The sequence below is a fragment of the Burkholderia sp. Tr-20390 genome, from assembly GCF_017104595.1.
Lineage (GTDB): Bacteria > Pseudomonadota > Gammaproteobacteria > Burkholderiales > Burkholderiaceae > Burkholderia.
The window spans coordinates 1-45,884 of sequence record NZ_JAAGPC010000062.1; the positions used below are offsets into that span (position 1 = coordinate 1).

The 45,884-nt window shown below is 67.5% G+C and carries 42 protein-coding genes and 2 pseudogenes; 27 read left to right on the forward strand and 17 right to left on the reverse strand.

All coding sequences use genetic code 11. The features are described 5' to 3' along the window. On the forward strand, nucleotides 1–282 hold a 282-nt coding region (locus tag G3N98_RS18540; protein ID WP_206148857.1), incomplete at its 5' end, for a LuxR C-terminal-related transcriptional regulator. 60 nt (nucleotides 283–342) lie between these two features. Here G3N98_RS18540 and G3N98_RS18545 read toward each other — a convergent pair. From G3N98_RS18545 to G3N98_RS18565, 5 genes are all read right to left on the reverse strand, one after another. Beyond that, nucleotides 343–1,815, reverse strand: coding sequence for an NAD-dependent succinate-semialdehyde dehydrogenase (locus tag G3N98_RS18545; RefSeq protein ID WP_206148858.1), 1,473 nt, complete (start codon nucleotides 1,813–1,815; stop codon nucleotides 343–345). A gap of 109 nt (nucleotides 1,816–1,924) precedes the next feature. Further along, nucleotides 1,925–2,416 (reverse strand): winged helix-turn-helix transcriptional regulator, encoded by a 492-nt coding sequence (locus tag G3N98_RS18550; RefSeq protein WP_006749694.1) that lies wholly within the window; start codon nucleotides 2,414–2,416, stop codon nucleotides 1,925–1,927. A gap of 91 nt (nucleotides 2,417–2,507) precedes the next feature. Then, nucleotides 2,508–3,908, reverse strand: coding sequence for an aspartate aminotransferase family protein (locus tag G3N98_RS18555; protein WP_206148859.1), 1,401 nt, complete (start codon nucleotides 3,906–3,908; stop codon nucleotides 2,508–2,510). Nucleotides 3,909–4,069: 161 nt separating this feature from the next. Next, nucleotides 4,070–4,996 (reverse strand): glyoxylate/hydroxypyruvate reductase A, encoded by a 927-nt coding sequence (locus tag G3N98_RS18560; RefSeq protein WP_206148860.1) that lies wholly within the window; start codon nucleotides 4,994–4,996, stop codon nucleotides 4,070–4,072. A 12-nt stretch (nucleotides 4,997–5,008) separates the two neighbouring features. Next, nucleotides 5,009–5,869, reverse strand: coding sequence for a GNAT family N-acetyltransferase (locus G3N98_RS18565; RefSeq protein ID WP_089476694.1), 861 nt, complete (start codon nucleotides 5,867–5,869; stop codon nucleotides 5,009–5,011). Between the two features lie 408 nt (nucleotides 5,870–6,277). On the opposite strand from G3N98_RS18565, the gene G3N98_RS18570 reads away from it, so the two are divergent. The 13 genes from G3N98_RS18570 (at nucleotide 6,278) to G3N98_RS18630 (ending at nucleotide 22,206) form a co-directional block, all read left to right on the forward strand. Then, nucleotides 6,278–6,946 carry a haloacid dehalogenase type II gene (locus G3N98_RS18570; protein ID WP_089429371.1) on the forward strand — a complete coding sequence of 223 codons (669 nt, stop codon included), beginning with the start codon at nucleotides 6,278–6,280 and terminating at the stop codon, nucleotides 6,944–6,946. A 549-nt stretch (nucleotides 6,947–7,495) separates the two neighbouring features. Further along, complete coding sequence (locus tag G3N98_RS18575) at nucleotides 7,496–9,079, forward strand: ABC transporter substrate-binding protein (protein WP_089429372.1); 1,584 nt, start codon at nucleotides 7,496–7,498, stop codon at nucleotides 9,077–9,079. A 79-nt stretch (nucleotides 9,080–9,158) separates the two neighbouring features. Beyond that, the gene (locus tag G3N98_RS18580) at nucleotides 9,159–10,112 is read left to right on the forward strand and encodes an ABC transporter permease (RefSeq protein ID WP_206148861.1); all 954 of its coding nucleotides are present in this window, start codon (nucleotides 9,159–9,161) and stop codon (nucleotides 10,110–10,112) included. A gap of 30 nt (nucleotides 10,113–10,142) precedes the next feature. Beyond that, entirely contained in the window at nucleotides 10,143–11,099 is a 957-nt protein-coding gene (locus tag G3N98_RS18585) for an ABC transporter permease (RefSeq protein WP_089429374.1), read from the forward strand. Next, the gene (locus tag G3N98_RS18590) at nucleotides 11,099–12,988 is read left to right on the forward strand and encodes an ABC transporter ATP-binding protein (RefSeq protein WP_206148862.1); all 1,890 of its coding nucleotides are present in this window, start codon (nucleotides 11,099–11,101) and stop codon (nucleotides 12,986–12,988) included. Before G3N98_RS18585 ends, G3N98_RS18590 begins: the two co-directional genes overlap by 1 nt. Nucleotides 12,989–13,131: 143 nt before the next feature. Next, on the forward strand, nucleotides 13,132–14,466 hold the full coding sequence (locus G3N98_RS18595) for an FAD-binding oxidoreductase (protein WP_206148863.1): 1,335 nt from the start codon (nucleotides 13,132–13,134) through the stop codon (nucleotides 14,464–14,466). 23 nt (nucleotides 14,467–14,489) lie between these two features. Then, a complete protein-coding gene (locus G3N98_RS18600; RefSeq protein ID WP_206148864.1) occupies nucleotides 14,490–14,930 on the forward strand; it encodes an AraC family transcriptional regulator in 441 nt (146 codons plus the stop codon). 120 nt (nucleotides 14,931–15,050) lie between these two features. Further along, nucleotides 15,051–15,785: a cupin domain-containing protein gene (locus tag G3N98_RS18605; RefSeq protein ID WP_089429377.1), complete on the forward strand. Its 735-nt coding sequence runs from the start codon at nucleotides 15,051–15,053 to the stop codon at nucleotides 15,783–15,785. Between the two features lie 2 nt (nucleotides 15,786–15,787). Then, nucleotides 15,788–17,113: an FAD-binding oxidoreductase gene (locus tag G3N98_RS18610; RefSeq protein ID WP_206148865.1), complete on the forward strand. Its 1,326-nt coding sequence runs from the start codon at nucleotides 15,788–15,790 to the stop codon at nucleotides 17,111–17,113. A gap of 133 nt (nucleotides 17,114–17,246) precedes the next feature. Beyond that, on the forward strand, nucleotides 17,247–18,524 hold the full coding sequence (locus G3N98_RS18615; protein ID WP_206148866.1) for an FAD-binding oxidoreductase: 1,278 nt from the start codon (nucleotides 17,247–17,249) through the stop codon (nucleotides 18,522–18,524). Further along, nucleotides 18,521–19,978 (forward strand): aldehyde dehydrogenase family protein, encoded by a 1,458-nt coding sequence (locus G3N98_RS18620; protein WP_206148867.1) that lies wholly within the window; start codon nucleotides 18,521–18,523, stop codon nucleotides 19,976–19,978. Before G3N98_RS18615 ends, G3N98_RS18620 begins: the two co-directional genes overlap by 4 nt. Nucleotides 19,979–20,052: 74 nt before the next feature. After that, on the forward strand, nucleotides 20,053–21,240 hold the full coding sequence (locus G3N98_RS18625) for a M20 aminoacylase family protein (RefSeq protein ID WP_206148868.1): 1,188 nt from the start codon (nucleotides 20,053–20,055) through the stop codon (nucleotides 21,238–21,240). A gap of 81 nt (nucleotides 21,241–21,321) precedes the next feature. Then, a complete protein-coding gene (locus tag G3N98_RS18630; protein ID WP_241025964.1) occupies nucleotides 21,322–22,206 on the forward strand; it encodes a GNAT family N-acetyltransferase in 885 nt (294 codons plus the stop codon). A 70-nt stretch (nucleotides 22,207–22,276) separates the two neighbouring features. Here G3N98_RS18630 and G3N98_RS18635 read toward each other — a convergent pair whose 3' ends face one another. The 5 genes from G3N98_RS18635 to G3N98_RS18655 form a co-directional block, all read right to left on the reverse strand. After that, complete coding sequence (locus G3N98_RS18635) at nucleotides 22,277–22,681, reverse strand: cupin domain-containing protein (RefSeq protein ID WP_089429382.1); 405 nt, start codon at nucleotides 22,679–22,681, stop codon at nucleotides 22,277–22,279. A 4-nt stretch (nucleotides 22,682–22,685) separates the two neighbouring features. After that, complete coding sequence (locus G3N98_RS18640; RefSeq protein WP_124615745.1) at nucleotides 22,686–23,165, reverse strand: carboxymuconolactone decarboxylase family protein; 480 nt, start codon at nucleotides 23,163–23,165, stop codon at nucleotides 22,686–22,688. 199 nt (nucleotides 23,166–23,364) lie between these two features. Next, a complete protein-coding gene (locus tag G3N98_RS18645; RefSeq protein ID WP_206148870.1) occupies nucleotides 23,365–24,366 on the reverse strand; it encodes a bestrophin family ion channel in 1,002 nt (333 codons plus the stop codon). 119 nt (nucleotides 24,367–24,485) lie between these two features. After that, on the reverse strand, nucleotides 24,486–24,986 hold the full coding sequence (locus G3N98_RS18650; RefSeq protein WP_206148871.1) for an Ohr family peroxiredoxin: 501 nt from the start codon (nucleotides 24,984–24,986) through the stop codon (nucleotides 24,486–24,488). A gap of 301 nt (nucleotides 24,987–25,287) precedes the next feature. Further along, nucleotides 25,288–26,853 carry a PLP-dependent aminotransferase family protein gene (locus G3N98_RS18655; protein ID WP_206148872.1) on the reverse strand — a complete coding sequence of 522 codons (1,566 nt, stop codon included), beginning with the start codon at nucleotides 26,851–26,853 and terminating at the stop codon, nucleotides 25,288–25,290. Nucleotides 26,854–27,058: 205 nt separating this feature from the next. Here G3N98_RS18655 and G3N98_RS18660 point away from each other — a divergent pair, with 205 nt between their 5' ends. The 4 genes from G3N98_RS18660 (at nucleotide 27,059) to G3N98_RS18675 (ending at nucleotide 31,766) form a co-directional block, all read left to right on the forward strand. After that, nucleotides 27,059–27,802 carry an SDR family oxidoreductase gene (locus G3N98_RS18660; protein ID WP_174971198.1) on the forward strand — a complete coding sequence of 248 codons (744 nt, stop codon included), beginning with the start codon at nucleotides 27,059–27,061 and terminating at the stop codon, nucleotides 27,800–27,802. A gap of 80 nt (nucleotides 27,803–27,882) precedes the next feature. Continuing rightward, complete coding sequence (locus G3N98_RS18665; protein ID WP_175238260.1) at nucleotides 27,883–28,920, forward strand: LysR family transcriptional regulator; 1,038 nt, start codon at nucleotides 27,883–27,885, stop codon at nucleotides 28,918–28,920. A gap of 479 nt (nucleotides 28,921–29,399) precedes the next feature. Then, nucleotides 29,400–30,110, forward strand: a complete 711-nt coding sequence (locus G3N98_RS18670) for a lytic polysaccharide monooxygenase (protein ID WP_241025965.1) — start codon at nucleotides 29,400–29,402, stop codon at nucleotides 30,108–30,110. Nucleotides 30,111–30,773: 663 nt separating this feature from the next. Then, a complete protein-coding gene (locus G3N98_RS18675) occupies nucleotides 30,774–31,766 on the forward strand; it encodes a chitinase (protein WP_241025966.1) in 993 nt (330 codons plus the stop codon). Between the two features lie 156 nt (nucleotides 31,767–31,922). Here G3N98_RS18675 and G3N98_RS18680 read toward each other — a convergent pair whose 3' ends face one another. Together G3N98_RS18680 and G3N98_RS18685 are read right to left on the reverse strand one after the other, a co-directional pair. After that, nucleotides 31,923–32,924 (reverse strand): fatty acid desaturase, encoded by a 1,002-nt coding sequence (locus G3N98_RS18680; RefSeq protein ID WP_089476713.1) that lies wholly within the window; start codon nucleotides 32,922–32,924, stop codon nucleotides 31,923–31,925. A gap of 56 nt (nucleotides 32,925–32,980) precedes the next feature. Beyond that, entirely contained in the window at nucleotides 32,981–33,784 is an 804-nt protein-coding gene (locus tag G3N98_RS18685) for a hypothetical protein (RefSeq protein WP_241025967.1), read from the reverse strand. 145 nt (nucleotides 33,785–33,929) lie between these two features. On the opposite strand from G3N98_RS18685, the gene G3N98_RS18690 reads away from it, so the two are divergent. After that, nucleotides 33,930–34,169, forward strand: coding sequence for a hypothetical protein (locus tag G3N98_RS18690; protein WP_206148883.1), 240 nt, complete (start codon nucleotides 33,930–33,932; stop codon nucleotides 34,167–34,169). A gap of 229 nt (nucleotides 34,170–34,398) precedes the next feature. On the opposite strand, the gene G3N98_RS18695 is transcribed toward G3N98_RS18690, so the two are convergent. Then, nucleotides 34,399–34,656 (reverse strand): hypothetical protein, encoded by a 258-nt coding sequence (locus G3N98_RS18695; RefSeq protein WP_206148874.1) that lies wholly within the window; start codon nucleotides 34,654–34,656, stop codon nucleotides 34,399–34,401. A 57-nt stretch (nucleotides 34,657–34,713) separates the two neighbouring features. Between G3N98_RS18695 and G3N98_RS18700 the strand changes: the two genes are divergently transcribed. Next, nucleotides 34,714–35,595 carry an endo alpha-1,4 polygalactosaminidase gene (locus tag G3N98_RS18700; RefSeq protein WP_206148875.1) on the forward strand — a complete coding sequence of 294 codons (882 nt, stop codon included), beginning with the start codon at nucleotides 34,714–34,716 and terminating at the stop codon, nucleotides 35,593–35,595. Between the two features lie 93 nt (nucleotides 35,596–35,688). Here G3N98_RS18700 and G3N98_RS18705 read toward each other — a convergent pair. Continuing rightward, nucleotides 35,689–35,840: pseudogene (locus G3N98_RS18705) on the reverse strand (porin); the annotation flags it as partial. Nucleotides 35,841–36,170: 330 nt separating this feature from the next. Here G3N98_RS18705 and G3N98_RS18710 point away from each other — a divergent pair. The 7 genes from G3N98_RS18710 (at nucleotide 36,171) to hutC (ending at nucleotide 43,259) form a co-directional block, all read left to right on the forward strand. Continuing rightward, on the forward strand, nucleotides 36,171–37,334 hold the full coding sequence (locus tag G3N98_RS18710) for a TIGR03364 family FAD-dependent oxidoreductase (protein ID WP_206148876.1): 1,164 nt from the start codon (nucleotides 36,171–36,173) through the stop codon (nucleotides 37,332–37,334). Between the two features lie 360 nt (nucleotides 37,335–37,694). Continuing rightward, a complete protein-coding gene (locus G3N98_RS18715) occupies nucleotides 37,695–38,555 on the forward strand; it encodes a transporter substrate-binding domain-containing protein (protein WP_039353370.1) in 861 nt (286 codons plus the stop codon). A gap of 92 nt (nucleotides 38,556–38,647) precedes the next feature. Further along, on the forward strand, nucleotides 38,648–39,370 hold the full coding sequence (locus tag G3N98_RS18720; RefSeq protein WP_039353368.1) for an ABC transporter permease subunit: 723 nt from the start codon (nucleotides 38,648–38,650) through the stop codon (nucleotides 39,368–39,370). 10 nt (nucleotides 39,371–39,380) lie between these two features. Then, entirely contained in the window at nucleotides 39,381–40,127 is a 747-nt protein-coding gene (locus tag G3N98_RS18725) for an ABC transporter permease subunit (protein ID WP_089476717.1), read from the forward strand. A gap of 27 nt (nucleotides 40,128–40,154) precedes the next feature. After that, nucleotides 40,155–40,946, forward strand: a complete 792-nt coding sequence (locus tag G3N98_RS18730; protein WP_206148877.1) for an ATP-binding cassette domain-containing protein — start codon at nucleotides 40,155–40,157, stop codon at nucleotides 40,944–40,946. A gap of 7 nt (nucleotides 40,947–40,953) precedes the next feature. Next, nucleotides 40,954–42,447, forward strand: a complete 1,494-nt coding sequence (gene hutH / locus G3N98_RS18735) for a histidine ammonia-lyase (protein ID WP_206148878.1) — start codon at nucleotides 40,954–40,956, stop codon at nucleotides 42,445–42,447. A 56-nt stretch (nucleotides 42,448–42,503) separates the two neighbouring features. After that, nucleotides 42,504–43,259, forward strand: a complete 756-nt coding sequence (gene hutC / locus G3N98_RS18740; RefSeq protein WP_206148879.1) for a histidine utilization repressor — start codon at nucleotides 42,504–42,506, stop codon at nucleotides 43,257–43,259. 326 nt (nucleotides 43,260–43,585) lie between these two features. Here the strand turns inward: hutC and G3N98_RS18745 are convergent, their stop codons facing one another. The 3 genes and pseudogenes from G3N98_RS18745 to G3N98_RS18755 all read right to left on the reverse strand — a co-directional run. Continuing rightward, entirely contained in the window at nucleotides 43,586–44,785 is a 1,200-nt protein-coding gene (locus G3N98_RS18745; RefSeq protein WP_206148880.1) for a zinc ribbon domain-containing protein, read from the reverse strand. A gap of 29 nt (nucleotides 44,786–44,814) precedes the next feature. Next, nucleotides 44,815–45,498 carry a hypothetical protein gene (locus G3N98_RS18750; RefSeq protein WP_241025969.1) on the reverse strand — a complete coding sequence of 228 codons (684 nt, stop codon included), beginning with the start codon at nucleotides 45,496–45,498 and terminating at the stop codon, nucleotides 44,815–44,817. Nucleotides 45,499–45,517: 19 nt separating this feature from the next. Continuing rightward, a pseudogene (locus tag G3N98_RS18755) lies at nucleotides 45,518–45,884 on the reverse strand (hypothetical protein); the annotation flags it as partial.

Consider the following 45,884-nt stretch of genomic DNA (forward strand, 5'->3'; position numbering starts at 1 on the left):
GGCCGGCTATGCGGCGACGTGGTCGCGGCGCTCGTCACGGGTGGCGCGCCTGCGGCCCGGCGCATGGCCGCTCGCGCGTCGCACGACGGCCCGCGCCTGTCGCCACGGGAAATCGACGTACTGCGGGCCATCTCCCGAGGGGCGAGCAACAAGCAGGTCGCGCAGGCGCTCTCGATGAGTCCGAGCACGGTGCGCACCCATGTCGAGAAGGCGTTTCGCAAGCTTGAATGCTCGACACGCGCCGCGGCGACGCTCAAGGCATCGGCGATGGGGTTGCTCTGACGCGATCCGCGACGCTGATTCGCTTCCATCTGCGCGGACGGACGGCTCGCGCCCGCCCAATCAATCCAGCCCGCCCTGGCACAGATACTTGATCGACAGGTAATCGTCGAGCCCGTAGCGCGACCCTTCGCGGCCATAGCCCGATTCCTTCACGCCGCCGAACGGCGCGGCCTCGCTCGCGAGTGCGCCTTCGTTGATCCCGACGATGCCCGTTTCGAGCCGTGCTGACACGCGCGCGATGCGGCGCACGTCCTGCGTGTAGAAATACGCGGCGAGGCCGAACGGCGTGTCGTTCGCGGCGTCGACGGCTTCGTCCTCGGTGTCGAAGCGAAACAGTGCGGCGATCGGGCCGAAGGTTTCCTCGCAGGTCAGCTGCATGTCGGCGGTGGCGTCGGCGAGCACCGTCGGCGCGTAATAGTTCGCGCCGAGCTCGGTCAGGCGCTTGCCGCCCGTCAGCACGCGCGCGCCGCGTTCAACGGCATCGCCGACGTGCCGCGCGATCTTGTCCACCGCGCGCGCGTTGATCATCGGGCCGATCTGCGCGGCCGGGTCGGTCGCCGGCGCGACCTTCAACGCGGCGACGCGCGCGGCGAGCTTCTGCGCGAACGCATCGTAAACGCCGGCCTGCACGTACACGCGATTCGGCGAGACGCACGTCTGCCCGCCGTTGCGGAACTTCGCCGCCATCAGCCCGTCGACCGCGGCATCGAGCTCGGCGTCGTCGAACACGATGAACGGCGCATTGCCGCCCAACTCGAGCGAAAGCTTCTTCAGCGTCGCGGCCGAATCGCGCGCGAGCAGCTTGCCGACGGCCGTCGAGCCGGTGAACGTGATCTTGCGCACGCGGCTGTCGGCGAGCCAGTCGGCGGCCGCGTCGATGCCGCGCTCACGCGACGCCGTGATCAGGTTCAGCACGCCCGCCGGCACGCCCGCTTCCTGCGCGAGGAACGCGAGCGCGAGCGCGGTGAGCGGCGTGTCCTCCGCGGGCTTCGCGACGACCGTGCAGCCGGCCGCGAGCGCCGGTGCGATCTTGCGCGCGATCATCGCGAGCGGGAAATTCCACGGCGTGATCGCCGCGACGACGCCGATCGGCTCCTTCACCGCGCTCAGCCGCTTGCCGCGCTGCTGCTGCGGAATGATGTCGCCGTACGTGCGCGTCGCTTCCTCGGCGAACCACAGCACATACGACGCGCCGTACGCGACTTCGCCGCGCGCTTCGGCGAGCGGCTTGCCCTGTTCGCGCGACATCAGCTTCGCGAGATCGTCGGTGTGCGCGACGATCGCCGCGTGCCATGCTCGCAGGATCGCCGCGCGGTCGCGAGCGGGCGTCGCGCGCCACGCGGGCAGCGCGCGGGCTGCCGCATCGGTCGCCGCGCGCGCATCGGCGGCGCCGCTGTCGGGTGCGTGGGCAACGGTCTCGAGCGTGGCCGGATCGGTGACGGCGAAGCGGCGGCCGTCGAGCGCATCGCGCCAGGCGCCGTCGATCAGGTTGGCGGTGCGAACGAGTTCGGTTCGGGACAGCATAAGCGGCATGACAGGTCCTTGAATGAAGCAGTTCGGTGACGACGGCGGCGCGGCAGGCGCGCGACTGCCCCGTACGGACAGCGACGCTGCCGTATTCGCGGGTGCCGCGCGCGGTGCGTCAGTGACGTTCGCCGAACAGCGATTCGAGCGGGTAGTGCCGTTTGACGAACGGCGATTTGATGATCACGTAACTGAAATACTTCTCGATGCCGATGTTCTGCTCGAGCAGCCCTTCGACGATCGTCTGGTAATGGCTCACGCTGCGCGTGATGAACTTCAGCAGATAGTCGTAGCCGCCGCTCGCGAGGTGGCATTCGACGATCTCGTCGACGTTGCGGATCGCCGCGACGAAGCGGTCGAAATCCTCGCGCCGGTGGTCGGCCAGCGTGACCTCGGTGAACACGACCTGCACGTCGCCGAGTTTCTCGAGCTGGATGTGCGCGCCGTAGCCGCCGATGTAGCCGGCCTTCTCGAGCCGCTTCACGCGGATCAGGCAGGGACTGGGCGACAGCCCGACCGCATCGGCCAGCTCGACGTTGGTCATGCGGCCGCGCTTCTGCAACTGGGAGAGGATGCGCAGGTCGATGCGATCCAGCTTGCTGTCCGTCATGTTCACGTGCGTCGGGAGTCGGAAAAATGGAATGTCCGGTTACTTTAGAGTCGAAAGATATCCGCCACAAGCCCGGCTTTCCCTTGGCCCGTCAGGCCGGCTGCGCGTGCGCGGCGTCGAGCGCGCGCTGCACGCCCGAATCGGCCAGCACGTCGTCGAGCGTGTTGCGCACGCGTTCGAACAGCAGGTCGAACTCGCCCGCGGTGAAGCTCAGCGCCGGCGCGAAGCCGAGCACGCCGTCGCCGAACGCGCGGAACACCACGCCGTTCGCGTACGCGGCGGCTGCGATCTTGTCCGGCACGTTCAGCGCCGGGTCGAAGCGCGTCTTGTGCGCCTTGTCGGCCACCAGTTCGAGCGCGCCGAGCAGCCCGACCGAACGCGCGTCGCCGACGAGCGGATGCGCGCGCAGCGCGTCGAGGCCTGCCGCGAAGCGGGGCGCCAGCGCCTGGCCGTTCGCGAGCAGCCCGCCTTCGTGATAGAGCTTCAGCACCTCGAGGCCGATCGCCGCGCTGACCGGATGCGCGGAATACGTATGGCCGTGGCCGACCACCGGCGAATCGGCGCGGTCGCCCGCGATCCCTTCGTAGATTTCGTCGGACATCAGCACCGCGCCCATCGGCGCATAGCCGGCCGTCAAGCCCTTCGCGACGGTCATCAGGTCCGGATCGACCTGTTCGGCCTCGCAGGCGAACAGCGGGCCCGTGCGGCCGAAGCCGGTGATCACCTCGTCGGCGACGAACAGGATGCCGAGGCGCCGGCACGCGTCGCGCATCGCCTTCAGCCAGCCGGCCGGCGGCACGATCACGCCGCCGGAGCCTTGCACCGGCTCGCAGAAGAACGCGGCGACGTTGTCCGCGCCGAGTTCGGCGACCTTCGCTTCGAGCGCGGCGACCGACGCGGCGATCAGCGCCTGCGGATCGTCGCCGAGCGGATGGCGGTACGGGTAGGGCGACGGAATGTGGTGCTGATCGGCCCGCGGCAGGTCGAAATGGCGATGGAACGCCGGCAGTGCGGTGAGCCCGGCGCCGATCGACGACGAGCCGTGATAGCCGCGCTCCAGCGCGATCATGTGCTTTTTCGACGGGCGGCCGGTCGCGTTGAAATAGTGCGTGATGAAACGGATCGCGGAATCGACCGCGTCCGAGCCGCCGAGCGTGAAATACACACGATTCAGCGACGGCGGCGCGAGCGCGGCGAGCCGTTCGGCGAGTTCGATTGCCGGCTGCGAGCCGAAATGGAAATAACCGGTCGCGTAGGGCAGCTTCGCCAGCTGGTCGGCGGCGGCCTTCACGATACTGTCGCGGCCGTAGCCGACGTTCACGCACCACAGGCCCGAGAACGCGTCGAGCAGCGTGTGGCCCGCGGCGTCGCGCAGGAACACGCCGTCCGCGGATTCGAGCACGGTGACGCCGCGCGCCTCGTGCGCACGGTAATTGACGACGGGGTGGATCAGGTGTTGACGATCGGCTTCGATCAGCGCGGCTTGGTTCATGGGGAGGCGGGACTCTCGTCAGGTGTCAGCGGTGAGTTCATGCTAACGGGCGAGAAATCCGGATGCGTCTTCAATTTGCGGCCCGAAACGTATGCGCGCGGCGTTTGTGCGGGGCGCTTCGGCATTTTCTGCTGCGCGCCCCGTGCGGCCGGATATCGACGTCAGTAGCCGCGCGCGCGATCGACGACGCCGATCATCGGCTGGCCCGCGCGATGGCGCGCGAGGTTCGCGAGCACCGCGTCGACCGCGGTGTCGGGCCGCGTCGCGCTGGCGATGTGCGGCGTGATGCGGATGCGCGGATGGGTCCAGAACGGATGGCCGGCCGGCAGCGGTTCGGGATCCGTCACGTCGAGGATCGCGCTGTCGAGGCGGCCGCTCGCGAGCGCCGCGAGCAGCGCGGCTTCGTCGAGCTGCGGGCCGCGCCCGACCTGCACCAGCGACGCGCCGGCGGGCAGCGCATCGAACACGCGTGGGCCGAGCAGCCCGCGCGTGCTGTCGGTCAGCGGCAGCAGGCAGATCAGGATGTCGGTGCGCGCCAGGAACGCGTCGAGTGCCGCGTCGCCCGCGTAGCAGTCGATGCTGTCGAGCGTGCGAGGCGTGCGGCTCCAGCCGGCGCACGGGAAACCGAAGCGCCGCAGCGTGTCGAGCACGGCCTGGCCGAGCGTGCCGAGCCCGAGCACGCCGATGCGCCGCGATGCGGCCGCGCGCACCGGCTTCTCGTGCCACACCTGGTCGCGCTGCTGCGCCGCATAGTCGAACAGGTCGCGATGGATCGTCAGCACGGCCTGCGTCACATACTCGACCATCCCTTCGACGATACCGGGCTCGATCATCCGCACGACCGGAATGTGCGACGGCACGCGCGACAGGTCGAACTGGTCGATGCCGGCGCCGACCGAGAACACGACTTCGAGATTCGGCAACAGCGCGACCGGATCGTCCGGCGGCTGCCAGGCGGCGAGATAGCGGACGGCTGCGGCGTCGCCGAGGTCCGGCCAGATCCGGAACGGCAGATCGGGCGCCTGTTGCGCGAAGCGTGCCGCCCACTGCGCGCCGCGCACCGGGTCGGCCTTGTAGAGAAAGCTCATCGTGTGTCCCGTTCAGCCGAGCGCCTGGCTCACGATCGCGAACGCGCGCAGCGCCGGGTCGCGCGCGGGCGTCGTGCCGCGCGCCATCGTGACGACGGTATCGACGCGCGGCAGCCCGAGCCCGTCCAGCCAGTCGGACAGCCCGCTGTCGCTCGGCAGGTCGACCCGCACGAACATCCCTTCGTTCAGCGCGAGCCAGTGACTGATCAGCGCCTGCGCGCGCAGCGCATCCGGTGCGATCACCGGGCCGATCACGTGGCCCGGGCCGAAGCGGCGGAACAGCGCGAAGCCGAGCAGTTCGCCGTCGCGATCGAGCGCGATGCCGTTCGCGACGTCGAGCAGCGCGTCGGTCACCGCGCCGCGTTCGTAGCCGGCCGCGCGCGACGCGAGCGCGGCGAGGCGCGGCCCGTCGTTGGTGCCGAGCGGGCGCAGGCGCTCGCCGGGCGGCAGCGAGATCAGCGGCGGCCGGAACGCCGCGCCCTGATGCTGGTTGATCGTATCGATCGGCTCGAAACCGAACGCCGCGTACAGCGGCTCGCGTCCCGGCATCGCATGCAGAAACACGGTGCGGGTGCCGAAGCCGTCGAGCGCGCGGGCGAGGAGCTCGCGCTCGATGCCGCCGCCCGCGCGCTCGGGCGACACGATCACCATGCCGAGCGCCGCGTGCGATTCGCCGAGGCGCCAGCCCAGCGCGGTTCCCACGACGCCGGTCTCGTCTTCGGCCACGATGCCGCCGCCGAGCTGGAGCACGAAGCGCCAGTCCTCGAGCCGGTGCGGCCATTTGACCGCCTCCGACAGCCGATGGGCGGCCGGCAGGTCGGTGTCGGCGAACGGGCGATAGGTGAGCGTGCGGGAAGGGTTGAGGTCGGACACGCCGGACTCCGGATGGGTGGAAATGACGCATTCACTCTGCCAGCGCGGGTGCGGCGCGGATAGGACGATTCGCCTGTTTTCCGCCGCTGACGGGCGCGCCCGCGAGATCGATGCAAACCGGCTCGATCGGCGCGGACGAACGCGTGGATCGTGCCGGCGCGGCCGGTCAATCCCGCCACTCGTGCTGTGGGAACGCCTCTACGATTCATGCACGGCGGCGCTGCCGCCTGCCGGCGGGCCGCGCCCGCTCGCACCGCAGATCGTGCTGCATGCGGCGGGCAACTTGCGGCGATTGTGCGTTTTGAGCGGCGCCGAACGATGCGCGCACGACTTTTTGCCCTGATTCAATTTCGTTACACCCAGCCCATCCCCGGCCCTGCCGGGGCTTCACACCGACAGGACCCGACCATGATCCAGTTTGAACCGAAGTACATCACCTTCGACTGCTACGGCACGCTGACCCATTTCCGGATGGCCGAGACGGCGCGCGAAATCTATGCGGATCGGTTGTCGCCGGCCACGATGGAGGCCTTCGTGCGTGCGTTCGCCGCCTATCGGCTCGATGAGGTGCTGGGCGCGTGGAAGCCGTACCGTGACGTCGTCGTCAACTCGGTCCGTCGCACCTGCGCGCGGCTCGGCGTGACGTTCGACGAAGCCGAGGCCGAGCTGTTCTATCACGCGGTGCCGACCTGGGGCCCGCACCCGGACGTGCCGGCCGGGCTGTCGCGGCTGGCGTCGAAGTACAAGCTGGTGATCCTGTCGAACGCGATGGACGACCAGATCATGAGCAACGTCGACAAGCTCGGCGCGCCGTTCCATGCGGTGTTCACCGCGCAGCAGGCGCAGTCGTACAAGCCGCGCATGCAGGGCTTCGAATACATGTTCGACAAGCTCGGCTGCAAGCCGGAGGACGTGCTGCACGTGTCGTCGAGCCTGCGCTACGACCTGATGACGGCCGAGGATCTCGGGATCAGGCACAAGGCGTTCGTGAACCGCGGCCACGAGCCCGGCACGCCGTTCTACAACTATTACGAAGTGTCGGATATCGGCCAGCTGGCGACGCAGCTTGGCCTGTAAGCAGTACGTCGGCTGCGCGGCGTGCGTCGCGCGGCCTGCTGCCGGGCGGCCGCGCGACGGGAAAACCCGCCCATGCGGCCGGCGCCGCAGCGGCGCACACGGGTGCGTGCCTGGCACCGCGCCGTCGGGCTCCACGTTTCGACGCATCGAGGCCGCGACCAATCCTCTGAACTTTCACGGGCACCTGCCGCGCGCGGTGGGCCGCCCCGCATCGGCACGCAGCCGGCACGGGGCGGCATCAGTCGACATCGGCCGACATCGACCCGCACGCGCCGGCTGCGCCGATGCACCGCATGCGTGCGGGATGCGCGTCGGATCGGCGCGGCGAAACCGGCCGGAGTGCACGCAGCAAATCATGCTGCGCAGGCCACCCAAAACGGTCGATTCGTATCGTGAGGGCGGCCCGAATCGGGACAACCGGCATTTTGGCGGTGCTTAAATGAATTGCATGTGAACGACGCCGCGCCCGCCACCAGCAAGCGGGTGCGGCGGGATTGAACAACCACGCTGGACCCAAGACCCCACTTTCCACAGTCAGGAGCAGTTCGGATGAGCGACGATATCGACAATGGCGGCAAGGGCGGCTTCACGCGCCGCGACATGATGAAGGTCATGGCGGCGAGCGGCATGATGGCCGCCGGCGCCGGCGGACTGCTGATGACCCCCGGCGCCGCGTTCGCCGCGCCCGCGCCGAAGCGCGGCGGCAAGATCCGGGTCGCGAACGAAGCCGGCTCGACGGCCGATACGCTCGATCCGGCCAAGGGCTCGACGGGCGCGGACTATACCCGCTTCTTCATGTTCTACAGCGGCCTCACGCAGCTCGATGCGAGCCTGACGCCGCAGATGAACCTCGCCGAATCGCTGCAGACGACCGATGCGAAGACGTGGATCATCAAGCTGCGCAAGGGCGTCACGTTCCACGACGGCAAGCCGGTGGGCCCGGCCGACGTGGTGTTTTCGCTGATGCGCCACAAGAACCCGGCCACCGCGTCGAAGGTCAAGACGCTTGCCGAACAGTTCACGGATGCGAAGGCGAGCGGCCCCGACGAAGTCACGTTGACGCTCGCCAGCGCGAACGCCGATCTGCCGGTGATCCTCGCGACGCCGCAGCTCGTGATCGTCAAGGACGGCACGACCGACTTCTCGACCGGCATCGGCTGCGGCCCGTACAAGCTGAAGTCGTTCAAGCCGGGCGTGTCGACCGTCGGCGTGCGCAACGACAGCTACTTCAAGCCGGGCAAGCCGTATCTCGACGAGATCGAGCTGATCGGCATCAGCGACAGCGCCGCGCGCCTGAACGCGCTGCTGTCGGGCGACGTGCACCTGATCAACGCGATCGATCCGCGCTCGACGCAGCGGGTCTCGTCGACGCCGGGCTATGCGCTGAAGGAGACCAAGTCGGGCCTCTATACCGACCTGATCATGCGCAGCGACAACCCGATCGTATCGAGTCCCGATTTCGTCGAAGGGATGAAGTACCTGTTCGATCGCGAGCAGCTCCGCACGGCGGTGTTCCGCGGCTACTCGGTGATCGGCAACGACCAGCCGATTCCACCGGGGCACCGCTACTTCAACGCGTCGCTGCCGCAGCGGCCGCACGATCCGGACAAGGCGAAATTCCTGCTGCAGAAGGCCGGTGCGCTGGGCGCCACGCTGCCGCCGATCTATGCGACGTCCGACGCGAACGGGTCGATCGAAATGGCCGTGCTGCTGCAGCAGGCCGGCCAGAAGATCGGGCTGAACCTGCAGGTCAACCGCGCGTCACCCGACGGCTACTGGTCGAACCACTGGATGAAGCACCCGCTCACCTTCGGCAACATCAACCCGCGCTCGAGCGCCGACGTGCTGTTCACGCAGTTCTTCAAGTCGGATGCGCCGTGGAACGAGTCGGGCTGGAAGAACGCGAAGTTCGACCAGCTGCTGCTCGCCGCGCGTTCGGAAACCGACGACGCGAAGCGCAAGCAGATGTACGGCGACATGCAGGTGATCGTGGCGCAGCAGGGGCGGGTCGGCATTCCGGCGTTCATCAGCTTCCTCGACGGCTACGACAAGCGGCTCGCGGGCCTCGGCTCGATCCCCACCGGGCCGATGATGGGCTTCACGTTCGCCGAGAACGTGTGGTGGAACGCATGACGTTGTGGCTGGCCGCCGTCGCGCGGCCGGTGCGGGCCACCGCGCCGGCCACGCGCGGGCTTTTCAGGAGTGCTTCTCCATGAACCGAATTCTCATCGGGCTGATCGGCCGGCGCATCGCGGTCACCGCGCTGACGCTGCTGATCGTGTCCGCGATCATCTTCACGATCACGAACCTGCTGCCGGGCGACGCCGCGCAGGCCGCGCTCGGCCAGTCGGCGACGCCGGAGACGGTCGCCGCGCTGCGCCAGCAGTTCGGTCTCGACATGCCGGCGCACGTGCGTTACGTGCACTGGCTCACCGGCCTGTTGCACGGCGATTTCGGCCGGTCGCTGTCCGGCGACATGCCGGTGTCGGAGCTGATCGGCGGGCGCCTGCCGAAGTCGCTCACGCTGGCGGCGATCACGACCGCCGTGTCGGTGCCGATCGCGCTGCTGCTCGGGATCCTCGCGGCCGTCAAGCGCGAGTCGGTGGTCGACCGCGTGATCAGCCTCGGCACGCTGTCGCTCGTCGCGACGCCGGAGTTCCTGATCGCGACGGTCGCCGTGCTCGTGTTCGCGGTGAAGCTGCGCTGGCTGTCCGCGTTGTCGTACAGCGGCCCGATCGAAAGCCTGCACGACTTCCTGCGCGCGTATGCGATGCCGGTGCTGACGCTGTGCGCGGTCGTGATCGCGCAGATGGCCCGCATGACGCGCGCCGCGGTGATCGAGCAGCTGAGCGCGTCGTATGTCGAGATGGCCACGTTGAAGGGCGCGAGCCCCGCACGCGTCGTGCTGCGCCATGCGCTGCCGAACGCGATCGGCCCGATCGCCAATGCGATCGCGCTGAGCCTGTCGTATCTGCTCGGCGGCGTGATCGTCGTCGAGACGATCTTCAACTATCCGGGCCTGGCGAGCCTGATGGTCGACGCCGTCAGCAACCGCGATTTCCCGTTGGTCCAGGCGTGCACGCTGATCTTCTGCGTCGCGTACCTGACGCTCGTGCTGTTCGCCGACCTGTGCTCGATCGTGTCGAACCCGCGATTGCGCACCTGAGTGTTTCGTCTTCCTTCCGAGATGCCGCCCATGCAACCGATCGAACCCGTACAACGCAGCAGCGCGCTGCCGCCCTCCGGCGACCCGCCCGTGGGGCGGGGCAGCGTGCCGCCTGCCGCGCCTGCGCCCGACCAGCCGCGCAAGCGCCGCGCCGTGCGCATCGCCTTGACCGCCGGCGGCCGCGTCGGCCTGTCGATGGCCGGCCTGATGCTGTTCGTCGCGGTGTTCGCGCCGCTGATCGCGCCGCATGACGTCGGCACGATCGTCACGCCGGACGTGTTCGCGCCGTTCAGCGCGAAGCTGCCGTTCGGCTCCGACTTCCTCGGCCGCGACATGCTGAGCCGGATCCTGTACGGCACGCGGCTGACCGTGCTGCTCGCGCTCGCCGCGGTGCTGCTCGCCGCGGTGACCGGCACGACGCTCGGGCTGCTCGCGACCGTGTCGGGCCGCGCGGTGGACGAGACGATGAGCCGGCTGCTGGACGCGCTCACGTCGATTCCGTCGAAGATGTTCGCGCTGATGTTCGTCGCCGCGTTCGGCTCGTCGCTGCCGCTGCTGGTGCTCACCGCCGCGGTCAGCTACATGCCGGGCTCGTACCGGATCGCGCGTGCGCTGGCGGTCAACATCAGCACGCTCGAATTCGTGCAGGTGGCGAAGGCGCGCGGGGAAAGCGCGCTGTACATCGCGTGCGTCGAGATGCTGCCGAACATGATCCATCCGATGCTGGCCGACACCGGGCTGCGCTTCACGTTCGTCGTGCTGCTGCTGAGCGGCCTGAGTTTTCTCGGGCTCGGCGTGCAGCCGCCGTATGCGGACCTCGGCTCGCTCGTGCGCGAGAACATCGCGAGCCTCGGCGACGGCTCGGCCGTCGCGATCATGCCCGCGGTCGCGATCGCGATCCTGACGGTGGGCGTCAACCTGTTGATCGACGGTTTGCCGCATCGCGGCCGCCGCAAGGGCGCGGCCGGCGCCGCCGGAGGACACTGATGCGACACGAATCGAACCCGCTCGTCGAGGTGCGCGGGCTGCGCGTGGTCGGCGGCCGGCCGGGCGGCGAGGAAACGACGATCGTCCACGGCGTCGACTTCGAGATCGGGCGCGGCGAGGTGCTCGCGCTGATCGGCGAATCGGGCTCCGGCAAGACGACGATCGCGTTGTCGCTGATGGGCCATGCGCGCGCCGGATGCCGGATCGCCGGCGGCTCGGTGAAGCTCGACGGCACCGACGTGTGCACGCTTTCCGCGGAGGCGCTGACCGCGCTGCGCGGCCGCAAGGTCGCGTATATCGCGCAGAGCGCGGCCGCCGCGTTCAACCCGTCGCGCACGATTCTCGACCAGGTGATCGAGAGCGCGCTGATCCACAAGACGCTGACGAAGCGCGACGCGCAGGCGAAGGCGGTCGAGCTGTTCCGCGCGCTCGCGCTGCCGGAGCCGGAGACGATCGGCAAGCGCTATCCGCACCAGGTGTCGGGCGGTCAACTGCAGCGGCTGATGGCCGCGATGGCGCTGATCACCGATCCCGAGCTGGTGATCCTCGACGAACCGACCACCGCGCTCGACGTGACCACGCAGATCGACGTGCTGCAGGCGTTCAAGAACGTGATCCGGCGCTACGGGATGAGTGCGGTGTACGTGTCGCACGATCTGGCCGTGGTCGCGCAGATGGCCGACCGGATCGTCGTGCTGAGCGACGGCGTGATCCGCGAGGCGGGCGACACCGAACAGATCCTGCATGCGCCCGCGCACCCGTACACGCAGAGCCTGATCGCGGCGGTCACGCCGAACGATGCCGAACGCGACGCGCAGGCACAAGCACAGGAGCCGGCCGCGCCGGCGCCGCTGCTCGAGGTGCGCGGCGCGATCGCGGGCTACGGCGGCCGTACCGCGAAAGGCTGGCCCGCGAAGGTGATCCTGCATGAAGTCGACCTGCGCATCGGGCGCGGGCAGACGGTCGGCGTGATCGGCGAATCGGGTTCCGGCAAGACGACGCTCGCGAAGGTGATCGCGGGCCTCGTGCCGGCGACCGGCGGCGCGATCCTGCTCGACGGCGAGCCGCTCGCGCGCGATATCGTCAAACGGACGAAGGAGCAGCACCGCCGCGTGCAGATCGTGTTCCAGAACGCCGATACCGCGCTCAATCCGGTGCATACCGTCGAGCGCACGCTCGCGAGGCCGCTTGCGTTCTATCACGGGATCAAGGGCGCGCGTGCACGCCAGCGCGTCGCGGAGCTGCTCGAACTCGTGCGGTTGCCGCCGGCGGTCGCCTCGCGGCGTACCGGCGAGCTGTCGGGCGGGCAGAAGCAGCGCGTGAACCTCGCGCGTGCGCTCGCGGCCGAGCCCGACCTGATCCTGTGCGACGAGGTCACGTCGGCGCTCGACACCGTGGTCGGCGCCGCGATCATCGAGCTGCTGCGCGACCTGCAGGCGAAGCTCGGCGTGTCGTACGTGTTCATCACGCACGACATCGCGAAGGTGCGCGCGATCAGCGACGACATCGTCGTGCTGTATGCGGGCCGCCGCGTGGAGACGGGCAGCCGCGACGCGCTGTGCGCGCCGCCTTATCACCCGTATTCGCATCTGCTGGTGTCGTCCGCGCCGGAGCTGCGCGCGGGCTGGCTCGACGATGCGACCGAGCGTTGCCATCGGCCGCTGGTGCCGATCGGCGAGCGCGAGAACGAGGCCGAGCTGTGTCCGTTCCTGTCGCGCTGCGCGATGCGCGTGGACGGCGTGTGCAACCGCACGGCCCCGTCGTTGCGCACGCTCGGCAACGGCGCGCAGGTGCTCTGCCATCGCAGCGAGGAGGATCTCGCGCGCTTCCAGGCGGAGCCGGAGCCGGTGCCGGCAGGCGGCACGACGGTGCAGCCGGTCCGGCTGTAATGCGCGCCGTCGTTCGTTCATCGCCCCCGCTCGCACCGGCGATCGACGTTGCGCATAGTGTGCTGCGGCAGGCGGGCAAAACGGCAAATGACACGTGTGGCGCGCGCGAATACGCGGCAACTGCGCTTTTTGATGGTGATTAAATGATTCTCATTGGACGGTCGCCGATCGTCGTCGCCGGAATACGCGAGAAGAATTCGATGAAACTGGAATCGTACTGGCTGGACACTCGTCCCGCGTTTCGCGCCGGCAGCGAAGGGCCGGTCGAAGGGCGCGCGGACGTGGTCGTGATCGGCGGCGGCTTCACCGGCTTGTCGGCGGCGCTCGCGCTCGCGCAGCGCGGCGTGGCGGTGGCGGTGCTCGAAGCCGCGCAGGTCGCGGGCGAAGCGTCGGGCCGCAACGGCGGCCAGTGCAATACCGGCGTCGCGCAGGACTATGCGTCGCTGGCCGCGCGCATCGGTGTCGACGCCGCGAAACGGTTCTATCGCGCGTACGAAAGCGCGGTGAAGAGCGTCGAGACGATCGTGACCGAACAGGCGATCGACTGCGATTTCCGGCGCGCCGGCAAGCTGAAGCTCGCCGCGAAGCCGCAGCATTTCGCGGGGCTTGAAAAGACCTTCAACGCGTTGCGGCGCGACGTCGATCCCGACATCGAGCTGATCGACCCGTCGCACATCCGCGATGAAATCGCGTCCGACGGCTTTTACGGCGGGCTCCTGCAGCGCAACGGCGCGCAGATGCACATGGGCAAGTTCGGCGTCGGGCTCGCGCAAGCGGCCGTGCGCGCTGGCGCACGCGTGTATGAGCAAGCGGCCGTCACGCGGCTCGAACGGCTCGACGGCGAGCGCCACCGGATCAGCAGCGCCCGCGGCACGATCGTCGCCGATCGCGTGCTGGTCGCGACCGGCGCATCGCAGCACGGGCCGTTCGCGTGGTTCCGGCGACGCATCGCGCCGGTCGGCAGCTTCATCGTCGTGACCGAGCCGCTGCCCGACGCGCAGTTGAACCGGCTGTTTCCGCATCGACGCGCATACGTGACGTCGCGCCAGATCGGCAACTACTTCCGCGTGACACCCGACAACCGGCTGCTGTTCGGCGGCCGTGCGCGCTTCGCGATGTCGAGCCCGCACTCCGACGCGAAGAGCGGCGACGTCCTGCGTGCCGGCATGGCCGGCTACTTCCCGGAACTGGCCGGCGTGCGGCTCGATTACTGCTGGGGCGGGCTCGTCGACATCACCGCCGACCGGCTGCCGCGCGCGGGCCAGCACGACGGCCTCTATTACTCGATGGGCTACAGCGGCCACGGCGTGCAGATGTCGGTGCACATGGGCCGCGTGATGGCCGACGTGCTGTATGGCGCGGCCGCGTCGAACCCGTGGCGCGAGCTCGAATGGCCGGCGATACCGGGCCATTTCGGGCACGCGTGGTTCTTGCCGCTCGTCGGCGCGTATTACCGGATGCAGGATTTCCTGCATTGAAGCGAGCGCCGGGAGAATTCGATATGACAGTGCAATTCATTGGCTCGGTTGGCTCGCCGCGTGGCGCGCAGCCCGTGTCGCCCGCGATCGGCGACGTGCTGCGCACGATCGATGCATCGTTCGCGCAGCCGCTGAACCTCGATACGCTCGCGGCGGTGGCCGGGCTGAGCGTGTCGCGTTTCACCGCGCGTTTTCGCAGCGAAACCGGGCTGTCGCCGCACCGGTATCTGTGTCTCGTGCGGATACGGCGGGCGCAGGACCTGTTGCGCGCCGGACTCGCGCCGTCGGTCGTCGCGACCGACGTCGGCTTCTTCGATCAGAGCCATCTGTGCCGGCATTTCCGGCGCGTGCTCGGGATCACGCCGCGCGATTACGTGGTCGCCCGAACGGGCGGCGCGCCGGTGCGAACGCCATCGACGCGCCTGCGCGCCGAACGCCGCGAAGCGTCGTGTCACGCGGCGTAAGCGCACGCATGGACGACATGCCCCGCTGAGGATGTCCGGCACAAGCGCCGGCGAACGACGATTTCCGATATCGCGTGACCGCTTTCGAACGAATCCGTCACACACTGCACAGGAGCAGAAATGACCGCAGTTTTCGTGTTGCACCGGGCCGACGGCGCACCGTCTTCCACCGCATTCCGCAAGCAGGCGTTCGGCGCGAGCGATCCATTCGCGTCGCATCGCGAGATGGCGTGGGAAGGCCCCGACGCGATGGCCGCGGGGCGGATCGTTTTCGTCGGCGAACTGGACGTGGCGAGCTTTCCGCACATCGAAACCCTGGCCGTCATCCAGGGCGAGCTGACGCTCGAAGCGGCCGGGGCCGCGCCGCTGGTGGTCGGCCCGGGGCAAGGCGCCGTCATCGGCGCCGGCACCGCACTGCGCATCGTCGCGCAATCGCCGGTGCTGCTGACGTTCTGCGCGGCAGCGTGCGCGCAACCGACGAAACGCGGCGTCTTCGAGCTGCGCGCCGACGCCGACTTCAAGCCGTCCGCCACGCTGCCGGCCGAGGCGCTGCTCGGCCCCGCGCCGCAATGCCGCAGCGACAACGTGTTCACCGACGACGGCGCCGGGTACTGCGCGGGCACCTGGGATTCGACGCCGTATCACCGGATCGTCAGGCCGCATCGCGCGAACGAGTTCATGTTTTTGCTGGACGGCGGCGTCCGGTTCGCGGCGCCCGACGGCAGCGTGCAGTCGCTCGGGACCGGCGATGCACTGTTCGTGCCGCGCGGCGCGTCGATCGGGTGGGAAAGCAGCGAACGCGTGGCGAAGTTCTACGTGATGCAGAACGTCAAACCTTCCACCGAACGAGACTGAGCATGTCCCCTCCGCTGCGCCATATCGAAACCTTGTCCACGCCGCCGGCCGCGGCCGACGTCGTCGTGATCGGCGGCGGCATCATCGGCGTGTTCACCGCCTACTACCTGGCCCGCCGCGGCATCTCGGTCGCGCTCGTCGAGAAGGGGCGCATCGGCGCCGAACAGTCGAGCCGCAACTGGGGTTGGTGCCGCCAGCAGAACCGCGATGCGCGCGAGTTGCCGATGGCGAGCAAGAGCATCGATCTGTGGGAACGATTCGCGGCCGAATCCGGCGAAGACACCGGCTTTCATCGCTGCGGGCTGCTGTATCTCAGCAATGACGAGGCCGAGCTGTCCCGCTGGGCGAGCTGGGGCGAATTCGCGAAGACGGCAGGCGTGACCACCTACATGCTCGACAGCAAGCAGGCCGCCGAGCGCGGACGGGCAACCGGGCGGCAGTGGAAGGGCGGCGTGTTCTCGCCGACCGACGGCACGGCCGATCCGGGCAAGGCCGCGCCGGCCGTGGCCGCCGCGCTGATGAAGCTGGGCGGCAGTGTCCACCAGCACTGCGCGGCGCGCGGCATCGAACTCGAGGGCGGCCGGGTTGCCGGTGTCGTCACGGAGGCCGGCGTCATCAAGACGCGCACGGTCGTGATGGCCGGCGGCGCCTGGGCGTCGTCGTTCTGCCGCCAGCTCGGCATCCGGTTTCCGCAGGCGTCGATCCGTCAGTCGATCCTGAGCGTGTCGCCCGTCGACACGCCGCTGCCCGATGCGATGTACACGTCCGGCGTGTCCATCACGCGCCGCAGCGATGGACGCTATGCGCTCGCGATCAGCGGTCGCGCGCGCGTCGACCTGACGCCGCAGTTCCTGCGCTTCGCGCCGCAATTCGTGCCGATGTTCGCGAAGCGCTGGCGCAACCTGCTGCCGGGCGGCTTCGAAGGTGTGCGCGGCGGCCACGAAACGCTGAAGCGCTGGCGCCTCGACGCGCCGACGCCGATGGAAGCCGTGCGCATTCTGGATCCGAAGCCCGATATGCCGACCGTCACTGAAACGTACCGCCGCGCGGCCGAACTGTTGCCCGAGCTGCGCGAAGCGAAGATCACGCACGCGTGGGCCGGGTTCGTCGACAGCACGCCTGACGGCGTGCCGGGCATCGGCGAAGTGCCGGGCGTGCCGGGGCTGATCCTCGCGGCGGGTTTTTCGGGGCACGGCTTCGGGATCGGGCCGGGCGCCGGGCACCTGATCGCCGATCTGGCGTCCGGTGCGCAACCGTTCGTGGACCCGGCGCCGTACCGGCCCGGCCGGTTCAGCGAGTCCGCGTGGGGCAAGGTCGCGGATTTCTGATGCAACGCCATCACGTGGATGAGAGGCCGCCTGTATCCGACGCGCATCGAGCCGGACCGCCCGCGAGCGGCCGGAGCGGTGCGGTGAGCGTTCGCTGGCCCGGCAGTGCGATGCGACAGCTTGGGAGTGCCTGATGCGTTTCAGTTCGTACTGGCTCGATACGTCGGAGCCATTCGTGAGCCACTCGCCGGAATTGTCCGACGGCAGTTGCGACGTCGTGGTGGTGGGCGGCGGGATCACCGGTTCGGCCGCCGCGCTGGCGCTGGCCAAGAAGGGCGCGCGCGTGGTCGTCTGCGAGGCGGGCACCGTCGGCCAGGCGGCATCGGGACGCAACGGCGGCATGTGCAACAACGGCTTCGCGCAGGATTACGCGTCGCTGTCGCAGCGCCTCGGCACGGAACTGGCGAACCGGCTCTATCTCGCGTTCGACGCGGGCGTCGACACGGTCGAGCGGCTCGTCAAGGAAGAGTCGATCGATTGCAATTTCGCCCGCACCGGCAAGCTGAAGCTCGCGGCGAAGCCCGAGCATTACGACAAGCTCGCGCGTAGCCACGCATTGCTCGCGGCGAGCGTGGACCCCGACACGCGCCTCGTGACGAAGGCCGAACTGCGCGACGAGATCGGCTCGGATCGTTATCACGGCGGGCTGCTGTTCGGCAAGAGCGCGGGAATGCATGTCGGCCGATATGTGCACGGCCTGGCGCGCGCCGCCCAGGCGCGCGGCGCGCACATCGTCGAGCAGGCGCCGGTGCTGGGCCTTAAGCGGCAAGCGGGCGGCGCGTACGCGGTGCAAACACCGCTCGGCGAGATCCGTGCGCGTCAGGTGCTGCTCGCAAGCGGCATTTCGCACGTCGGGCCGTTCGGCTGGATTCGCCGCAGGGTCGTGCCGGTGGGCGCCTTCATTATCGTCACCGAGCCGTTGCCGCGCGAGTTGCTCGATCGCTTGCTGCCGACGCGCCGGATGGCCACCGACACGAAGAACTTCGTCAACTTCTTCCGCACGACGCCCGACGGCCGTCTGCTGTTCGGCGGGCGCGCGCGGTTCGCCACGTCGAACCCGCGCTCGGACGAAAAGAGCGGGGCGATCCTGCGGGATCAACTCGCCGCCGTGTTTCCCGAGCTGGCCCGCGTGCGCATCGACTATTGCTGGGGCGGGATGGTCGACATGACGGCCAACCGGCTGCCGCGCGCGGGCGAGCGCGACGGCGTTTACTACTCGATGGGCTATAGCGGCCACGGCACGCACATGGCCACGCTGATGGGCACGTTGATGGCCGAGATCATGGACGGACGCGCCGACCTCAATCCGTGGCAAGGCTTCGACTGGCCGGCTATTCCCGGGCATTTCGGCAAACCGTGGTTCCTGCCGTTCGTCGGCGCCTGGTATCGACTCAAGGACACGCTCCAATGAATTCCCCTGTTGTTCACCTGATGCAAGCCGGCAGGCTCGATCGCTTCTTTATCGACGGCGACTGGGTGTTGCCCGACGGCAGTGACCGGTTCGCGGTCGTCAGCCCGTCCACCGAAGACACGCTGGGCGAGATCCCGCTCGGCAGCGCACGCGACGCCGACCGCGCGGTGCAGGCCGCGCGCCGCGCGTTCGAGCGCTGGTCCGCGACTTCACCGCGGGAACGCGCCGCGTTGCTCGACCGTGTGCATGCGCTGATGCTGGAGCGTGCCGAACTGTTCGCCACGGCGCTCGCGCTGGAAATGGGCGCGCCGATCGGCTATGCCCGCGGCGCGCACGTCCCGCTCGCGGCCGAACATATCCGCGTCGCGCGCGACAACCTGGCGAACTACGCGTTCGTCAGGCAACGCGGCACGACCGCGGTCGTGCGCGAGCCGATCGGCGTATGCGCGCTGATCACGCCGTGGAACTGGCCGATCTACCAGATCACCGCGAAGGTCGGGCCGGCGCTCGCGGCAGGCTGTACGGTGGTGCTGAAGCCGAGCGAGCTGTCGCCGCTCAGCGCGCTGCTGTTCGCGGAAGTGATCGCCGATGCGGGCGTGCCTGCCGGCGTATTCAATCTCGTGAGCGGCAGCGGCGACACGGTCGGCGCCGCGCTGTCGTCGCACCCGGAGGTCGACATGGTGTCGATCACCGGATCGACGCGTGCCGGCGTGCTGGTCGCGCAGGCGGCGGCGCCGACCGTCAAGCGGGTCGCGCAGGAGCTGGGCGGCAAATCGCCGAACGTCGTGTTGCCGGATGCGGACCTGTCGCGCGCGATCGCGCCGGGCGTGGCCGCCGCGTTCCGCAACATGGGGCAGTCGTGCAGCGCGCCGACCCGCATGATCGTGCCGCGCGCCGTGCTCGGCGCGGTCGAGGAGCTGGCCGCGGCAGCAGCGCGCACGCTGGTCGTCGGTGATCCGTTCGACGAGGCCACGACGCATGGGCCGCTTGCCAACCGCGCGCAGTTCGGGCGAGTCGCGCAGATGATCGACGCGGGCATCGACGAACGCGCGAAGCTGATCGCCGGCGGCCCCGGCCGGCCCGCGGGGCTCGAGCGCGGCTTTTACGCGCGGCCGACGATTTTCTCCGACGTGCGCACCGACATGACGATCGCGCAGCAGGAGATCTTCGGCCCGGTGCTCGCGATCCTGCCTTACGACACCGTGGAAGAAGCGATCGCGATCGCGAACGACACGGTCTACGGGCTCGGCGCGCACGTGCAGGGCACCGACAAGGCGCAGGCCCGTGCGGTGGCCGCGCGTATCCGCGCAGGGCAAGTACATCTGAACTACCCGGCATGGGATCCCCAGGCGCCGTTCGGCGGATACAAGCAGTCGGGCAACGGCCGCGAGTACGGGATCGAAGGGATGGAGGAGTATATGGAGATCAAGTCGATCGTCGGCTTTTACGACTGACCCGGCCGCCGCGCGCGATCGCGCCGGCAGTACAGTTGGAAGCCCGCTACTTTCCGAAGGTGCCGAAATTGGAATTGGATAACCCTGTCATTCCCGACCCGTTGCTGCAAGCGCATCACGCGCACTGGGCGAAGCTGCGCCGCGACCTGCATGCGCATCCCGAGTTGCGATTCGAGGAACACCGGACGGCCGATGTCGTCGCGAGCGAGCTCGAAGCGCTCGGCTATGCGGTATCGCGCGGGCTGGGCGGCACGGGCGTCGTCGCGAGCCTGCCCGGCGCGGATCCGCGCCGCGGCATCGTGCTGCGCGCCGATCTGGACGCGTTGCCGATCCACGAAGCCAACGACTTCGCGCATGCATCGTGCACGCACGGGATCATGCACGCGTGCGGCCATGACGGCCACACGGTGATGCTGCTCGGTGCCGCACGCGTGCTGAAGGAACTGCCGCAGTTGCCCGGCAGCGTCCATTTCGTGTTTCAGCCGGGCGAAGAGGGCGGCGCGGGCGCGCGCAGGATGATCGACGACGGGCTGTTCGACCAGTTCCCGACGGAGGCGGTATTCGGCATGCACAACTGGCCCGGGCTGCCGGCCGGCCATTTCGGGTTGCGCACCGGGCCGATCATGGCGGCCGGCTCGCGCTTCAGGATCACGGTGACGGGCAAGGGCGCGCACGCGGCGCAGCCGCACCTGGGCATCGATCCGGTGCCGCTAGCATGCTCGATGGTGCTGCAATGTCAGACCATCGCCGCGCGGCACAAGGATCCGGTGGATCCTGCAGTCATCTCCGTCTGCATGTTCCATGCGGGCACGACGGACAACGTGATTCCGGACACCGCCGAGCTGCGCGGCACGATCCGCACGTTGTCGTCGGCGTTGCAGCAGAAGCTGCAGCGCGACGTGCGGCTCGCGTGCGAGGCGCTGGCGAGTGCCTATGGCGCGCAGGTCGACGTGGAGTTTTTCCAGTATTACCCGGCGACGGTCAACACGCCGGCCGAGACGGCGCTGTGCGAAGCGGTGATTCGCGACACGTTCGGCGACGCGCGCTTGGCCCGCGACGTGCCGCCGAACATGACGTCCGAGGACTTCGGCTTCATGCTGGAGGAGCGGCCGGGCGCTTACGTGCTGATCGGCAACGCGCAGGACGGCGCGAGCGCACCGGCGCTGCATCACCCGAAATACGACTTCAACGACGAGATCATTCCGGCCGGCGTCCGCTATTGGGTCGCGTTGGCACAGCATTACTTCACGCGATCGCGATGATGCGCGAAGCCGGCATTGAAGTCGGGCCGTGGCGCGCGACGACACTTTTATAAGAATGGCTTGATGAAACAGGAAAATGATATGAAGGATTCCGACACGATGCCGGCGCTTCGCTACCGGCGCTTCACTGCCGCGGACGTCCCCGCGGCCCATGCGCTTACCGTCGCGCTTCGCTGGCCGTTCAGGGCGGAAGACTGGCAGTTTTCCGCGGATACGTCGACCGCGTTCGCGGCCGAGGAAAACGGCGTGGTGATCGGCACGGCGATGTGCTGGAAGTACGGTGCCGATCGCGCCGCGATCGGGCATGTGATCGTGTCCGACGCGCATCAGGGGCGAGGCATCGGCCGCAAGCTGATGGAGCGGCTCATCGACGAATTGGGGCCGCGCGTCACGTTCCTGCATGCGACGCCGGCCGGTCGGCCGCTGTACGAGAAGCTGGGTTTCAACGTGTGCGGCTCGCTGGGCCAGTATCAGGGGAACGTGGTGCGGCCGGCCGACGTGGTCCTGCCCGAAGGCGTGCAGCTGCGCGCCGGAACGCCGGCCGACTGGCCGCGCCTCGTCGAGCTGGACGCGTGCGCGTCCGGCCTCCAGCGCGATGAGTTGATGTCGGCGCTGTTCCAGCGCGGTGAAAGCGTCGTGCTCGAACGCGCTGGCGAGGTGGTCGGATTCTCGGTGCTGCGGCGCTTCGGGCGCGGCGACGTGATCGGCCCGGTGGCCGCGCCGCGCGCAAGCGACGATGCGTATGCGAAGGCGCTCGTCAGTCATTGGCTGACGCAACGGGAAGGCGAATTCGTCCGCATCGACGTGCCGGACGGGACCCGTCTGCCGGACTGGCTGGCCGAACAGGGCTTGGCGCGGGTCGATACGTGTTCGAAGATGGTGCGCAACGCGCCCGCCGCAGCGCACGAAGGGCCGGCCGATCCGGCCTGCGGACAGTACGCGCTCGTCAGCCAGGCGATGTTGTAGCCCGCGGCGACGCCCGCGGGATTGCCTCGCGCGCCCGGCCCGGCGTTGCCGGGCCCAGGCGGCGATCGCTTTACTTCACCGGGGTAAGAACCGGCGCGCCCTTGTTCTTGAGCAGCATCACGACGAATTTCGCCGGCTTCGTGCTGCTGGCGTTTCGTCCGACCGTGTGCACGTCGTCCGGTCCTTCGTGGTACGTGTCGCCGGCATGGAGCGTGACCGTCTTCCCGCCGTTCAGGCCCATCACGATGCTGCCGTCGAGCACGTAGACGAAGGCGTGAGCATCGTGGCGATGCACGGGATCGACGGCGCCGGGCGGATAGTCCACGACGATCATTTCCACTTCCTTGCCCGGATACTCGGGCAACGGCTCCGTGGTCAGTTGCGTCACCGTGGCGTGCGGGGCGGCGGCGGCCGGCTGAACGGGGGCCAGGAGCGACAGCGCGAGCGGTGCAAGCGCGAGCATGAGGCGTTTCATGTCGTTACTCCAGGTTGGCCTTGTCGAGCCCGAACATCTTGTCGAACGAGCCGGGCACGACGCGGAAGGCGACGTTCAGCCGGTTCCAGCAGTTGATGGCGCCCACGAGGAAGGTGAGATCCGACAGTTCCTTCTCGGAATAGTGGCCCCGCACGCGTTCGTAGAGCTCGTCGGGCACGCCGTGCGACGGGATCTGCGTCAGCGCTTCGGTCCAGGCGAGCGCGGCGCGCTCGCGCGGCGAGAACAGCGTCGACTCGCGCCAGATCGCGACGTGATAGAGGCGCAGTTCGCGCTCGCCGTGGATCTTTGCCATCTTGGTGTGCATGTCGACGCAGAACGCGCAGCCGTTGAGCTGCGACGCGCGAATCTCGACGAGCTCGCGGATCGGCGTCTCGATCGTCGTCTTCTGAAACAGCCCGTCGAGTTCGACGAGCTTCTTGGTCAGCTCCGGCGATTGCTGGAAGTAGTTGATACGTTGCGTCATGATCGGTTCTCCTGAAATGTGGAATCGCGACTGCCGGCCCTGCATGTGGCGCCCCACGCACGGCCTGCCTGACAGCATCGTAATCGCGGGCCTCGCGGGCCAGTAGTGCCCGGCAGGTGCGCATTCTGTTGCCGCTTCGGCACCAATCCATGTCGGGGGCGCGGTCGATCTCAACCGCGGCGGGAACGCGCACGGTTCGCTACAGCGCGATGATCGTGTCGCCGCACGGCGCGCCCGCGTGTTCCCCGAGCATCGCCCTGAGATCGCGTTCGATCGTGCCGCACAGCGTCGAAATGGGCACGTCGTTCGCGCCGCCCTCGAACGGGTTCTCGGTGCTCTCGCCGACCTGGTCGAGCGAGGTGTACATCCACGACACCGCGACACTGCACGGCACCACCAGCCAGACCATGTAGCCGTGCATGAAACCGCTCACGCCGTCGTTCAGCCGGTTGAACTCGTTCAGCAGACCGAACGGCAAGGACAGGCAGAAGAATCGGACGAACAGCGAGCTGACGGTCGCGTACTGGCGCGGATACGGGAAATTCTTGAAACGCTCCGCGCGCGACTGGAGATCGGTGAAATCCCCGATCGTCTTGTGCAGGTCCATGTAGAAGCTCGTATCGAGGCGGCCGGCCGTGTGCAGCATCGCGAGCGTGCGGCGTTGCAGGCTCAGCACGAACGTCGCGATCGACGCGGACGCGCACGCCTGTGCCGCTTCGGACGGTGACAGGTACGCCGGGAGCAGTTCCCGGATGTCCTGTTCCCACTCCGGCACGCGATAGAACCGGCGGTACTCCGCGTTGTAGCGCTTGTTCGTGCTTTCCCAGACGCGCGGGCGGCGCAAGTCGTAGCGCAGCGCGGTGAGCCACGCAAGGTGGCGATGGACGAGGGTTCGCGCGATCTCTTCGTCGCCGACGAAGTCCTGCACGACCTGCCCCCAGCGACGGCTTTTGCTCAGGATACCGATCCAGATGTCCAGCGCGTCCGCGGCGCGGTTGTACGTCTGGACATTCTTGAAGCCGACGATGAACGACGTCGCGGTGCCGAGCAGCGCCACGATCGTCAGCGGGATCGACAGCCATCTGACCGAAAAGAACGTGTACAGGACGACCGGGAGGGTCCCGAAAGCGAGGAGCTCGTACACTTTCCAGCGCGTCCAGATCAGGAATTCCGCCAGCTTGTAGGATTTTCCGAGATGCATGTCTTTGGCCTCATCGAGGACTCGGCGTGTCGCGAAACGCGCAGCGGGGCGGCCACGCACGAGGCGACGGCGGCGAAGGCAGGCGGCGGGCCGGGCGGCGCCGCACGACGCACGTCGGGTCAGTCGACGACGGTCACGAGATTGACGGCGCCTTGCCTGGCCATCTTGGCGTACGGGCACAGGCGCTCCGCGGCGCGCACCCGCTCTTCGGCGATGCTGCGCTCGACGCCGGGCATCCGGACGCGAACCTCGAAGATCAACGCATGACCGCCGTCCATCGGATCACGGCCGAACGCAACCCGCACCTCCACGACGGTCTCGACCGGCGCCGTGCCGGCGCGTTGTTCGAGCAGGTTCAGCGCGCCGTGAAAGCACGCGGCGTAGCCGGCGGCGAGCAGCTGTTCGGGATTGGTGCCGCCGCCCGGGCCGCCGAGTCCGGCGGGCAGGCGCAGCTCGAGGGCAAGGCTGCCGTCGTCGGAGCGGACGACGCCCGACGCGCGGCCGTGTCCCGTCTCGCCGCCGGTCACGGTGACGCTCGTCGTATAGAGCGGCTGAAACGCGTGGCCCCGATACCGGTCGAGGAGGGAAAGCGGGGGGGCCTGGAGCTTCTTGTCGTCCATGATGCGTGCTCGAGTTCAGCGCCGCTTCGATTCCCGGTCAGTCGTGTGTCGAAGCGTGGGGCGAACGGGGCGGCGCGGCCCCGGGCAGATAGCGTCGCCAGGCACGCGTGGCGCGAACGATCGCACGAGCGTTGCGGCGATCTTCCGGTGCGGTGCGATCCCTGGCGGGTCTCCGGGAAAAGACGCCTCCATGCTAGAGGAGCACGATCGGCCACGGTATGGCCGTCCCGGGCGATTCAATGTTTCCCTTCGGGCACCAATCGGGATCGTGACGCGATGCCCGGCCGTTGCGCGCCGCGCGTCAGCGGTCCAGGCAGGCGCGCAGCGTTCGCGCGTGACGCTGCGCTTCGTCCGCGTCGACGATGTTCGCGAACCCGATGACGAGGCCGCGCGGCGTTTGCCGCGTGTGGCTGTTCGTATACCAGATCGACAGCGGCAGGACCGCCAGGCCGGCGACGCGCGCGCGGGCAGCGACGGCGACGTCGTCGACCGGTCCGTCGGGCCCGTCGGTGAACTGCACAGCGAACTGGATGCCGCCCGCCGGCAATTCGACGATCAGCCGCTCGCCGAACGCCTGCCGCAGCGCGTGCACGATCAGCATGCGGCGCTCGCCGTACAGCGCGCGCATCCGCTTCAGGTGCCGCGCGAAGTGCCCCTGCTCGATGAAGTCGGCGAGGGCGGCCTGCAGGAGGGGCGGCGAACCGGCATTCATGCTGCATGCGACGCGCTCGACGCGCTCCACCGCGCGCTCGGGCACGACCGCGTAGGCGAGCCGCAAGCCGGGATACATCGCCTTGCTGAAGGTGCTGCAATAGATCACGTGATCGCGTCGGTCAAGGCTCTTCAGCGCCGGCAGCGGACGGCCGAGATAACGAAACTCGCTGTCGTAGTCGTCCTCGACGATCCACCCCGACGTCCTGGCGGCCCAGTCCAGCAGCGCGATGCGGCGGGACAGCGACAGCGTATGCCCGAGCGGGCTCTGATGCGACGGCGTCACCAGCGCGAAGCGGGCTTGCGGATCCAGCTGCATGCCGCGCGCGACGTCGATCCCTTCGTCGTCCACCGGCACGGGGACGAGCTGCACGCCGGTCTCGGACAGGAAGCCGCGGGCGAGCAGATAGCCGGGATCCTCGAACCACACGCGGTCGTTCGCCCGTGCGAGGCTGCGCAGCATCAGTTCCAGCGTGGCGCGGTAGCCGCCGGTGACGAAGACCTGGTCCGGCACGCAGGTCACGCCGCGCGACAGCGTCAGATAGGTGGCGATGTGTTCGCGCAGCGGCCGGTAGCCGGCCGGATTCGGATAGCCGAGCAGCGCGCGTTCGCCGCTGCGTGCGCGCAGCGACACGAGCCGGTGCCAGACCTTGCGCGGAAACGCATCGAGCGCCGGTAGCCCGGGTTGCAGCGGGCTCGGCTCGCCGCTCAGCGCGACGGCGATCGGCTGCGGGCGCCGCGGCGGCTGGAGGTCGGCGGGCGGGATCGACGGGGCTGACTGGGCCAAAGGGGTCGAAGGGGCCGGCGTCGACGCCCGCGGCGGGGCCGCCGGTTCGCCGGGCCGGTTCGGCGGGGTACCGGTGCGCGGCGGCGACGCCCGGGTCAGCGAGATCGGCAAGGACGGTGAGACGAACGTGCCTGCCGCGCCGCGCATCTGCAGATAGCCCTCGTCGACCAGGATCGTGTAGGCCTGTTCGACGGTGCCGCGCGCCGTGTTCAGTTGCGTCGCCAGGCCGCGCAGCGCGGGTACGCGGTCGCCGGGGCGCAGGTGGCCGGCGGCGATCGCGGCCCGGAACCGCTCGCAAATCTGCAGATAGAGCGGCAACTGGTGCTGCCGGTCGATTTCGATGGTCAGCGGAAGAGTGGGCTCAGACATCGCGGCTTCTCAGGTAACGCATGCAGGGACAGGATCGGATCCAGCTTGGACTAGTCCGATCGCCGATTCTTGGCACTGATGGATAGGACATGATTCTTCCACAATTGCGTCACGCGTTGCGACGGACATGGCCGTCTTCTCCGGCTCCGGCACCCGTCATGCCCGGTCGCATTCCCGTCACATCCAATCGTCAGGAGATTGTGCGATGAAAATCGTTGTCATCGGTGGTTCGGGCCTGATCGGCTCACGTGTCGTCACGTTGCTCGCCGAAGCGGGTCATCAGGCGCTGGCCGCCTCGCCGAGCACCGGCGTCAATACCGTCACGGGAGAGGGCCTGGCCGAAGCATTGACGGACGCGGATGTCGTGGTGGACGTCGCGAACGCGCCGTCGTGGGAGCCGCAGGCGGTACTGGACTTCTTCCGCACGGCGGCACGCAATCTCGGCAAGGCCGAAGTGGCCGCGGGCGTGCGCCATCACGTCGCGCTGTCGATCGTCGGCTGCGACCGGATGCCGGAGAACGGCTATTTCCTGGCCAAGGTCGCGCAGGAGCAGGCGATCGAAGCGGCGGGCGTGCCGTACACGATCGTGCGCGCGACGCAATTCATGGAATTCATCGGCGGCATCGCGGACTTCAGCACGCAGGACGGCACGGTCCGCATCGGCGACGGCCTGTTCCAGCCGATCGCCGCGGAAGACGTGTCGGCGCTCGTCGCGCAGATCGCGCTCGGCGGGCCGCAGAACGGCACGGTCGAGATCGCGGGCCCGGATCGCGCGCCGTTCGCGGAGATCGTCGCGCGCTACCTGAAATCGGTCGGCGATCCGCGCGCGGTGGTGACCGACCGCGAAGCCCGCTACTACGGCGGCCGCGTCGAGGAAACCTCGCTGGTGCCGCTCGGGAATGCGCGACTCGGCCGCATCGGCCTCGACGCGTGGCTGGCGCGAGGCTGATTCGCGCTCGCACGTGTGACGGTTCGCAGGCGCCCGCGGATCGCGGGCAATCGGGATGATTGGCATGGGGGCAGCGGAAAATGAATCATTCGGAACCATCGGAGTACGGCGTGCGGCGCGACCTGGCCGGTCGCGCCAATGCCCTGTCGGCGAGCTTTGGCGCGAGTTATGCGGGCATCCTGGCATTCGTTGCCGTGGCGAGCGAGGGCAGCTTCACCAAGGCCGCCGAACGGCTCGGCGTCGGGCGGCCGGCCGTGAGCCGGAACGTCCAGAAGCTCGAGGCGCAACTGAGCACGCGGTTGTTCCAGCGAACCACGCGCACGACCGAACTGACGTGCGAGGGCCGGCGCTTCTACGAGAACTGCCATCAGGGCGTGGCGCAGATCGTGGAAGCCATGAACGACATGCTCGAGTTGCGGCAGGGGCCGCCGCGCGGCCTCATTCGCATCAGCTCGGCCGTGGGCTTCGGCAGGAAGATCGTGGCGCCGCTGCTGGCCAAATTCACGGACGCGTACCCGGACATCGACATCGACCTGCTGCTCGACGATCGGCCGATCGACCTGGTGTCCGAGCGGATCGACGTGTCGTTCCGCAACGGGCGCATCGAGGATTCCAGCATCATCGCGCGCCAATTGATTCCGATGCAGATGGCGCTCTGCGCGGCGCCGTCGTACGTGGCGGCGCACGGGCTTCCGCAGAGCCTGGAAGATCTCGACCGGCACGCGTGCATCAATTTCAGGTTCGCGAGCGGACGCCTGTTCGAATGGGAGTTCAATGTCGACGGCCGCCCGCGGAAGTACCTGCCGACCTCGCGCCTCACGTTCAACGACGCGGACCTGGTATTGCGCGCGGTGCTGAACGGAGCGGGCATTGCACAGTTGGCGGGCTACCAGATCCGCGACCATCTCGCATCGAAGGCGCTCGTCGTCGCGCTGGCGAAGCATGTGCCGGAAGATCGCGGCCACTACATCTGCTATCTGAGCCGGCAACACCTGCCGACGCGCATCCGGATCTTCGTCGATTTCATGACCGAGCAGATTCGCGCGCTCGACCTGAACTGCATGACGCAGTTCAACCGGGATCTCACGGTTGCTTCGTCGACGGGATTGGCTGCTTGAAGAATACGGGGCTTGGGGGAAGCGGGCGGTCCGCCGGCTTCCATGGACATCTTCCACTGGCCACGACTTTTTCATCGGTCGAAGCAACGACGAACCACGCAGGGCAAGTCGAGTGCGTAAGGCCGCCTGCCGAATGATCGATAACAGTGTTTTAATGAATTGGCGGTTTATTCAATATCGCGCAATTAAAGCCGAGAAAAAACCGGCTTAAATTAAAAACGAATCAGGCGTTTGATTAAAATTAAAAAACGATCAATACGGAACGTTTATTTTTCAGGTTTTTTGCGGATAAGGTTCGGTTCGGTGAAAGTGATTTGTCAGAAAACGCGGCGATTCATCATCGCGTGCCGCGGATTCATCGGGTTGCCGCTTTTGCCGATCAGTGTGCGCGACGCCGTGTCGACAGGAACCCCTGCCGGGGATCCTGCGGCAGGCCCGACACGCGCATATCCGTTCCGACATCGATGTCATGAGGGCTCATGAACAAGATCATCCGCAGATACGTTGCTTCCGTGGTGCCATGCGCGTTGACGGGCGTGGCACTGCTGGTCGCGGCGGCCGGTGCTCACGCGCACGGCCGTTTGACCGAACCGCCTTCGCGTATCGTGCTGTGCACGCAGGGGCAGAATCCGAACTGTCACGTCGACGCGTGGCATGCGAACGCGATGGAGAACGGCAAGTTCTTCCCCGCGACGCAAAGCGGCTTGTCCGATCCGTTCGCGCCGGCCGACGCGAAGAATGCCGCACCGCCGCCGGACGGCGAAATCGCCGGCGCCAGCACCAATGGCCCGCTGCCCGTGCTGAACGAGCAGTCGCCGAGCCGCTGGCAGAAGATCCCGCTGCGGCCGGGCGCGTTGCAGAATTCCAAATGGGAATTCAGCGCCGTGCACAAGACGCGTCGCTGGAACTACTTCATTACACGCGCCGACTGGAACCCGTCGGAAAAGCTGACGCGCGCGCAGTTCGAGCCCACGCCGTTCTGCACGATCCAGAATCCCGGCCAGCCTTACTGGGATCCGAACGCGAACCTGGTGCCGCAGCAGCCGACCATTCACCAATGCCGGTTGCCGGTGCGTAGCGGTTACCACGTCATCCTGGCGGTCTGGGAAGTCGCGGATACGGCGATGGCGTTCTATCAGGTCGTCGACGCGACATTCACCAACGGCGATACGACCCGCAGCCCGTTCTGATACGGCTGCGACATGGCGCGCCCGGCGATGGCCGGGCGTCATGAATGGAAGAGCGCCGCTCAGGAGCGCCGATGCGCTCGCCCGCCGACCGGGCAGTCTCCAGCCCGGCTTGCCGAAGCAGCCCCATCATTGCCTCTCCGCCCACCCGCGCGACGCCGTCTTACGGCCGGATCGCATCGCCTGAATTTCGTCGATTTGAACAATCAGTCGGATGGCTGCGAGCTATCCGTTTGAATTATCGAATCGCGACAATTGCAATATGGCGGTGCGATCACGTGAATATTTCGGGTTTCGATATTGATGGAAATAATCGATTCCAGGGTTGATGCCTGATGATTATGTAGTATAACAAATCGAAGTGCCGGCGCTGGATTGAAGGATCACTACATCGGCCGTCGAATTGTTTTCCGTCGTTGAGATAAAGACGGAATCAATATCGGAATTTGTCTTCAAGTGGCAATTTGTAAGGTTGATTTCTTTTGAATTCGACCTGGGCGGAGCTTTGTCAATCGAAAAGGGGAAACCATGAACCAGATCGGAATTGAGGGCATGAAAATGAAGAGCAACCCAACCGGATTCATGAAGCGATCGACCTTGAGGGGCGCGCTGGCGCTTCTGCTGGCAGGGTCGTTTTTCGGCGCCGGCGCTGCCGCGGCGGGTGCCTTGGGTACATCGGGTACCGGCACGGCGCCGGCATTCGTCTATAGCCCGTACAAGGACGCGACGATTTCGATGAACTGGAACACGAACGTCATCTCGACGAACGTCACGGGTCAGCTGAGCCCGGTGCTGTCGGTGCTGCCAACCGGTGTCCGCACGCTGACGCTCGCGTTCGCGACCGGTGAATGCGGTAGCGAGAACTGGGCGGGCGTCGACGGCGGCGCGATGGCGGCTGCCAATGTGCCGCTCTTCACCGCGGCCAACGTGAATTACGTGATTTCCACCGGCGGCGCGGCCGGCATGTTCACGTGCGGGACGGATGCGGGCATGGCGGCCTTCATCGATCGTTATGCATCGAGCAACCTGATCGGCATCGATTTCGATATCGAGGGCGGGCAGACGCAACAGGTGATCAACGATCTCGTCCAGCGCGTGGCCGTCGCCCAGCGGAAATATCCCGGCCTGCGCTTCAGCTTTACGCTCGCGACGCTGGCGCCTTCCCAGCAGGGCGCGAGCACGGCCAGCTCGTGGGGCGCCAGCGCCCCCGACAGCTTCAACGTGTACGGCGACTGGGTCATGCAGGCGATTCAGGCGGCCGGCCTGAAGAACTACACCATCGACCTGATGACGATGGACTACGGGTCGGCTAGCGCGGGGAACTGCGTGGTCGCGAACGGCACCTGCCAGATGGGACAGTCGGCGATCCAGGCGGCGATGAACCTGCACGATCACTGGGGCGTCCCGTACAGCCAGATCGAGCTGACGCCGATGATCGGCGGCAACGATGTGGTCGGCGAAACCTTTACGCCGGCGGACGCGGACACCGTGGCGCAGTTCGTGAAACAGAACGGTCTCGCGGGTGTCCACTTCTGGTCGTTCGACCGTGACGTCGATTGTCCGCCCGGCGCCGCATCGTCGACGTGCAATTCGATCGGCGGTGTCGGTACGCTCGGTTATACGAACCGGTTTGCCAACCGCCTGGCGCCCGGTAAATGAACGAAGCCGGGCAAGGAGGAGACCGTGCGGGTCGCCCGTATGATTGCGACGACGTTTCGCATGGTCTCCGATTTGCGCGACCGGGAGCCGGAGGCATCGCCGTTGTCGAGGGCCGTGCCGGCGGCACTCGATGGATGCGCTCGCCAGGGCGCAGCGTCAGCGTCCGCCCTGGGACGACGCGCCACGCTTGTCGAAGAAGTGCCCCATCAGTTCGAGCAGCGGCCGGCGTCGCTTGGTCACGGCGAACGCCCACTCGTGGGTCTGGCGCGGCGCCTCGGCCGTCGAGACGGCATCGAGCAGCCGTTGTGCGCGAGGCAGGTCGTACCACGGCAACCACGGGTACGCATGATGGGCGACGTGAAGGTTGAAATTCAGGATCACCCAGCGTGACCAGAGGGGAACGTTGGCGCAGCTGTGCGACACCACGTCCTGCTCCCAGAGCGGCGGGCGTGCCGCGTCGTCGGCCAGCAGCGGGATCTCGGCGTGATGCGGAAGGTTGAGCAATTCGACGGCCATCAGCAACACGATCCACAGGATCGTCGAGAACGCGATGAGGCTGCCGAGCACGCCCGCACGATACGCCAGCGCGCCGACCGCCGCATAACCGGCCAGGTAGAGCGCGCTGAATGCGATCTCGGTATTCGATTTCGCGCGATGCGCAGGCGTATCGCGGTGCAGGAACGGTGCGATCCAGTGGCTGAGGAAATGATTGAACGCCATCATCGGGATCCAGTGCCGCCAGATGAATTCGAGCGTACGCGCGCCGCGTTCCGTCATCACGGAAAACTTCTGGATCATCTTGCGATTCTCCGGATCCCGTGTCGGGTGCGCGGTCCACGCGTGATGGCCCAGATGCGATCTGCGCCGCGGCAGGTACGGCAACCCGATGATCCATCCGCAGAGATGGCCGATCGCCTCGTTGCACGCGCGCGAACGCGATGCGGCGCCGTGCAGTGCCTCGTGCAAGATCAGATAGAGGTGAATCAGCGCGAGCGTGGCGAGGACGAGCGCGGCGATGCGTGCGGGCCCGCCGGCGAGCCAGAGCACCCACGCAGCGGCAAGCAATGCGACATCGGCGAGCCAGAGCGCGAGCGTCAGGTGTCCGGTGGGTCCGTTCGGCAATGTCGCCTTGACCGAGCGCCATTCGTCTTGGGTCATGTGCTACCTCGAATGAGTGGATTGATGGGGGGCGCGGCGCGTGGCCGGCGCGGATCTCAGGTGGACAGGATGCGTTGGCCGATCTCGCGGTAGGCTGCATCGAGCACGTCGATGTGTGCATCGAGTCCGTTCTTGCTCGCGAAGCCGTTGTCCCGCCGGGCGAGCAGCAGGCAGTCGTAGCGCGCGCCGCGGCTCCAGTGCCACGCCGGCAAATAGGCCGTGATCCGGAAGCCGGCGTCGAGCATCGCCTTGACCAGCGTCAGCTTGTCGGCGAGCACGATCGCGCCGACATAGGCCGCCGTGCCGCGCCGTTTCAGGAAACGCAGCAGGTCGGCCGTGACGTCGCGCTCGGTCATGAACGGGCCGCCTGCATGCTGGCAGAGATAGATCGCATCGGCCCGCTCGTCGACCCGAAACGTGAAGGCGTCCGAGCACTCGTGCCCATGCCCCCAGAAACAGGTATCGGGATACGGTGCCGGCGTCCCGGCGACACCGAGCGGCTCGAAGATCGCGCCGCGCAGAACGTCGGATTCGCGGAAGATCGGGGAGCGCGGCAGGCAATGCCTGAAGCTTGGCGAGCGGAATTTCTCGAGCGCGATGACGTGATGTTCACGCACGCCATGCGCGCTGTCGGGTGACCCGTCGTGTCCGACCACGACGCCATCGAGATGACGCAGCAACGCACGCAGCGCGATATCGGTGCGGGCAATCGCGAAGGCCAGGTCGTGATCCGCGGCCGGCAGCGTGTCGATCGCGGATTGCATCAGCGCCGACAGGACACCCAGATGACGATGGTGCCGGGAAATCATCGCGCGGCCGTATTCCCACGAGCGATTCTGCGCGTTGTAGCTGACGCTCATGCAACCGATCGTGGCTTGCGTCTCCTCTTCGGCGACAAACCACAGCTCCGATTTGTTCGAGACGGCGCGCCTCACGTAGCCCGCATCGAGACAGGGGTGCGACGAGTCGCCGTATTCCCGTTCGAACAGCGCGCAGATTCCCGATGTGTCCGACACCGTTCCGCGGCGTATCCGGAGTGGCTGGTGGCGGGCGCCGTTGGGCTCGACGCTGTTTCCGCCCGCGGTGCTGCCAAAAATTGAATTCATCGCCTTGCTTGCCCTGGTGATGTTGGGGGATTGCGCGAATCGAGAGGCGACCCGCGCATCGTCGGCGACGACTTTAATTATCCTTACGTTTGATTGTCAAACAAATTCAATCGATTTATTCATTGTTGATTTCATTTGAATGATGAGGTTGATGGTTGTCGAAAACGAGCGCGATGTCATGAAATGAATGGCTGATATCGGCTTGTGTGGCGGGTCTCGGGGAGGAGGGTTGTGTCGCCATGAAAATGGATTGAAGAGAGGAAGGTGGCATTCAATAATTGCCTTAAGGAATTGAATAATTCATTGGGGTGGTTGAAATGCTGTCAATAAAAATATCGTGACATCGGTTCCATTTCTGGTTCTGGAAATCAAAGGCGTTTTATTTTTGCTTTTGATGCGTTAGCGGTGTTCAATGTAAAAACGCCGATTTCGCCGGCTGCGGCCGCCGCGCGTCGGCGGTTCTCGACCATCACGAGGTTGACGGCTTGCCGGCGCCCCACCATGCCCACAAAAATCGACAAATCGGAACAGATGGGCGCAGTGTTCGCGCCTACCATCCGCACGTACCTCGCGCATTCGCGCGCCACCGCAGTATCGGCAGCTGCATCGCCCGCATTCCGCTGCACGTGTCTCCCTCGCACCCTCGCATCCTGACAAGCCGCCCAACAGGCAAAGGATTCGCCATGTCCGCAAGATCGTTCGCTTCATTCGTGCTGATGCTGCTGGTCGCGGCGTGCGGAGGCGACTCCGATTCGTCCGCGCCCGGCAGCGCATTCGCGGCCACCTCCGTGCGCGCCTCGCAAGCCGCCGCGTGGAAACCGCTCGTGCCCGGCACGAGCTGGCAATGGCAGATCGACGGCAACCGGATCAACGAGACGGTGCTGGACGGCGTGAACAACCCGCGCAAGATGTTCGACGTCGACATGGAGCTGACCGATGCCGGCACGATCCAGCGCCTGAAGGCGAAGGGCATCTATGTCGTCTGCTACATGGAGGTGGGCGGGCGCGAGGACACCCGTGGCGACGCCGGCAAGTTTCCGGACAGCGTGCTCGGCAACCCCGTCGAAGGATACGAGGATCACGAACGCTGGCTGGACATTCGCCAGACCGCGATCCTGATGCCGTTGATGCTGGCGCGGCTCGACCAGGCGAAGAAAAAGGGCTGCGACGGCATCGAGCCGGACCTCGACGACAGCTATCGCCAGGAAACCGGTTTTCCGCTGACGCGTGACGATCAGCTGCGGTACAACACGGCGCTGATCGCCGCCGCGCACGATCGCGGGATGTCGATGGGCCTCAAGAACGGCACGGGTATCGCTGCCGCGATGGCGAAAGTGGCCGACTGGGCGCTCAACGAGCAATGCAACAGGTTCCACGAGTGCGGCGACTACGCGAGCTTCATCGCGCTGAACAAGGCCGTGTTCAATGTCGAGTACACGCGCCCGGACGGCATGACGCTCGCGGCTTTCTGTCCGGCAGACAACCAGGCCAATTTCGACGGCATTCTGAAACTGTCGAGCGATACGCTGGCGGCGCTGCCGCGCGCGGCCTGCCGGTTCGAGTGAGCGGCGCGACGACGACGGGGCGCACGATCGTCTCCGTCCGGCATCGTCAAGCGCCCGTGCATCCTGCGTGACCAACTGCCCGCTTGCGTTCACGACCTGCTGCTGGCCGCTCGCATGCTGGTACGCGCCGATCAGATGGAGATCGGTGCGCTTCGACAGCGCATAGTCGGCGCCCAGCGACACCTGGTGGTACTTCGCGTCGACGTTGCCGCTTGCCTTCTGCACGCATGGCCGAGGCCTGATAGGTGGCGAACGCGCGGCAATTCCGTCAGGGATTGGCAGCATGCCATCCGTATTCCCACAGCAGATTCACTCGACGTGACGACAGCGCATATCCAGGCGGCGAGCCGACGGGCCGACGCGAACTTCCGTCGCGTCGTTAAGTGGCAAAATTGGCCAATTAATGCTGTTTTGTGGTTTTTCATTCGGATGTCATCTCGCGTCGCGATAGTGCGGGATCGCGCGCCAGCCCCGGGAACGAACGAAGCGAGCTTGCCGGTTCGCGTCGCACGCGGGAATACGTCCATGGGATGCGGCCAGCAGCAACCGATACGCGCGCCCCGAACAGGCAGCGCGTGTTACCTCGACAGAAGGAACGTGCAATCGTGAACGCCATCGCAGCGGCAGACTCATATGACGTGGTCATCGTCGGGGCCGGCATCGTCGGCCTCGCCCATGCTTATACGGCGGCACGCAAGGGGCTGCGCGTCTGCGTGATCGAACGTGATGCCGCATGCGTGGGTGCGTCGATCCGCAATTTCGGCTTCGTCACCGTCACCGGGCAGCACGCCGAACACAGCTGGCGGCGTGCGCGGGCGAGCCGCGAGGTCTGGGCGGACGTCGCGCCGCAAGCCGGCATCGACGTGCTTCACAAGGGCCTCCACCTGATTGCGCGTCGCCCCGAGGCGATGCATCTGATCGACGCGTTCATGCAGACCGGCATGGCGGACGGCTGCCGCGTCATGATGCCCGGCGAGGCAAAGGCCGTCGCGCCGGAACTGCGGCTGGACGGCGCACAGGGCGTGCTGCACAGCCCGCATGAACTGCGCATCGAGCCGCGTACGGCGATCCCGTTGCTCGCGTCCTGGCTGGCGGAACGTTTCGATGTGCGGTTTCGCTACGGCGAGATGGTGCACGAGGTGCGCACGCCGACCGTGCGTACGTCGCGCGGCGTGTTGCACGCGGAGCGCGTGATCGTCTGCGGCAATGCGGACAGCCGTCACTTGGTCGGCGACTGGTTTGCGCGGCACGCGGTGCGGCTGTGCCAGTTGCAGATGCTGCGCGTGCGGCCGCGTCGCTCGCTGGCGCTGCGCGCCGCGGTGATGAGCGACCTGAGCCTGCTGCGTTACGCGGGTTTCGCGGCGCTGCCCGCCGCCGACGCATTGCGCACGCGCCTGAAGGCGGAGGAACCCGTGTGCCTCGGTTACGGCATCCACCTGATCGCGGTGCAGAGCGCCGACGGCAGTCTCGTGGTGGGCGATTCGCATGAATACGGCGCCGCACCGCTGCCGTTCGCGACGCAGGAGATCGACGCGCAGATCCTGCGCCTGCTGCACGAGACGCTCGATGCGCCGGCGCTGGACATCGTCGAACGCTGGACCGGCAGCTATCCGTCGGCCGCCGATGCCGATTGCGTGATCGAGGCGCCGGACGACGGCACGCGCGTCGTCGTCGTGACGAGCGGCGCCGGGATGAGCACGGGCTTCGGGATCGCGCAGGACGTGTTTGCCGCGTGGTGAGGGCCGGGCCTGCGCGTCGCGCAGTCGCCGGGTTCCCGGGATGCTTTTGCGAGCGATGCGCCTGCCGGCATGACGGCACGATTCGCCGGATGTTTTAGTGTGTTTAGCGAAACATTCGAATCACGAATTTGTCTAGTCATCCTGATCGAAAGATCAGATGAAATGCACCATGTTCGTGCCGGGAATCACCACCGCGAGGCACGTCAGAGCCCCGGAATTAGGGGATTTCCCGCGTTTTCCCGGTTTTTTTTGATCAACGCTTGTCGCTCGTTTTTTCTTCTTGCATGCTTGTATAGACAAATTCCTGAGGCCGCTTGCATGACCGAAGGGATGACGATCTTCAACACAAGGAGAAATCTCGTGAACGGCAAGCGCATCAAGTGGGCAGTCAGGACGATCGGCATCATCGCAGCGGCAGCGGCCACGCTTTCCGCGCCGGTGCAGGCGAAGGAATGGAAGACGGTGACGGTGGCGCTCGAAGGCGGCTACGCGCCGTGGAACCTCACGCTGCCGGGCGGCAAGCTCGGCGGCTTCGAGCCCGAACTGCTCGCCAACGTGTGCGAGCGGATCAAGGTGCAGTGCAACATGGTCGCGCAGGACTGGGACGGGATGATCCCGGGGCTGCAGGCGGGCAAGTTCGATGTCCTGATGGATGCGATCTCGATCACGCCGGAGCGCGAGAAGATCCTGCTGTTCTCGCGTCCTTATGCCGCGACGCCCGCGACGTTCGCCGTCACCGATACGAAGATCCTGCCGAAGGCGGCGCCGGGCGCGCCGATCGTCAAGCTGTCGGGCGACGCGAATGCCGACAAATCGACCGTCGACGCGCTGCGCAAGCAGCTGAAGGGCAAGACGATCGGCATCCAGTCGGGCACCGTCTACACGAAGTTCATCAACGACAGTTTCAAGGACATCGCGTCGATCCGCGTGTACAAGACCTCGCCCGAGCGCGATCTCGACCTCGTCGCCGGCCGCATCGACGCGTCGTTCGACGACGTCACGTACTACGCGGCGAACAACACGAAGAAGGACACCGCATCGATCGTGCTCGCGGGCCCGAAGCTCGGCGGCCCGATCTGGGGGCCGGGCGAAGGGCTCGCGTTCCGCAAGCAGGATGCCGACCTGAAGACGAAGTTCGATACGGCGATCGGCGCCGCACTCGCGGACGGTACCGTGAAGAAGCTCGCCGACAAGTGGTTCAAGACCGACGTCACCCCGTAAGCGCACGTCCGGCCGCCGCCGCGCAAGCGGCATGAGCTGAGCGCGGCGGCGCGCATCCTGCCGATCCTATCAACGCTTGCCGGGAGGCACGCATGGCGATCCTTGAAATGCTGGGCTTCGGAACCGAAGGCTGGGGCGGCGTGCTGCTGCTCGCCGCGCTGATGACGGTCGCGCTGACGCTTGCCGCGCTCGCGGTCGGCGCCGTGATCGGCGCGGGCATCGCGGCCGCGAAGCTGTCGCGCTATCGCAGCGCCCGCCTGCTCGGCGACCTGTACACGACGGTGTTTCGCGGCGTGCCCGAACTGCTCGTCATCTACCTGTTCTATTTCGGCGGCTCGACGCTCGTCACGGCCGTGGGCCAGTGGTTCGGTGCGGAAGGCTTCATCGGCGTGCCGCCGTTCGTGATCGGCGCGCTCGCGGTGGGGATGATTTCCGGTGCGTACCAGGCCGAGGTGTATCGCGCGGCCGTGCTCGCGGTATCGAAGGGCGAGCTCGAAGCGGCGCGCTCGATCGGCATGCCGCGCAGCATGGTGCTGCGGCGCATCCTGATTCCGCAGGTCCTGCGCTTCGCGTTGCCCGGCATCGGCAACGTATGGCAGCTGAGCCTGAAGGATTCGGCGCTGATCTCGGTCACCGGGCTCGCCGAGCTGCTGCGCACGAGCCAGATCGCGGCGAATTCGACCCATCAGTATTTCGTGTTCTTCGTCGCGGGCGGCGCGCTCTACCTGGTCATGACGGGGCTGTCGAATCGCGTGTTCAACCGGGCGGAAGCGATCGTCGGCCGGTCGTTCCGCCGCAACTTCGCACGCAACTGACGGAGCGCCCATGTCACTCGATTTCGACTTCCTGTTCGACACGCTGCGCCAGCTGCTCGCGGCGGTACCGACCACGCTCGGCCTGTTCTTCGCGTCGCTCGTGCTCGGCGGCCTGCTGTCGCTCGTGATCGTCACGATGCGCGTGTCGCCGCGCTGGCTGGCGAACCGCTTCGCGCGTGCCTACATCCTGGTGTTTCGCGGCTCGCCGCTGCTGATCCAGATGTTTCTCGTGTACTACGGGCTCGGCCAGTTCGGCGTGATCCGCGAGAGCTTCATGTGGCCGCTGCTGCGCGAGCCGTACGTGTGCGCGGTGCTGTCGCTCGCGCTGTGTACGGCCGGCTACACGGCCGAGATCCTGCGCGGCGGGCTGATGGCCGTGCCGGTCGGGCAGATCGAGGCCGGCTATTCGATCGGCCTGTCGGGCTTCGCGCTGCTGCGCCGCGTGATCGGCCCGATCGCGCTGCGCCAGTGCCTGCCCGCGTATTCGACCGAAGCCGTGCTGCTGGTCAAGTCGACCGCGCTCGCCAGCCTCGTGACCGTGTGGGAGGTGACGGGCGTCGCGCAGCAGATCATCCAGCAAACCTACCGGACGACCGAGGTGTTCGTGTGTGCGGCCCTCATCTACCTGGGCCTGAACTTCATCATCGTCCGCCTGCTCGGCGCGCTCGAATGGCGGTTGTCGGGCCACCTGCGCGCGCCGAAGCCGTCCGGCGCACCCGCGGCCGACGCACGCAATGCGCGACGTGTCGCATCCTGACCGCGTCCTTCCTTCCAGGAGAAATCGATGAACTCTGCTGCTCCCGTCGCCCTGTCGGTCAGGAACATCCACAAGTCGTTCGGCGATCACCACGTGCTGAAGGGCATTTCGCTCGACGCGCACGAAGGCGACGTCATCTCGATCCTCGGTGCGAGCGGTTCGGGCAAGAGCACCTTCCTGCGCTGCCTGAACCTGCTCGAAACGCCCGACGACGGCTCGGTCGCGCTCGCCGGCGAGGAACTGAAGATGAAACGCGCGCGCGACGGCAAGCTGCATCCGGGCGACCGGCGTCAGGTGGACCGCATCCGCTCGCAGCTCGGGATGGTGTTCCAGAACTTCAACCTGTGGTCGCACATGACCGTGCTCGACAATCTCGTCGAAGGGCCGCTGCGCGTGCAGAAGCGCGGTCGCGCGGAAGCGGTCGAGGAAGCCGAGGCGCTGCTCGCGCGCGTCGGCCTCGCGGACAAGCGCGGCTACTATCCGGCCCATCTGTCGGGCGGCCAGCAGCAGCGGGTCGCGATCGCGCGGGCGCTCGCGATGCACCCGAAGGTGATGCTGTTCGACGAACCGACTTCCGCGCTCGATCCGGAGCTGGTCGGCGAGGTGCTGCGCGTGATGCGCTCGCTCGCGGAGGAAGGGCGCACGATGCTGGTCGTCACGCACGAAATGGGCTTCGCGCGGCATGTGTCGAATCGCGTGATGTTCCTGCATCAGGGCGAGGTCGATGCGGACGGGACGCCTGGCGAACTGTTCGGCGGCCAGTGCTCCGAACGCTTCCGCCAGTTCGTGTCGAGCCATCATGACCGTGCCGCGAACTGAGGCCGCCATGACCGTATTCCGTTCGGCCCGGCCGCTCGACTGGCGGCAGATCGCGGCGGTGGCGGCCGGCGCGCCGCTCGCGTTGACTGATGAGGCGCGCGAGCGTGTCGTCGCGGCGCGCGAACTCGTCGACGCAATCGTCGCGCGCGGCATTCGCGCGTATGGCGTCAACACGGGCGTCGGTGCGCTGTGCGACGTGATCGTGTCGCCCGCGCAGCAGGGTACGCTGTCGCGCAACATCCTGATGAGCCATGCGGTCGGCGTCGGCGCGCCGCTCGGTGCGGCGGAAACGCGCGCGATCATCGCGGCCGCGATCAACAATTACGCCCACGGGCATTCCGGTGTGCGGGCCGACATCGTCGACCAGCTGGTCGCCCTGCTCGAGCACGATTGCCTGCCGGAAGTGCCGGCGCACGGGTCGGTCGGCTACCTGACCCACATGGCGCACGTCGCGCTCGTCTGTATCGGGCACGGCCACGCGCGGCACGGCGGCGAACGCGTGCGGGGCGATGAAGCGCTGCGCCGCATCGGCCGCGAGCCGCTGGCGCTCGGCGCCAAGGAGGGGCTGAGCCTGGTCAACGGCACGCCGTGCGTGACGGGGCTCGCCGCGCTCGCGCTCGCCCGCGCGGAGCGGCTGCTCGACTGGGCCGACTGGATCGCGGCGACGAGCTTCGAGAATCTCGGCGGCCAGCTCGCCGCGTTCGATCCGGCATCGCTGGCGCTGCGCATTTCGCCCGGCATCGGGCACGTCGGCGCGCGCCTGCGCGCGATGCTCGCCGACAGCGCGATGCTCGCCGCGGCGAACGGGCGACATACGCAGGACCCGCTCAGCCTGCGCACGATTCCGCACGTGCACGGCGCGGCGCGCGACGTGCTGGCGGTCACGGCGGAAGTCGTCGACCGCGAGCTCGCGTCCGTGACCGATAATCCGATCGTCGCGGGCACGCGCGACGCGCCGGCCGTCCATTCGCAGGCGCATGCGGTCGGCGCGGGCATCGCGCTCGCGATGGACAGCCTCGCGGCCGCGATGGCGCAGGTCGCGGCGATTGCCGAGCGGCGGCTCGACCGGCTCGTCAATCCGCTCGTGAGCGGGCTGCCGGCATTTCTCGCGGCGCCGGGCGGCACGTGTTCCGGGTTCATGATCGCGCAGTACACCGCGGTCGCGCTGGTGGCGCAGAACCAGCGGCTCGCCGCGCCCGCGAGCCTCGACGGCGGCATCACGTCGGGCCTGCAGGAAGACCACCTGTGCCATGCGACGCCGGCCGCGCTGAAGGCGCTCGACATCATCGAGAACACCACGCGCGTGCTCGCGATCGAGTTGCTGGCCGCCACGCAGGCGTACGATTTGCAGGAGAACGAAGCGTTGCGGGCGGCGCCGACCGATGCGCTGTGGCGTTACGTGCGCGACCGCGTGCCGGCATATCAAGACGACCGGCCGCTCGCGGACGACATCGCGAGCGCGGCCGCCATCGTCGCGGGCATACCGCCGTCGCTGGCGTGACGCAGCGGCGGGGCGACGGTCGGCAGGTCATCCCATCTTCATTCGATCGAGGGCGCATGAACGAAGCGGAACGATACACGGCGGCCCGGCCGGGGGCCGTACCGGGCGACGACGTGCCGGCACGCGCGCTGCCGGCCTACCAGCAGATCAAGCGCTACGTGGTCGAGCGGATCGCGAACGGGGACTGGAAGCCCGGCGGCGCGATTCCGACTGAAGCCGAACTGGTCAAGGAGTTCGGCGTGGCGCGGATGACGGTGTCGCGTGCGCTGCGCGAGCTGACCGCCGAGCGTGTGCTGACCCGCATCCAGGGGGCGGGCACCTTCGTCGAGCGCCGTCATTACGAATCGACGGTGCTCGAGATCCGCAACATCGCGGACGAGATCGCCGAGCGCGGCCATCGGCACAGTGCGCGCGTGATGACACTCGAAAGCAGCGACGATCCCGAAGCGATCGAAGCGCTCGGGCTGCGCACGGGGCCGGTGTTTCATTCGCGCATAGTGCATTGCGAGGAGGGCGAGCCGATCCAGTTCGAGGATCGCTACGTCAATCCGGCGCTGTTTCCCGCGTATCTCGAGCAGGATTTCACGGTCGAGACGCCGAACCACTACATGGTGCGGCTCGCGCCGATCCAGCGTGCGGAATTCCGCATCTACGCGCAGAAGCCCGATGCGCAGGTGCGCCGGCACCTCGTGATGGAAATCGGCGAACCGTGCCTGCTGCTGCGGCGGCGCACGTGGGTCGGCGGGCAGGTCGCGACGTCGGTGCAGCTGTGGCATCCGGCGTCACGGTTTCATCTGGCGGGGCGGGTGTAGGCAGGGTCGTGCGCTGCGGCGATCGCTGTCGCTGTCACTGTCGCGAAGGCGAGCGTCGGGTCAGGCTGCCGGCTTGCCGTTGCGCAAGCCACGTGCGGCGGGCGCTCAGGCCGCTTGCGCGGGCCGGTTGACCGGGTACGCGAGCGCGGGATGTTCGCGCAGCGTCGCGCTTTCGTCATCGCGCCGGTAGACGCGACGTGTTGCGCGAACCAATCGACCGCGTTCAGGAAACCGGCTGCCGATACGTGCCGGTTGGTTGCCCGAAACCCGCGACCCGCGGCGATACCTGGCCGCGGGCCGCGCTTCGCTGCGCGATCACGCTGCCGTCAAGCGTGACGGCGCGCACCGCATTCGCCGCAGAACAGGTCGTCGGCGGCCATCGGCTTGTGGCACTGCGCACAGGCCGTGGCCTCGTCCGCGGCGGGCGATTTCGTATCCGACACCGGCAGCGAAGCCGTCCCCGCTGCGCTCGCCGTGCTGGCGGCATGCGAGTCGCGTGCTTTGGCAAGGTGATCGGCGGCGCGTTCGCGTGCCTGTTCGGCGTGGCGTTTCGCGTCCGCGACGTGCTGGCTCAGCTTCTCTTCCGTTGCGGAGAAATCGACGCCGCTGACCGTCTGCAGATAGATGAGGCACGTGCCGTTGACGAACGTCAGGAACGGAATCACGAGACCGATCGCGAACAGCAGGCCGTTGCCGAAGCCGTACGCGCCCAGATAGGCCATGCTGCGGTAGTCGAATCCGCCTCCCGCCGCATCCGCGCCAAGGCCGTAGGCGCTGGCGTGCCGGCCGAGGCCGCCCAGGCCGCCGAGCGTGCCCATCAGGCCACCCAGCGGGCTGGTGCCGGTTGCCGCCGAGATCGACGATGCGATCGCGGCGCCGGTGCCGAGAATGCCGAACACGATGGCGGACAGCACGCCGACGAGCAGCAGCAGCCCGAACATCCGGACGATCACGCCGAGCAGCTGGCGGCGGCCGATCTGCAGCAGGCGCGCGGCGGTCTGCAGCGTCGTGTTGCCTTGCCAGATGGCGGGCGCGGCGAGCGGATAGCCGACGTAGCCCATGCCGGCGAAGATCGCGCCCGCGGCGATCGCCGCGACCGGATACGCGATCGCGTACAGCAGCGGGCCGACGCCCGGGAGCTTGCAGACCAGGAACACGATCAGCAACGCGAGCAGCAGCAGGATCCAGCCGACCACGAGCAGCACGCCGATGCCGACGAGGCGGTGGACGCTGAACGTCGCCTGCAGCAGCGCGTCGACGAATCCGACCGATTCACCCTGTGCATCGCGCATCAGCACGATGCCGACCGCGGAATAGCCGATCAGCGAGATCGCGAGCGTCGCGATGACGAACAGCAGGCCGAGCACGGGGCTGTGACCGAGTACCTGGATCGTGAGCATGGCCATCAGCATGCTGGCGACGAGCGCGAACGCGCACATCGCGAGTGCGCGCCAGTTCGTGACGGCCTCGGCGGCGCGCAGCAGGCCGAACTTTCCCGACACGGGGGCTTGATCGAGCGTTGACATCGTTGAATCTCCTTGCAGGTGCGGGCCGGTCAGTGTGCGGCGGGGGCGTCGAGCAGCGCGACGACGGTGACGCCGTCGACCTGCGCGAGCTGGATGCTGGATTGCCGGGTCGAGCCCGGCTTGCCGTTCAGGTAGACCTGGCTTTTCAGCGTGTACGTGCCTTGCGGCGCACCCGACGGCAGTTTCAGCGTGAAGCTGTTGTCGAATTCGCCGCTGCCCGGCGTCGCGTTGACGATCTTCTCGCCGCGCTTGAACTGCTCGCCCGACGGCGCGTAGACGGTCACGACTTCCTTGACTTCCTGGACGGGCTCGTTCGTGCCGGATACCGCGCGAATCTGCGAGGCCAGCTTGATCGGCTCGCCGGTCTTGACCGCGGAGCGCGGCGTGACAACCGTCGTGTAGGCGTCGATCTTCGCGTACGGCGGCAGGTTGTTGCGGTTGTTCGCGCGGTAATCGCGATCGACTTCGGCCGCCGTCTTCGTCTGCCGCGTCGCCACTTCGATCACGGCGCACGCGGCAAGCCCGGCCACCGCGCCGCCGATCGCGCCCTTGGTGCCGCCGATCAGCGCACCGACCAGCGCGCCGCCGGCGCCGAGCGCGGTACAGCGCAGCACCGATTCGGACGAGATCCCGCCGGTGCCGTTCTGGGTGGCGCAGCCGCTGGCGAGCAAGGTGACCGCGCAGGCCGCGGCGAGGGTTTTCTGAATTGTCATGTCGGTTTTCTCCGGCGCTTCATTCAAGTGTGCTGTTGTTGCGCAGTGCATCCATCTGCCGCGCCTTCGCCTTGGCGATCAACGTCTTCGCCGGACGGTTGCCCGGCTCGATCGCCAGGACGCTTTCCGCTGTCGCGATCGCCTTGTCGTACTGGCCGCGCGACAGGTCGCCCTGCGCGCGTTTCAGCAGGCCGTCGACGGCGGGCGCGGCAGGGTTGGCCGCCGTGGACGGGCGGGCCGGCGGTGTCGGGTGCGGCTTGTTGCGCGGTGCCTCTGCAACGGTGGCGGGGGCGGTTGGGGTGGGCGTGTCGTCCTGCAGTTTCGCGAAGGGCGACGGCGGCTGCGCGTTCGCGGCTGCGGGCGGCGCGTTCGACGCCGGCGGCGTC

Bases quoted from the DNA above. Each gene is read 5' to 3' on its own strand.
- G3N98_RS18545 (WP_206148858.1), bottom strand. From the start codon at position 1,815: ATGCCGCTTATGCTGTCCCGAACCGAACTCGTTCGCACCGCCAACCTG.
- G3N98_RS18550 (WP_006749694.1), bottom strand. From the start codon at position 2,416: ATGACGGACAGCAAGCTGGATCGCATCGACCTGCGCATCCTCTCCCAG.
- G3N98_RS18555 (WP_206148859.1), bottom strand. From the start codon at position 3,908: ATGAACCAAGCCGCGCTGATCGAAGCCGATCGTCAACACCTGATCCAC.
- G3N98_RS18560 (WP_206148860.1), bottom strand. From the start codon at position 4,996: ATGAGCTTTCTCTACAAGGCCGACCCGGTGCGCGGCGCGCAGTGGGCG.
- G3N98_RS18570 (WP_089429371.1), top strand. From the start codon at position 6,278: ATGATCCAGTTTGAACCGAAGTACATCACCTTCGACTGCTACGGCACG.
- G3N98_RS18575 (WP_089429372.1), top strand. From the start codon at position 7,496: ATGAGCGACGATATCGACAATGGCGGCAAGGGCGGCTTCACGCGCCGC.
- G3N98_RS18580 (WP_206148861.1), top strand. From the start codon at position 9,159: ATGAACCGAATTCTCATCGGGCTGATCGGCCGGCGCATCGCGGTCACC.
- G3N98_RS18585 (WP_089429374.1), top strand. From the start codon at position 10,143: ATGCAACCGATCGAACCCGTACAACGCAGCAGCGCGCTGCCGCCCTCC.
- G3N98_RS18590 (WP_206148862.1), top strand. From the start codon at position 11,099: ATGCGACACGAATCGAACCCGCTCGTCGAGGTGCGCGGGCTGCGCGTG.
- G3N98_RS18595 (WP_206148863.1), top strand. From the start codon at position 13,132: ATGATTCTCATTGGACGGTCGCCGATCGTCGTCGCCGGAATACGCGAG.
- G3N98_RS18600 (WP_206148864.1), top strand. From the start codon at position 14,490: ATGACAGTGCAATTCATTGGCTCGGTTGGCTCGCCGCGTGGCGCGCAG.
- G3N98_RS18605 (WP_089429377.1), top strand. From the start codon at position 15,051: ATGACCGCAGTTTTCGTGTTGCACCGGGCCGACGGCGCACCGTCTTCC.
- G3N98_RS18610 (WP_206148865.1), top strand. From the start codon at position 15,788: ATGTCCCCTCCGCTGCGCCATATCGAAACCTTGTCCACGCCGCCGGCC.
- G3N98_RS18615 (WP_206148866.1), top strand. From the start codon at position 17,247: ATGCGTTTCAGTTCGTACTGGCTCGATACGTCGGAGCCATTCGTGAGC.
- G3N98_RS18620 (WP_206148867.1), top strand. From the start codon at position 18,521: ATGAATTCCCCTGTTGTTCACCTGATGCAAGCCGGCAGGCTCGATCGC.
- G3N98_RS18630 (WP_241025964.1), top strand. From the start codon at position 21,322: ATGAAGGATTCCGACACGATGCCGGCGCTTCGCTACCGGCGCTTCACT.
- G3N98_RS18635 (WP_089429382.1), bottom strand. From the start codon at position 22,681: ATGAAACGCCTCATGCTCGCGCTTGCACCGCTCGCGCTGTCGCTCCTG.
- G3N98_RS18640 (WP_124615745.1), bottom strand. From the start codon at position 23,165: ATGACGCAACGTATCAACTACTTCCAGCAATCGCCGGAGCTGACCAAG.
- G3N98_RS18645 (WP_206148870.1), bottom strand. From the start codon at position 24,366: ATGCATCTCGGAAAATCCTACAAGCTGGCGGAATTCCTGATCTGGACG.
- G3N98_RS18650 (WP_206148871.1), bottom strand. From the start codon at position 24,986: ATGGACGACAAGAAGCTCCAGGCCCCCCCGCTTTCCCTCCTCGACCGG.
- G3N98_RS18655 (WP_206148872.1), bottom strand. From the start codon at position 26,853: ATGTCTGAGCCCACTCTTCCGCTGACCATCGAAATCGACCGGCAGCAC.
- G3N98_RS18660 (WP_174971198.1), top strand. From the start codon at position 27,059: ATGAAAATCGTTGTCATCGGTGGTTCGGGCCTGATCGGCTCACGTGTC.
- G3N98_RS18665 (WP_175238260.1), top strand. From the start codon at position 27,883: ATGAATCATTCGGAACCATCGGAGTACGGCGTGCGGCGCGACCTGGCC.
- G3N98_RS18670 (WP_241025965.1), top strand. From the start codon at position 29,400: ATGAACAAGATCATCCGCAGATACGTTGCTTCCGTGGTGCCATGCGCG.
- G3N98_RS18680 (WP_089476713.1), bottom strand. From the start codon at position 32,924: ATGACCCAAGACGAATGGCGCTCGGTCAAGGCGACATTGCCGAACGGA.
- G3N98_RS18685 (WP_241025967.1), bottom strand. From the start codon at position 33,784: ATGAGCGTCAGCTACAACGCGCAGAATCGCTCGTGGGAATACGGCCGC.
- G3N98_RS18700 (WP_206148875.1), top strand. From the start codon at position 34,714: ATGTCCGCAAGATCGTTCGCTTCATTCGTGCTGATGCTGCTGGTCGCG.
- G3N98_RS18720 (WP_039353368.1), top strand. From the start codon at position 38,648: ATGGCGATCCTTGAAATGCTGGGCTTCGGAACCGAAGGCTGGGGCGGC.
- G3N98_RS18725 (WP_089476717.1), top strand. From the start codon at position 39,381: ATGTCACTCGATTTCGACTTCCTGTTCGACACGCTGCGCCAGCTGCTC.
- G3N98_RS18730 (WP_206148877.1), top strand. From the start codon at position 40,155: ATGAACTCTGCTGCTCCCGTCGCCCTGTCGGTCAGGAACATCCACAAG.
- hutH (WP_206148878.1), top strand. From the start codon at position 40,954: ATGACCGTATTCCGTTCGGCCCGGCCGCTCGACTGGCGGCAGATCGCG.
- hutC (WP_206148879.1), top strand. From the start codon at position 42,504: ATGAACGAAGCGGAACGATACACGGCGGCCCGGCCGGGGGCCGTACCG.
- G3N98_RS18745 (WP_206148880.1), bottom strand. From the start codon at position 44,785: ATGTCAACGCTCGATCAAGCCCCCGTGTCGGGAAAGTTCGGCCTGCTG.
- G3N98_RS18750 (WP_241025969.1), bottom strand. From the start codon at position 45,498: ATGACAATTCAGAAAACCCTCGCCGCGGCCTGCGCGGTCACCTTGCTC.